This is a genomic window from Sorangium sp. So ce128, assembly GCF_051525245.1.
GTDB classification, from domain to species: Bacteria; Myxococcota_A; Polyangia; order Polyangiales; family Polyangiaceae; genus Sorangium; species Sorangium cellulosum_B.
Window position 1 is genome coordinate 10500001 of record NZ_CP150313.1, and the last position, 57671, is coordinate 10557671.

42 protein-coding genes (2 of these 42 only partly in view) are annotated in these 57671 nt (G+C 71.9%); 17 read left to right on the forward strand and 25 right to left on the reverse strand.

Annotated elements, in window-relative coordinates; translation table 11 throughout:
- A protein-coding gene (locus WME82_RS39795; protein ID WP_438039561.1) for a DUF4920 domain-containing protein crosses the window boundary here: on the reverse strand, positions 1–304 show its 5' portion. It extends 242 nt beyond the left edge of the window; the window shows 304 of its 546 coding nt (coding positions 1–304); its start codon is at positions 302–304; its stop codon lies beyond the left edge, outside the window.
- A 158-nt stretch (positions 305–462) separates the two neighbouring features.
- Between WME82_RS39795 and WME82_RS39800 the strand changes: the two genes are divergently transcribed.
- Positions 463–1296 carry a hypothetical protein gene (locus WME82_RS39800; RefSeq protein WP_438039562.1) on the forward strand — a complete coding sequence of 278 codons (834 nt, stop codon included), beginning with the start codon at positions 463–465 and terminating at the stop codon, positions 1294–1296.
- 21 nt (positions 1297–1317) lie between these two features.
- Here the strand turns inward: WME82_RS39800 and nadA are convergent, their stop codons facing one another.
- Positions 1318–2277 carry a quinolinate synthase NadA gene (gene nadA / locus WME82_RS39805; protein WP_438039563.1) on the reverse strand — a complete coding sequence of 320 codons (960 nt, stop codon included), beginning with the start codon at positions 2275–2277 and terminating at the stop codon, positions 1318–1320.
- Positions 2278–2516: 239 nt separating this feature from the next.
- Here nadA and WME82_RS39810 point away from each other — a divergent pair, with 239 nt between their 5' ends.
- The 4 genes from WME82_RS39810 to WME82_RS39825 all read left to right on the forward strand — a co-directional run bounded on the left by WME82_RS39810 (position 2517) and on the right by WME82_RS39825 (position 8452).
- On the forward strand, positions 2517–2855 hold the full coding sequence (locus WME82_RS39810) for a DUF3634 family protein (RefSeq protein WP_438039564.1): 339 nt from the start codon (positions 2517–2519) through the stop codon (positions 2853–2855).
- 40 nt (positions 2856–2895) lie between these two features.
- The gene (locus tag WME82_RS39815; protein ID WP_438039565.1) at positions 2896–4287 is read left to right on the forward strand and encodes an ABC1 kinase family protein; all 1392 of its coding nucleotides are present in this window, start codon (positions 2896–2898) and stop codon (positions 4285–4287) included.
- Positions 4288–4395: 108 nt separating this feature from the next.
- Entirely contained in the window at positions 4396–6552 is a 2157-nt protein-coding gene (locus tag WME82_RS39820; protein WP_438039566.1) for a protein kinase domain-containing protein, read from the forward strand.
- A gap of 34 nt (positions 6553–6586) precedes the next feature.
- Positions 6587–8452 carry a hypothetical protein gene (locus WME82_RS39825; RefSeq protein WP_438039567.1) on the forward strand — a complete coding sequence of 622 codons (1866 nt, stop codon included), beginning with the start codon at positions 6587–6589 and terminating at the stop codon, positions 8450–8452.
- Positions 8453–8471: 19 nt separating this feature from the next.
- On the opposite strand, the gene WME82_RS39830 is transcribed toward WME82_RS39825, so the two are convergent.
- Positions 8472–10418, reverse strand: a complete 1947-nt coding sequence (locus WME82_RS39830; protein WP_438039568.1) for a ribonuclease R family protein — start codon at positions 10416–10418, stop codon at positions 8472–8474.
- 327 nt (positions 10419–10745) lie between these two features.
- Between WME82_RS39830 and WME82_RS39835 the strand changes: the two genes are divergently transcribed.
- Entirely contained in the window at positions 10746–11276 is a 531-nt protein-coding gene (locus WME82_RS39835) for an FHA domain-containing protein (protein ID WP_437741743.1), read from the forward strand.
- Between the two features lie 19 nt (positions 11277–11295).
- On the opposite strand, the gene WME82_RS39840 is transcribed toward WME82_RS39835, so the two are convergent.
- Entirely contained in the window at positions 11296–13143 is a 1848-nt protein-coding gene (locus WME82_RS39840; protein WP_438039569.1) for a PEGA domain-containing protein, read from the reverse strand.
- Positions 13144–13148: 5 nt separating this feature from the next.
- Positions 13149–15938 carry a protein kinase domain-containing protein gene (locus WME82_RS39845; RefSeq protein WP_438039570.1) on the reverse strand — a complete coding sequence of 930 codons (2790 nt, stop codon included), beginning with the start codon at positions 15936–15938 and terminating at the stop codon, positions 13149–13151.
- A 450-nt stretch (positions 15939–16388) separates the two neighbouring features.
- Between WME82_RS39845 and WME82_RS39850 the strand changes: the two genes are divergently transcribed.
- Positions 16389–17786, forward strand: coding sequence for a cytochrome-c peroxidase (locus WME82_RS39850; RefSeq protein ID WP_438039571.1), 1398 nt, complete (start codon positions 16389–16391; stop codon positions 17784–17786).
- Positions 17787–17840: 54 nt separating this feature from the next.
- Here WME82_RS39850 and WME82_RS39855 read toward each other — a convergent pair whose 3' ends face one another.
- From WME82_RS39855 to WME82_RS39865, 3 genes are all read right to left on the reverse strand, one after another.
- Entirely contained in the window at positions 17841–18134 is a 294-nt protein-coding gene (locus tag WME82_RS39855; protein ID WP_438039572.1) for a hypothetical protein, read from the reverse strand.
- A 137-nt stretch (positions 18135–18271) separates the two neighbouring features.
- Positions 18272–18829, reverse strand: a complete 558-nt coding sequence (locus WME82_RS39860) for a hypothetical protein (protein ID WP_437741748.1) — start codon at positions 18827–18829, stop codon at positions 18272–18274.
- 162 nt (positions 18830–18991) lie between these two features.
- On the reverse strand, positions 18992–20386 hold the full coding sequence (locus WME82_RS39865; RefSeq protein WP_438039573.1) for a hypothetical protein: 1395 nt from the start codon (positions 20384–20386) through the stop codon (positions 18992–18994).
- A gap of 238 nt (positions 20387–20624) precedes the next feature.
- On the opposite strand from WME82_RS39865, the gene WME82_RS39870 reads away from it, so the two are divergent.
- The 3 genes from WME82_RS39870 (at position 20625) to WME82_RS39880 (ending at position 23838) form a co-directional block, all read left to right on the forward strand.
- The gene (locus WME82_RS39870; RefSeq protein ID WP_438039574.1) at positions 20625–21086 is read left to right on the forward strand and encodes a PIN domain-containing protein; all 462 of its coding nucleotides are present in this window, start codon (positions 20625–20627) and stop codon (positions 21084–21086) included.
- Between the two features lie 247 nt (positions 21087–21333).
- Positions 21334–22623: a putative metal-binding motif-containing protein gene (locus WME82_RS39875; RefSeq protein ID WP_438039575.1), complete on the forward strand. Its 1290-nt coding sequence runs from the start codon at positions 21334–21336 to the stop codon at positions 22621–22623.
- Positions 22624–22653: 30 nt separating this feature from the next.
- Positions 22654–23838, forward strand: a complete 1185-nt coding sequence (locus tag WME82_RS39880; protein WP_438039576.1) for an aldo/keto reductase — start codon at positions 22654–22656, stop codon at positions 23836–23838.
- 67 nt (positions 23839–23905) lie between these two features.
- Here the strand turns inward: WME82_RS39880 and WME82_RS39885 are convergent, their stop codons facing one another.
- The gene (locus tag WME82_RS39885; RefSeq protein ID WP_437853309.1) at positions 23906–24319 is read right to left on the reverse strand and encodes a hypothetical protein; all 414 of its coding nucleotides are present in this window, start codon (positions 24317–24319) and stop codon (positions 23906–23908) included.
- Positions 24320–24459: 140 nt separating this feature from the next.
- Here WME82_RS39885 and WME82_RS39890 point away from each other — a divergent pair, with 140 nt between their 5' ends.
- Entirely contained in the window at positions 24460–25278 is an 819-nt protein-coding gene (locus WME82_RS39890; protein WP_438039577.1) for a hypothetical protein, read from the forward strand.
- 38 nt (positions 25279–25316) lie between these two features.
- Here the strand turns inward: WME82_RS39890 and WME82_RS39895 are convergent, their stop codons facing one another.
- A complete protein-coding gene (locus WME82_RS39895) occupies positions 25317–26270 on the reverse strand; it encodes an ABC transporter substrate-binding protein (protein WP_438039578.1) in 954 nt (317 codons plus the stop codon).
- A 92-nt stretch (positions 26271–26362) separates the two neighbouring features.
- On the opposite strand from WME82_RS39895, the gene WME82_RS39900 reads away from it, so the two are divergent.
- The 5 genes from WME82_RS39900 (at position 26363) to WME82_RS39920 (ending at position 30611) form a co-directional block, all read left to right on the forward strand.
- A complete protein-coding gene (locus WME82_RS39900; protein ID WP_438039579.1) occupies positions 26363–27130 on the forward strand; it encodes an SDR family NAD(P)-dependent oxidoreductase in 768 nt (255 codons plus the stop codon).
- Positions 27131–27352: 222 nt separating this feature from the next.
- Positions 27353–27715, forward strand: coding sequence for a GFA family protein (locus WME82_RS39905; protein WP_438039580.1), 363 nt, complete (start codon positions 27353–27355; stop codon positions 27713–27715).
- 184 nt (positions 27716–27899) lie between these two features.
- The gene (locus WME82_RS39910) at positions 27900–28658 is read left to right on the forward strand and encodes an NAD-dependent deacylase (protein ID WP_438039581.1); all 759 of its coding nucleotides are present in this window, start codon (positions 27900–27902) and stop codon (positions 28656–28658) included.
- Between the two features lie 142 nt (positions 28659–28800).
- Positions 28801–29874, forward strand: coding sequence for a bifunctional DNA-binding transcriptional regulator/O6-methylguanine-DNA methyltransferase Ada (ada, locus tag WME82_RS39915; protein ID WP_437853319.1), 1074 nt, complete (start codon positions 28801–28803; stop codon positions 29872–29874).
- Positions 29871–30611 carry a 2OG-Fe(II) oxygenase gene (locus WME82_RS39920; protein WP_438039582.1) on the forward strand — a complete coding sequence of 247 codons (741 nt, stop codon included), beginning with the start codon at positions 29871–29873 and terminating at the stop codon, positions 30609–30611. Before ada ends, WME82_RS39920 begins: the two co-directional genes overlap by 4 nt.
- A gap of 78 nt (positions 30612–30689) precedes the next feature.
- Here WME82_RS39920 and WME82_RS39925 read toward each other — a convergent pair whose 3' ends face one another.
- The 14 genes from WME82_RS39925 to WME82_RS39990 all read right to left on the reverse strand — a co-directional run bounded on the left by WME82_RS39925 (position 30690) and on the right by WME82_RS39990 (position 53439).
- On the reverse strand, positions 30690–31295 hold the full coding sequence (locus WME82_RS39925; protein WP_438039583.1) for a Uma2 family endonuclease: 606 nt from the start codon (positions 31293–31295) through the stop codon (positions 30690–30692).
- Between the two features lie 78 nt (positions 31296–31373).
- Positions 31374–35999 (reverse strand): capsule biosynthesis protein CapB, encoded by a 4626-nt coding sequence (locus WME82_RS39930; protein WP_438039584.1) that lies wholly within the window; start codon positions 35997–35999, stop codon positions 31374–31376.
- Positions 36000–36197: 198 nt separating this feature from the next.
- Positions 36198–37031: a KPN_02809 family neutral zinc metallopeptidase gene (ypfJ, locus tag WME82_RS39935; protein ID WP_438039585.1), complete on the reverse strand. Its 834-nt coding sequence runs from the start codon at positions 37029–37031 to the stop codon at positions 36198–36200.
- A 314-nt stretch (positions 37032–37345) separates the two neighbouring features.
- Positions 37346–38041, reverse strand: coding sequence for a hypothetical protein (locus WME82_RS39940; RefSeq protein ID WP_438039586.1), 696 nt, complete (start codon positions 38039–38041; stop codon positions 37346–37348).
- 126 nt (positions 38042–38167) lie between these two features.
- The gene (locus tag WME82_RS39945; RefSeq protein ID WP_438039587.1) at positions 38168–38635 is read right to left on the reverse strand and encodes a hypothetical protein; all 468 of its coding nucleotides are present in this window, start codon (positions 38633–38635) and stop codon (positions 38168–38170) included.
- A 322-nt stretch (positions 38636–38957) separates the two neighbouring features.
- A complete protein-coding gene (locus WME82_RS39950; RefSeq protein WP_438039588.1) occupies positions 38958–40166 on the reverse strand; it encodes a ferritin-like domain-containing protein in 1209 nt (402 codons plus the stop codon).
- A gap of 260 nt (positions 40167–40426) precedes the next feature.
- Positions 40427–41425, reverse strand: coding sequence for an ADYC domain-containing protein (locus WME82_RS39955; protein ID WP_438039589.1), 999 nt, complete (start codon positions 41423–41425; stop codon positions 40427–40429).
- A 130-nt stretch (positions 41426–41555) separates the two neighbouring features.
- On the reverse strand, positions 41556–45752 hold the full coding sequence (locus tag WME82_RS39960) for an nSTAND1 domain-containing NTPase (RefSeq protein WP_438039590.1): 4197 nt from the start codon (positions 45750–45752) through the stop codon (positions 41556–41558).
- A 94-nt stretch (positions 45753–45846) separates the two neighbouring features.
- Positions 45847–46236 (reverse strand): nuclear transport factor 2 family protein, encoded by a 390-nt coding sequence (locus WME82_RS39965; protein WP_438039591.1) that lies wholly within the window; start codon positions 46234–46236, stop codon positions 45847–45849.
- Between the two features lie 714 nt (positions 46237–46950).
- Positions 46951–47472, reverse strand: coding sequence for a WD40/YVTN/BNR-like repeat-containing protein (locus WME82_RS39970; protein WP_438039592.1), 522 nt, complete (start codon positions 47470–47472; stop codon positions 46951–46953).
- 641 nt (positions 47473–48113) lie between these two features.
- Positions 48114–49439 (reverse strand): monooxygenase, encoded by a 1326-nt coding sequence (locus WME82_RS39975; RefSeq protein WP_438039593.1) that lies wholly within the window; start codon positions 49437–49439, stop codon positions 48114–48116.
- A 17-nt stretch (positions 49440–49456) separates the two neighbouring features.
- Positions 49457–50161: a potassium channel family protein gene (locus WME82_RS39980; protein ID WP_438039594.1), complete on the reverse strand. Its 705-nt coding sequence runs from the start codon at positions 50159–50161 to the stop codon at positions 49457–49459.
- A 1-nt stretch (position 50162) separates the two neighbouring features.
- Positions 50163–51722, reverse strand: coding sequence for a cation:proton antiporter (locus WME82_RS39985; RefSeq protein WP_438039595.1), 1560 nt, complete (start codon positions 51720–51722; stop codon positions 50163–50165).
- Positions 51723–52224: 502 nt separating this feature from the next.
- Complete coding sequence (locus WME82_RS39990) at positions 52225–53439, reverse strand: ATP-binding protein (RefSeq protein ID WP_438039596.1); 1215 nt, start codon at positions 53437–53439, stop codon at positions 52225–52227.
- 665 nt (positions 53440–54104) lie between these two features.
- On the opposite strand from WME82_RS39990, the gene WME82_RS39995 reads away from it, so the two are divergent.
- On the forward strand, positions 54105–55544 hold the full coding sequence (locus WME82_RS39995) for a PAS domain-containing protein (protein WP_438039597.1): 1440 nt from the start codon (positions 54105–54107) through the stop codon (positions 55542–55544).
- Positions 55545–55656: 112 nt separating this feature from the next.
- Here the strand turns inward: WME82_RS39995 and WME82_RS40000 are convergent, their stop codons facing one another.
- Positions 55657–57671 carry the 3' portion of a hypothetical protein gene (locus tag WME82_RS40000; RefSeq protein WP_438039598.1) on the reverse strand. It continues 760 nt past the right edge of the window, so the window shows 2015 of its 2775 coding nt (coding positions 761–2775); its start codon lies beyond the right edge, outside the window; it ends in the stop codon at positions 55657–55659.

The window sequence follows — 57671 nt, forward strand, 5'->3', positions numbered from 1 at the left end:
AGCCCATCGACTTGCACACGGCCGAGACGACCCCCTCGGTCCGGACTGTCTTTCCGCTGAACTTGCCCGGCTCCTGCAGGAGCACCGGCAGCGGCGTCGTCGAGCTCTCCGTGATGGGCGCGCCAAACTGCTTCTTCTCGAGCCGCGCGATCCCGGAAGCAGACGCCTGCATCGGCGCTGCGCCCTCGGCGGCGGCGGGAGGCGCGGCCGCAGGAGCCGGCTCGGCGTCGGGCTTGCGCTCGGCGGAACAGCCGAGCTGCGCAAGGACCAGGAAGAACAGGGAGGCGATGGGCTTTGCACGCATGAAGACGAGTTTGCCCGACCCGACGGGCCCCTGCCACCGGCCCAGGGAAGAGCACCTCGGCGGCGGCGGAGCGCGCCCGACGGCCCCGCAGCAGGTGGCGGGGGCGCGAGCGCAGCTGGCGGCTCGGCCGCTCACAAAAGCCTGCTACAAGGGCGGGCATGCGAACCGCTCGCGCCCGCGTCGGACGAGGCACGGCGGCGTGCGCGGTCGCGCTCGCCTGCACCTCGACCGCGCACGCCGAGGAGCCCTCGAGCGCCGCGACCGCCAAGGATGCCGCTTCGGCCGAGCAGCCACCGGGACCTCCGCGGCCGCCGCTGCCGCCCGCGCCCCCCCGGACCCGCTTGCCGTGGGCCAGGCACATCGAGGTCGGCGCGGACATCGCCCTCGTCAACCGGTTCGGCTCGGACGACGCCGCGGGCCAGCCGACGGGGATTCGCCTGAAGCCCGCGGTCGGCGTCGGGGCCCACGCGCGCTGGGAGATCTTCGACTACCTGCGCTTCTCCGCCTTCTTCGTGCACGCCGAGCACGAGCTCGCGCTCCAGGCGGGCGCGCTCGCGCAGCCCGGCCCGATCACGGCAGAGCCACGCGGGGACGGCGCGCCCGCGGTGCGCACCCTCGCGCTCGGCGCGCGCCTCGCGCCCACGCTTCCGCTCGGCGAGCGCGCCCGCTCGTGGCTGTCGGTCGGCGTCGGCTACGACAGGTTCGACTTCGACCGCATGCGGGTCTCCGACCCCGGGGGTGAGTTCACGGTCCGCGAGCGCGGCGCGTCGTACGTCGAGATCCCGCTGGGGCTCGGGGTGTCGTTCGACATCATCCGCCGCTGGCTCACGATCGAGCTGGAGACCTCGGGCGCCTTCCTGCTCGGCCGGGGCGGCGACGCCACCCGGGAAGGCCAGGCCATCGACGCCCAGGGGCGGCGGCGCAACGTCGGCGCGCTGCCGCAGGCCCGAAGCTCGTTCGTCCAGACGCTCGGCCTCTCTCTCGTGCTGTGATCGCCGCGTCGTGCGGCGAGCTCAGCTGAGGGCCAGCATGCGATCGATCGGGACGCGCGCGCGCTCGCGCAGCTCGGGAGCCATCTCGAGGCGCGGGGCGAGATCGCGCAGCGCGAGATAGACCTTCTCGAGCGTGTTGAGCCGCATGAAGGGGCACTCGTTGCAAGCGCAGTTGCCCTCCGGCGGCCCCTCGATGAACTCCTTGTGCGGCGACGCCTTGCGCATCTGGTGCACGATGCCGCTCTCCGTCGCGACGATGTACTTCAGGGCGTCGTCCGCGGTCGTGTACTTGAGCAGCGCGGTCGTCGAGCCGATGTAGTCGGACATGCGCAGGATCGGCTCCTCGCACTCCGGGTGCGCGATGAGCTTCGCGTCCGGGTGGCGCTCGCGCAGCGCGACGATCTTGCGCAGGCTGAAGGTCTCGTGAACGACGCAGCTGCCCTGCCACAGGCGCATCGGGCGGCCCGTCCGCTCGATGAGCCAGCGCCCGAGGTTCTTGTCGGGCGCGAAGAGGATCTCCTGCCCCTCCGGGATCGCGCGGACGATCTTCTCCGCGTTCGATGACGTGCAGATGTAGTCGCTCTCGGCCTTCACCTCGGCGGAGCAGTTGATGTACGAGATCGCGGCCGCGCCGGGGTACCGGGCGCGCCAGGCGCGGAAGCGGTCGACGGGGCAGCCGTCGGCGAGCGAGCAGCCCGCCGCGAGGTCGGGGACCACGACGATGCGCTCGGGGTTCAGGATCTTCGCCGTCTCGGCCATGAAATGCACGCCGGCGAACAGGATGACGTCCGCGGTCGTCTTCTTCGCCTGCTGGGCGAGCTGCAGCGAGTCGCCGAGGAAGTCTGCGAGATCCTGGATGTCGCCGTCCTGGTAGTAGTGGGCCAGGAGGACGGCGTTCCTCTCCCGCTTCAGGCGGCTGATCTCGTCGTGCAGATCCAGGCGCGGATCGATGGCGGCAGGCTGGGGCGCGGCGCTCGTCATGGCTAGCTAAGGTAGGCACCGCGCGGCGCGCTGGCCAGGGCCCCCGAGCCGCGCGGCGAACTCGGGCGCGCTCCAGCCACGCCCACGCAGCCGGTGCGGCATTCGCCGGCGCTCCAGCCGCGCAGCGCGGTCCAGCCGCGCAGCCCGCCGCGTCTCCCTCGTTGACAACGGCCGGCACCGGTTCACGATCGAGGCCCGCGGTGGGCCTGGGGAGGAGCTCTCGTCGTGGGCGGCCACCCATGTCCTTCCTGATCCCCGTCGCCCTGCTCGCCCTCGTCGTACCGCTCGTCGTGGCGCTCCTGCGCGCAAATGAGCTATTTTGCGTGCGCGTCGAGGGGCGCAACGTCCGGCTGCTCCGGGGCCGGATGCCGCAGCGGCTGCTCGACGACATCACGGACGTCCTCCGCGCAGCGCCGGTCGGGCGGGGCGCGGTGCGGGTCGTGGTCGAGGACCGGCGCGCTCGGGTCCACGTGGAAGGGGATATCTCTCCCGAGCAGGCTCAGCAGCTGAGGAACACCGTCTCCATGTGGCCGGTTCCGAAGATCCGCGCGGCCCCGAAGCGCTGCGCGGGCGCATGACCCCGCCGCCGACATTTCCACCCTAGCGAGTCAGTCCCGCATGGCCGACGACAAACCCCGAGACAATCCGCCGACCTCCAAGCTGGGGCGCCTCGCGCGCCTCGCCGGCCTCGCGCCCCGCACGATCCCGTTCGCCATCGAGGGCGCGAGGCGCGTCCTCGGCGCGACCCGGACCGAGGAGGAGGAGGCCGAAGCGCGGCGGAGGATGGCCCAGGAGGTCAAGAAGACCGCCGAGGCGATGCTGAAGACGCTCGGCGAGATGAAGGGCCTGCCGCTCAAGTTCGGCCAGATGGCGAGCTACATCGACGGGCTCGCGCCGCCGGGATACGAGGAGAAGTTCCAGGCCACGCTGAAGAAGCTGCTCGACAAGGCGCCGCCCCTGTCGCCGGAGGCCGCGGAGCAGATGATCCGCGAGGAGCTCGGCACCCCGCCCGAGCACGTGTTCGCGACCTGGGAGCGCGAGCCGTTCGCGGCGGCGAGCATCGGACAGGTGCACCGGGCCACGACGAGGTCGGGGGAGCGGGTCGCGGTGAAGGTGCAGTACCCCGGCATGGACAGGGCCATCGAGAACGACCTGAAGAGCGTCTCGATGCTCGAGGCGATGATGGCGCCCCTCGCCAAGAAGCTGAACGCCCGGCAGACCGTCGACGAGCTCCGCAAGGTCTTCCTGTCCGAGCTCGACTATGCGCGCGAGGCCGAGATGGCGGACCTGTTCCGCCGCATGAACGCCGGGGACGAGGACGTCTCTATCCCGCGCATCCACCACAGCCTCACCACGAGGCGCGTCCTCACGCTCGAGCTCGTCGACGGCATGAGCTACGCCGAGTTCTGCGAGCGCGGCAGCCAGGAGGCGAAGGACCGCGCGGGCCTCTCCATCTGGCGCTTCACCTTCCGCTCGATGCTCCGGTACGGCTGGCTCTACGCCGACCCGCACCCGGGCAACTACCGCTTCCACGAGGATGGCCGCGTCACGATCCTCGATTTCGGCTGCGTGAAGCAGCTCCCGCCCGACCTCGTGGCGGGCATGAAGCGCTACATGCGCGCCGCCATGGACGCGGACTGGAAGGAGTTCGACCGGGCGTGCGTGGAGGTGCTCGGCTACGACCCGGCCGACGAGAGCTGGGATCTCTACCGGAGCTACACGATGGAGCTCATGGTCCCGCTGTGCACGCACGGGACCTGGAAGTGCTCCCCGGAGAAGGCGCGCGAGACGGTGGCGTACCTGACCCGCGGTATCCGGGGGCTCGCCCTCAAGGAGGGAGAGAAGATGCCCACCATCCCCCACGTGCCGAAGATGCCGCAGGACTTCACGTTCGTGAATCGCCTGCAGTGGGGGCTCGCGTCCGTGCTGGCGGGGCTCCGGACCGAGGCGGCGTTCCGGCGGACCATCGATCCCTGGGTGCGCGACGGGGTGCACCCCGTCCCCGATTGAGCGCGGATCGCTGGTAGGCTCGTCGGCGCGGAGAGGCGCGCCGAGGTCGCTTCCGCCGCGGCTCTCACCTTGACCTCGATCCCGCACGCTGTGACATTCGATCGGGGCATGGACGACGAGAGGGCGGCCTGCGAAAGGCGCGTAGGAACGACCCTGCGGGGCAAATGGACGATCGATCGCCTCGTCGGGATCGGCGGGATGGCCGCCGTCTATGCCGTGACCCACAAGATCGGGCGGCGCGATGCGATCAAGATCCTCCACCCCGAGGTGGCGCGCTCGAAGGACCTGCGCGCCCGGTTCGAGCGCGAGGCGCAGGCCGTCAATCGGTTCCAGCACCCCGGCGTGGTCGAGATCCGCGACATCGATGTGACCGAGGACGGCGCGCCGTTCCTCGTGATGGAGCTCCTCGACGGCGAGTCGCTCGCCGACCGACTCCAGCGGCTCGGCAGCATCGAACCGGGCGAGATGCTGCGGCTCATGGACGAGCTGCTCGACGTGCTCGGCGCCGCGCACGAGCAGGGGATCATCCACCGCGACATCAAGCTCGACAACCTCTTCGTCGAGAAGACCGGGCGCCTCAAGGTGCTCGACTTCGGCATCGCGCGCATGCGCGACGGCGTGAAGACGGCGATGCGGACCCGCACGGGCGCGACGCTCGGGACGGTGTCGTACATGGCCCCGGAGCAGGTGCGCGGCATCTCGGTCGACCACAGGGCGGACCTCTTCGCCGTGGGCGCGACCATGTTCCGTGTGATCGCGAAGCGGCGCATCCACGAGGCGCGCACGGAGTCCGAGCTGCTCGTGAAGATGGCGACCATGGCGGCGCCGCCGCTCGCGAGCGTCGCGCCGGACACGCCGCACGGACTGTGCCTCGTCGTGGACAGGGCGCTCGCGTTCGATCGCGACCGGCGCTACCCGGACGCCCGCACGATGCAGGCCGACGTGCGCGCGCTCCTGCATGGAGCGGCGCCGCCGCACGCGTCGGCGCGCCTCGCGGCGGGCGACGTGCCGTCGGCGGGCGCGCCGCCGCTCTCCCCGATGCTCCTGTCGGCGGCCGCCTCGGCGGAAGCGCAGGCCGAGCCTCCGCCGCGGCCCGCGGCCCCGTCGGGCGCGAGGTGGAACGAGATGGGCTCGGCGCCGGCGATCGGGTCGGAGCTCGGCCCAGGCAACAGCGGGGCGTCCTCGTGGGAGGCCGCCACGATGGCGGCGCCCGGAGCTCCGCGCGGGAGCGCCATGGATGCTGCCCAGGCGCACGGAGGCCACCCCGGCATGGCGCAGGCCGTCCCCGGCGCTCCGAATGGACCGCCGTCGGCCCTGCACAACACCGGCGCCGGCCACGCCGGAGCGCACGGCGCGCCCCCATCTTGGCAGGGCGCCAGCGCGCCCCACAGCGCCCCCATCTCGCTCCACAACACAGGCTCGGGCCTGCACAACACCGGTCCGGCCTACGGCCCGCCTGCCCCGGCGCATGGCGCCAGCGCGCCCCACGGCCCGCCTGCCCCGGCGCACGGCGCCAGCGCGCCCCACGGCCCGCCTGCCCCGGCGCACGGCGCCAGCGCGCCCCACAGCGCCCCCGTCTCGCTCCACAACACAGGCTCCGGCCTGCACAACGCCGGCCCGGCCTACGGCGCGCTCGCCCCGGCGCACGGCGCCAGCGCGCCCCACGGCCCGCCCGTCTCGCTCCACAACACAGGCTCCGGCCTGCACAACGCCGGCCCGGCCTACGGCGCGCCTGCCCCGCGGCACAGCGCCGGCGTACCGCACGGCGCGCCCGCCTCGCTCCACAACACCGGCTCGTCGCTGCACACCACCGGCTCGGCCTACGGCGCGCCCGCGCCGCCGCACAGCGCCAGCGCGCCCTACGGCGAGCAGCCGGCCGCCGCGTGGGCGCCGCGCCACGCTCAGCCGAGGCTGCCGCCGAAGCTCGTGATCCCGCTCGCGCTCGGCGGCGTGGCGCTCATGATCGTGAGCGTGCTCGCGGTCTGGATGGCGCTCCGCGACGAACCCCAGAGCGACGCGGTCCAGCACGATCTGCTGCCGGCCCAGAGCGCGAGCGCCGGGCCGACCCAGCTCTCCCCGTCCTCGGAGAGCACCGACGAATCGCGGAGCAACGTGAACGAGCCAGGATCGCGGAGCAACGTGAACGAGCCAGAGACGATGCGCCCGGAAGCGCCGAACGCTCCGGCGAGCGCGCCGCCCGCGAGCACGTTCATCATCGACTTGACCAAGAAGAAGCAGCGGACGAGAAAATCACGCCAGGACTGAAGCCAGATCGCCGAACATGGAGCTCCGCCCCCTCATGGTGACGAGGACAACCCCGCGCGCTCGATCGATGCTCGCCGGGTCTGCGCTGGCGCTCACGCTCTCGGGAGCGTGCTCGGACCCGGTGCCGATCGGCCCACGTCCCGACGCCGGCGGCGACGGTGGAGGCGGCAGCGGAGGCGCGCCGCCGCTCTGCAGCTCCGGCGACGTGCAACCCTGCTATCCCGGCCCGGCAGACACCGAGGGTGTCGGCGTGTGCGCGGCGGGCGTGCGGAGGTGCCAGCCAGACGGCCAGAGCTTCGGCGAGTGCGAAGGCGCCGTGGTCCCGAGGCCCGAGGACTGCGGCACCACCGTGGACGACGACTGCGACGGCGCGACGAACGAGCCCGACGCGGGGTGCGAGTGTACCCCGGGCCAGATCAAGACTTGCTACAGCGGCCCCGAGGGGACGAGCGGCGTGGGGCTCTGCGCGGTGGGGCTGCAGATGTGCGATCTCTCGGGCACGTCGTGGCGGCCGTGCGGCGGCCAGGTCACCCCGCAACGAGAGACGTGCACGGACGACACCGACGAGGACTGCGACGGCTTCGCCTGCAGCACGCCGCTCTGGGCCGCCCTCTACGGTGATCAGAACACCCAGAGCGCGACCAGCGTCGGCGTCGACGCGCTGGGAAACATCTATATCGGCGGCACCTTCTCGGGGACCATCAACCTGACCGGCAAGGAGGCGGGCGCCCTCGTCAGCATCGGCACCTCCGACGTGTACGTCGCGAGCTTCGACCCCTCCGGACAGCACCGCTGGAGCGTGAGGTTCGGCGGCAGCGGCGCCGAGACGCTCAACGGGCTCGCGGTGACGCCTGAAGGCAACCTCGTGCTCGGCGGGACGTTCTACGGCTCGTTCACGTTCGGCGGCACGACGCTGAGCAGCGTCAACGCGCTCGACACCTTCGTGGTCACGATGACCGGAGAGAAGGGCGAGCAAGGCTGGGCACGCCAGCTCGGCGACGCGGCCGATCAGACACTGCGCTCGATCGCGGTGGACCCCGCCGGAAACATTGCGATCGCCGGCTACTTCAGCGGAAAGCTGCTCTGCTCGTCGTCGCCCGTCCCAGCCTGCGCCGAGAGCGCAGGCGGCACCGACATCTTCGTGCGGAAGTACGATCCGCTCGGCGCCGTCCTGTGGACGAGGATCTACGGAGACGACAAGAACCAGTTCGCCACCGGCGCCGCCGTCGGCAACGACGGCAGCGTGCTCGTCACCGGCCGGTACAACGGCACCCTGACCGTCGGCCCCCGGCAGGTGAAGAACACCGGGCTCGGGCCGAACCTGTTCGTCCTGAAGCTCGACAGCAGCGGGAACGGCGTCTGGCTCTCGGATTATGGAGACACGGCGTCGCAGGCGGGCACCGGGATCGCCGTCGCTCCCTCGGGCGCGGTGCTCGTGACCGGGACGTACATGGGCGCGCTCAACTTCGGAGCGGCCGGTACGCTCCCCGCCAACGATGTGCAGACGGCGTTCGTGGCGTCGCTCGCCCCCGACGGCGTGCCCGTGTGGGCGCGGTGGTTCGCCGGAGACGGCCCCCAGGAGAGCACGTCGATCGTCGCGGACGCGGAGAACGGCGTGGTGGTGACCGGCTCGGTCCAGGGCGTGGTCGACCTCGGCGGCGGGCCGCTGCCCAGCGGCGGCGGCTTCGACGCCTTCGTGGCGAAGCTCGACGCCGATGGCAACCACCTCTGGGGGAAGGTGCTCGGCGCCGCCGGCAACCAGAAGTCGAACGCGGCGGCCATCGCGCCGAGCACGGGGGTCATCGCGCTCTGCGGCACCGCCGAGGGGAAGATCGACTTCGGCCTCGGCGAGCACGGGGCGAATGGGACCGACGCGTTCGTCGTGCTCCTGTCGCCGTAGACCGGAGCCGCGGCCCCGGTCACGGGGCGCCGCGAGCGCCCGCAGGGACGAGGTCGACGCGGCCGAGCTCCTCGTTGGTCGCCGCGATGGCGGCGCGGATCGGCTCGCCGACGCCGTAGCGACGGCTCGCGCCGACCAGCGCCTGGGCGGCGGCGTCGATCCGATACGGGCCGCCCGGCAGCGCCTCCAGCGCGATCGTGCCCGTCGCGCCGGACTCGACCATCTGGACGACGAGGCCGAACGGCTTGATGGATACGATGTAGCCCTCGATCTCCTCGCCGACGCGGGAGGCGAAGAGGCGCGCCACGAGCATGCGGTGCCGCTCCGTCTCGGCCTTGGCGGCGCTGCGCGCGCGCGCGTTCAGGTGGTGGGCGAGCGACGCGAGCGCCTCGCACTCGACGCGCTGGTCGCGGCGGCCCTGGAGATAGCGCTTGACCACGCGGTGCACCGCGAGGTCGGCGTAGCGGCGGATCGGGGACGTGAAGTGCAGGTACAGCGGGGCGCCCAGGCCGAAATGCAGGCCTCCGGCGCCCGTGTACCGGGCAGGGCCGAGCGCCTTGCCGAGCACGGTGCGGATGGCCGGCGCGAGCTCGGAGCCCCTGTACTGCGCCTCGAACGCCGCGAGGCCGAGGGGGCTCAGGCGCGCGCCGAAGCCGGCCTCGACGCCGAAGTTGTGCGCGAACTGCTCGAGCGCGCGGACGCGCTCCTCGGTCGGCTCGTCATGGACACGAAAGACGCAGGGGAGCCCGCGCGCCACGAGCCAGCTGGCCACCGCCTCGTTCGCCGCCACCATCAGCCGCTCGATGAGGCGGTGCGCGCCCGTGTCGGAGCGCGGCGAGACGGCGGTCGGCTCGCGCGTCTCGGCGTCCAGCGTCACGTACGCCTCCTCGCGATCGAGCTCGACGCCGCCGCGCGCCGCGCGGACCGTCGACAGCCGCGCGGCCGCGGTGCGGAGCCAGCGCACGACCGGCCGGGCCGCCTCGGGGATGCCGGCGGCGCGGCCTGTCGTCAGGAACTCCTCGACGGCGTCGTACGAGAGGCGGGCGTGCGAGCGGATCACGCTCTCGTGCAGGTCGATCGACGTGATGCCCCCTTCGGGGTCGATGCGCAGCTCGACCGTGACCGCGAGCCGATCGACCCCCGGGAGCAGGCTCGCCGCCTCGCTGGAGATGGCGTCGGGGAGCATCGGGATGACGCGGCCAGCCAGGTAGACGCTCGTGCCTCGGGCGCGGGCCTCGAGATCGAGCGGCGAGCCCTCGGGGACGAACGCGTCCACGTCGGCGATCGAGACGAGGACGCGGAGCGCCCCGTCGGGCCCGGCGGGCAGCACGGCGACGGCGTCGTCGATGTCCGTGGTGACGGGCGCGTCGATCGTGACGGTGATGACGTCGCGCAGGTCGCGGCGGCCCCGCGCGAGCTCGCGCTCGACCGACACCGCGGCGACCGTCGCGCGCGACGCCTCGAGGACCTCGCCCGAGAACACGGCGCGCACGCCGTTGCGGGCGAGGCACCGCTCGATGCCGAGATCGGCGCCCGACGCGACGACGCGCGCCGGGACGACCGCCGCGCCCTCGATGGTGGCGACCACCGCGGCGCCCTCGGGGAGGTCGTCGGCGCTGCCCGGCTTGAACGGCCAGTCCGTGTTGGAGACGAGGCGATCGACCCGGAGGTGCGGCCGCTTCGCGTGCGATACGACCGTCCCGAAGAGCTCGGAGCGATCGCGCTGGACGAGGGCGAGCTGCGACGCGCTGAAGCGGCCCGGCTCCGCCTCGACGACCACCGCATCGACGACGTCGCCGTCAAGGAACGGGTTCAGATCGGGCGGCGCGATGAAGGCGGTCGCCGAGCCGAGGGCAGCCCAGCCCGGCCTGCCCGGCCCCCCCGCCTTCTCCGGAGAGGCCTCGATGTTCAGGAACCCGAAGCCACGGGGGTTGACCGAGATGCGTCCACGAACGGGTGCGTGCATAGGCGCGGAAGGTACGCCAGATCCCGGCACGTTCGAGCACAAGCTGCCCGTTGAGCTCGCATCAACGCCAGAGAATTACTGCAACACGGTAAGCAGCACGGTAAGCAACACGGTAAACAGAGCAGCGCGTGACGTCGCGGCATCGCGCACTGCATGCCGAGATGCGCTCGGGGTGCCCGGGGTGCCTCGCGCTGCGCTGCGCTGCGATGACGTGCGGGCGGCATCGCGGTTCCACGTGCACGGGACCCCGTGCGTGGGCGGGACGCCACGGCAAAAGTGCCTCCCTGGACGGTTCGCGGCGCCGGATCGGCTTATACTCGACACATCGTGGAAGACTCAGGGGACATCATCGAACTAGCGCGCGTGATGCCTCGGGACCGCTTCGTCCGCCAGGTGACGAACCTGCTCCTCGTGGTGTCCGAGGCTGGTCCGGACAACCAGCAGATCGCATTCCGGACGGTCGCCGCATCGCCGGCGGCGCACCGGAAACCGCCGCCTCCGCCCGGCCCAGCGAGCGAGGTGTTCCAGCTCGTCAAGGCGAAGGGCAATCCCTATCTCGACCAGATCTCGGTGGGCCGCACGCGCAATTGCGACGTGGTGCTGCGCCACCCCTCGGTGTCCAAGCTGCACGCGCACTTCCGGCGCAATGAGCAGGGGCAGCTCGTGCTCATCGACAACGGCTCGCAGAACGGGACCCGCGTGAACGGCAAGCTGCTCTCCGAGAGCGAGCCGCAGGAGATCTCGGTGGGCGACGTGATCCAGTTCGGCCGGCTCACGACGTCACTGCTCGATGCAGCGGCCCTCTTCGACCTCGTGCGCGAGCAGGCGCGCGTCGCGAGGGACCAGGCGAACCGGTGAGCGCCGCGCGCGGCGGCGCTCAGAACCGGTATCCCGCGGAGACGTTCGGAAAGAACATCGTGAACGTGCCGTGGGCGAGTTCCTCGAACACGACCTTCTTGCCCGGCGCGCAGTCGACCGTGGGGTGCGCCTCGTCGCACTCGGCCCCGACCACGTAGGTGTTGCCCGTCTCGAGCGGCGGGCCGTCGACGAGGAAGAAGCCGACGCCGAGGCCCGCGCTGGCGCTGAGGCGCCCGAGCTTCAGCCGGAGCCTCAGCTCGGGCATCGCGAACGGGGCGGCGGCGCGGACGGCCCTGCCCGCGTTCTGCACGGCCACGCTGATGGTCCTCTCCGCGTCGGACGCCGTGCCGGTCACCTCGTCGCTCATCTCGGCCAGCACCACGCCGAGCCCGAGCGCGCCGCCGACGTCGAGCCATGACGACAGCCCGTAATGATAGCTGCCGCCGACGATCACCGTCACGCCGGCCATGCCAATGTCGTCGTGAAAGCTGTAGCGGACGGGGAGCCTCTCGTCGCCCCCGCGCGGAGCGGCGTACGTCGCGTCGAGCGAGCGATCGAGCGTCGTGTGGAGGCTCAGGTACCCGGCCGTGAGCTCGATGGCGGCGCCGATCGGGAACTCGTAGCTGCCGCGCACGCCGGCCAGAACGCCGGACGGGCGCGAGATGCCCGAGCAGCTGTAGCTGCCGCAGCTCCGCTCGGCGTCGCTCTCGAGCGACGAGGCGAAGGCATAGCCGCCGGTCGCCTCCAGCCGGAAGACGCCGACCCTCCGACCCCAGCGCGGGTGCGCGTCGTCGATGGCGAGCGGCAGGACGATGTCGCCCCTCGTCGTCTTGTCGACGGTCGCGCGCAGCGTGCGCGAGAAATAGCCCGGCTCGTGCGCCTCGAAGGTGTGGCGCCCGAGCGGCAGCGCCCCGCGCCACTGCCCCTTGCCGACCGGGACGCTGTTGATGGTCAGATCCGCGCTCAGCGGCTGGGCGACGACGCGGACCTCCTCGCCGAGCGGCCCCGCCTCGACCGTGGCGACGGCGAGCTGCCCCGCGATGACGTTCGCCTCGCGGGGCGCAGAGCCGAAATTGCCCTTGCGCACCGAGTAGAAATGCGGACCAGGCGCGAGCGCGCCCTCCCACGGCAGCTGGCCGATCAGCGCGCCGTCGATGGTGAGATCGGCGCCGACGAGCCGCTCGTCCTCGACCTTCAGCCGGCCCGTGCTGGCGAGCGGATCGAGCTTCGCGTCCACCGACCTGGTCTCGGCGACCCCGACGGTCACGATCCGCTCGAACGTGTGCCAGCCGTCCTTGACCACACGGACCGTGTGATCCCCGGGGAGCAGCCGGATCGGGCCGGCGAGGGGGAGCCGGCCGCGCTGTTTCCCGTCGATGAGCACCAGGCCATCGACGTTCGACGAGACGACGATGCTGCCGATCCGCGCTCGCAGCGTGGCGATCGCGGACGCGACGCTCCGGCGCTCCGGCTCGCCGAGCTCCGCGCGGAGCTCCGTGAGCAGCGCCTCGTAGAGCTCGAGCGCCTCGTCGTAACGCCCGAGCTGTTCGAGGCAGAACGCGGCGTTGAGGGTGTTGGGCACCGACGCGACGACCTGACGCGACCTCAGGTAGAGCTCGAGCGCGCGCTGGAAGTCGCCGATCTTGCGCAGCTCGTTCCCTTCCTGAAAGAGCGCCTTGGCCCGGGCGAGCGCCTCGTCCGTCGACGCGGGCGACGCGGGCGACGCGGCAGGCGGCTCGGGTGGCGCGCCCGGGACAGCCGCCGCCGGCGGGGGCTGCGCGCGGGCCGGAGGCGCAGGCGCCGCGCTCGCCACGGCGAGCGCGCAGGCCGCAAAGCAGCGCCGCAGGGCGCGACGGGCGCGCGGCATCGGTCTCACCACCGGTCGACCGGCACCACCGCGGTCGGCGCCGACGGAGCCGCAGGCGCCCCCGTGGCGGAGGGCGTGGCAGGCTCGGCCACGGGAAGAGCGCCGCGCGGGGCGCGGCTCTTCCTGTCACGGCGCGGGGCAGGCTCGGAGGCCGCGACCGACGCAGAGGCCGGCGCGGGCGGCTGGAGATCGATGCGATCAGGGCGGATCGTGCCGTCGCTCAGCATGAACACCGTCTCCTTCGTGGTCGCGCCGCCGCGGGTCACCTCGATCTCGAACGTGTCGCCGGCCTTGCCCGTCAGGTCGAGCCGGCCGTCGCTCACCGGACGCGCCGCGCCGTTGACCCGCGCCGTCGCCTCCTTCGGGAGCGTCACGACGGCGGTGAAGGACGCAGGCGCAGGTGCAGGCGCGGGCGCGACGGGCAGCGCGGGCTCGCTCGGCGCGGCGGGCGACGCGAGCGGCTCGTTGCCCGTCGAGGCGCGCAGCGCGAGACCGCCGCCGATCGCGGCCAGGGCGACCACCGTGACCGCCGCCCCGACGAAGCGCCGCCGTGCCGCGCCGGAAGGCTCCTTCACCGCGGTGAAGGAGCTGCCGCCGATGGATCGCTCCTCCCCCTCGGCCGATCGTGAGAGCCTGGACTCGCGCAGCGCGGAGATCGGGGTGGCGCCGGCGCGCCGCTCGGGGTCGATGCCCCGCAGCTGATCCAGCGTGACGACGCCGGTGCCCTCCGCGTGCGGCTCGAGCGCGGCGATGAGCTCCTCCATGCTCTGCCAGCGCTCCGCGGGATCCCGCAGGAGGCCGCGGTGCACGACGGCCGCGAGCGCCGGGGAGACCCACGGCGCGGCCCCGGAGAGCGGCGGCACGCGCTCGGTGCAGATCGCGAGCAGGAGCTCGGCGAGCGAGGCGTTGGGATCCCAGGGGCAGCTCCCGCAGAGCGCCTGGTAGAGCGAGACCGAGAGGCTCCAGATGTCGGAGCGGTGATCGACGTCCTTCGCCATCTTCGCCTGCTCGGGCGACATGTAGATGGGCGACCCGAGCACGCCGCCGGCGCGCGTGAGCTCGTGCGAGACGCCATCCCCCGTGCGCTTCGCGATGCCGAAATCGCACACCTTGACCACGATCCTGCGATCGCTCGACGACGGCGGGCGGATGGAGCCGGACGGGCGCCGCCCCGAGGGCGGCGGGCGGACCGAGCCGGACGAGCGCCGAACCGACGGCGGCCCCGCCGCGAGCGAGCCGCGCTGGGTGGACGGCGGCGCCGAAGCGAGCGGGCCGCGCCGGGTGGACGGCGGCGCCGAAGCGAGCGGGCCGCGCCGGGTGGACGGCGGCGCCATCGAGGTCGACGGCCTCTGGGCCGTGCCCTCGAACGGCGCGTGCAGGAAGAGGTTCGCCGGCTTGATGTCGCGGTGCACGATCCCCTCGGCGTGCGCCGCCGCGAGCCCGCGCGCCGCCTGGATGAACACGCGCACGACGGGCTCCGGCTCCAGCGGCCCGCGCATCCTGAGGAGCTTGGCGAGGTCGACGCCGTGCAGGAGCTCCATGATGATGAACGGCGTCGCGAGCGTGAGATCCGTGCCTAGCTCGAACGTCTTGACCACGTGCGGGCTCTGGATCGCGGTCACCGCGCGCGCCTCGCGGATGAAGCGGCGCACGGCGTGGTCGTCCTGCCCGACGGCGCTCTTGAAGATGACCTTGGCCGCCACCCGCCGCCCTTCAGGCGACTCCGCCTCGTAGACGGCGCCCATCCCGCCGCGCCCGATCAGCCGGCGCACCGCGTACCGGCCGCCGAGCTCGCGGCCGACCAGCGGATCGGTCTCGGCGCCGGCGCGCTCGGCGATGGCCTCGCGCAGCTCGGGATCGAGCGGCCTCAGCATGTCGATGGTGACGCGCTCCTCGCTGTGCGACGCGGCGCGCAGCGCCTCGGCGAACGCCTCGATCGACGGATAGCGCCGGTCCACGTCGCTGTGCAGCGCGAGCGAGAGCGCGGTCGCGAGGCGCGCCTCGATCCACGGGGCGCGATCCTGGATCGACGGGAACCGCGAAAGGGACGACGCCGGCGCGTCCGCCGCCGTGTCCGCGGGGCCGAGCTCGGCCGTGTCCGCCGTGACGTCGAGCTCGGCCCACGGCGAGACGCCGCAGAGCATCTCGTAGAGCGTCGCCGCCAGGCCGAACACGTCACCCCGCACGTCCGCGGTGCGGTCCCGCGGCCCCGACTCGTCGCGCAGAGGACCGGTGCTCCTCGCCGCCTTGCCAGGGGCGGAGGTGGCCGTGTCGCAGCCCTTCGAGAGCCCGAAGCCAAAGACGCGGACGAGGATCTCTCCGCTCGGGAGGTGCTCCAGGAAGATGCGCGGCGGCCGCACGTCGCGGTAGACGAGGCCCGCGGCGTGCACCGCCGAGAGCCCCGCAGCGGCCTGGAGCGCGATCCGCACGGCGACCTCGGGCCCGAGCGGCCCCGTCTCGGCGAGCAGCGCGGCGACGTCGGTCCCGTCGAGCAGCGGCATCACGAGGTAGGCGAGATCGCGCTCGAGGTCGTGGCCGGCATCGACGATCGGGACGACATGCGCGTTGTCGAGCTTCGCGGTGACGCTCGCCTCGCGGGTGAGCCGTGACAGCGTGTCCTCGGTGACGACCTCGGGCCGCAAGACCTTGAGCGCGACGCGGCGACCCGAGGGGCCCCGGGCCTCGAACACGACACCGAAGCCCTGCGCGGAGAGGACGCGGACGATCCGATATCCGCCGGTGAGCGCGCCCCCCACGAGCGCCGTCGGATCCGCCAGAGGTGCTGTCCGGCCCATGTCCTCAAGCATACGACGGCCCATCGCGCCCCACAAAGCATGAGTGTCACGCGACCTCGGAGGCGCGCTGCGCGCGGGCGCCGCACCGACGCGGAGCGCCGGCCACGCACCTACAACGACGCCACGCCCGCCGCACCGCGGCGCCTCCGCCAAATGTAGGCGCGACAACCGCAGATAACGCGGTGAACAGACCGTCGTACACGCAAGAACACGCGGGGACACGCAAGAGCACGGGGGGATACGCATGGATACGCATGAACACGCGAGGACACGCAGTAAGCCCTTTGAATCATGGAATATTTGTCTAATTTGTCTTGCCGATGGACAGCTCACGAGTTTAGATTCCCAACATCCCATTCACCGCCGCTCGGTCAGGATCTGGGCAGGACTGGTTGATCTCAAGCGCGCACCCCGATGTGCGCCTCCCCCGCCGGGGGACCTGGAGGCACCATGACCCTGCGATCCCTCGGGCGCGCGCTCGCCGCCCTGACGGCCTTTCTCGTCCTCACGCTCGTCCTGGCGCGGCCGGCGCGCGCCAAGGGCTCTTCCGTCGATGAGCGGCTCGCCAAGGTGCTCGCCCGACACGGGTTCACCGGAGAGATCGAGTCGACGCTGGAGTCGCGGCTCGGGCGGAAGCTCGACAAGAAGCTCGCGAAGCTCGGGCGTGACCTCTTCTTCGACAGCCTCCTCGGCCTGAACGACGACAACTCGTGCTCAGGCTGCCACGCGCCGACCGCGGGCTTCGCCGACACGCAGTCGATCGCCATCGGCATCGACAACAACGGCGTCGTCGGGCCGCACCGCACAGGGCCGCGCAACCAGCGCCGCTCGCCCACCATCATCAACACGGCCTTCTACCCCACGCTGATGTGGAACTCGCGGTTCTTCGCCGTGTCCGGCGACCCCTTCGACAACAGCCAGGGGTTCTCGTTCACCGCGCCGGAGGGGATGTCGCTCTCTTCCCTGCCGCACCTGCTCAACGCCCAGGCGTTCATCCCGCCGACCGAGATCACCGAGATGACCGGGTACGAGGCGCCGCAATCGCACGATGTCGTGCGCGAGGAGGTCACGGCGCGCGTGAACGACGTGAAGGCGTACCGGAAGCGGTTCGCCAAGAGCTTCCGGGCGGTGAAGCGAGGGGACGACATCACCTACGAGATGATCGCGGCCGCCATCGCCGAGTTCGAGATGTCGCTCACGTTCGCCGACGCGCCCATCGACAGGTTCGCCCGCGGCCGCCGGCACGCGATGACGCTGGAGCAGAAGCGCGGCGCGCTGCTCTTCTTCGGCGAGGCGGGGTGCGTCAGGTGCCACGCGGTGTCGGGGGAGTCGAACGAGATGTTCAGCGACTTCCAGCAGCACGCGATCGGCGTGCCGCAGATCGCGCCGACCGACGATCCGGCGCACTCGAACGTGGTCTTCGACGGCCCGAACGCCGATGAGGACTTCGGCCTGGAGCAGGTCACGGGGGATCCGGCCGATCGGTACAAGTTCAGGACCTCGCCGCTGCGCAACGTCGCCCTCCAGCCCACGTTCTTCCACAACGGCTCGTTCACGTCGCTGGAAGGCGCCATCCGCCACCACCTCGACGTCTACACGTCGGCCACGGAGTACACGAACAAGCACCTCGATCGCGATCTGCGGGGTGAGATGGGCCCGCTCGCGCCGGTCCTCGCCGCCGTCGACCCGCTGCTGCAGGAGCCGATCGACCTCACGGAGGAGGAGATCAGCTGGCTCTGCGCCTTCGTGGGAGAGGCGCTGCTCGACCCGCGCGCGACGCCGAAGCGGCTCGAGGCGCTCATCCCGGAGGAGCTCCCGAGCGGGCGCGAGGTCCACCGCTTCGAGTAGCCACGGGCCGGGCAGGCGGCGCTCAGCCGGTCGAGCGCCCGCCGGCACCCCGGCTCAGCTGCGGTCGAGGCAGCTGCTCAGCGATTCCTTCTGGATGCTGCACTCCTCGTCGTACTTCGCAGAATCGCAGTGGTCCTCGGCGTGGTTCCGACACTCGAGATACGACTCCCAGGCGTCGTGACAGCCTGCCTCCTCGGCGGCCTCCGTGTCGGCGCTGCACATCGCGAGGCAGCTCTGCTCCGTCATGGCGTCCCCCGGGCACTCCACGGCTTGCTCACAGAGCTCGGGGCAACCCTCCTCGCCGTGCTCGTCGCTGCAGCCCACGGCGACGAGGGCGAGCACCAACATGGTCATTACCTTCATCGGCCCACCGTATCACGAGCGCGACGCCGCGCGCTGGCGCGGCCCAGGTCGGCGCCAGTGGGCAGCAGCAGCCAGGGCGGCGCGCCGGCTCTCTCCGGCGACCGCTCCCGGGAGGGCGCAGCTCAAGGCAGCAGCCGGGAGAGGAGGCTCCACTTCGCCGAACGACCGGACTTCATGGCGAGGACCGTGGTCACGCCGATCACCCCCGCCGTGAGGGCGATGTTGAGCGGCCCCATGACGCCGAGGAGCCGCTGCAGCGCCGCGGCCTTCGCGGGCGGGCGCGGCGCCGGCGCTTCACCCTCCTTGAGGAGGGGCACCCCGCCGTCGGGCGCCTCTTCGCGCATCTGCTGTCCGCCCAGCATGCTGGCGACGCTCGTGGCGAGCGTCGCGCCCAGGAGGATGTCCTTCAAGCGCACCAGATCGCGGGTCTCACGGTCGATCGATCGCCCCGAGATCACCGTCCGCCCGATGAACCAGGTGGCCGCGGCGGTGCCGAGCGAGATCGCACTGACGAGGTTGTACCGCTGCCATGCGTCAGAGAGCACCTTGCCCCGCTCGGCCTCGGAATGGATGTCCTTGACCGCCTGGCGCAACGCCAGCCGGCCGAAGAGGGGACCACCGAACCCCGCGGCCAGACCGAGCTCATGCAGCACCCATGCAGACGTCGAGAGTGTAGCCATGTCGTTCCACCTCGCCGCGACGCGCAAGCAAGATCGTGCCCAGGGCTTGACTGCGCGCCAGGATCCTGGCCGTCGCAGGCGCGCCGTCTCGGCAGCGCGCCGGCGTCCGCGAGGACGGGCCCGGCGCGGCCCCGACGAGAACGGCGCTTGCCCGGCGCCAGGTCACGTCGACAGGTACGTCGCGCCGCCGCGCAGCACGGCATTCCCGCGAGCGTCGCTGAACTCTCGTCCGGCGGATGAACCACGCTCGTCGACGAGCGCGGCGGCGGCGGGGCGGAGCACGTCGGCCACGGCCTGCCGCCGCAGCCGGTGGAGCTCGCCTTCGGCGAGGAACCCGTGGGAGGGCGGGAGATCGCCGTCTGCCATGCCCGGAGCTCCGGTGCCCACCTGGTCGAGCGCGCGCGCGAAGGCCGCGGCGACGCGCTCTCGCAGGCGCGCGCCGCCGGTGGTGACGGCCCAGCGGACGAACGCCCAGGCGAGCTCCGCGTGGCGGGCCTCGTCGCGCGCGATCGCCTGGAGCGCCATGCGCACCGCCGGCGGCTCCGCCGCCTGCGCCGCGACCTCCGCCTCGATGGCCGAGAGGGTCTCTCCGACGCAGCCCTCCACGACGGTCGCCAGGGTGATGGCCTCGAGCGAGCCGAGGTCGTCGAGCGCGCCGTGCAGGGGCAGCGGGCCGACGCCCACCGGCTCCCCCGCGTACGCCGAGGCGATCGCGAGCGCGACGCGCGCGTGCCGCACCTCGTCGAGCGCCGCGCGGTGCGCCGCTTCGAGCAGCTGGGGAGGCGCGCCCTGGGCCATCAGCGCGAGCGCGAAGCGGCCGAAGGAGGCGACCGAGGCGTGCTCGTTCTGGCCACGCTCGGCCCAGCGCCGGGCGAGCTCACGGCGCGCCGCGGGCGCGAGCGCGCTCAGGTCGGTGTCGGCGAGCGCGCGCTCGAAGCGCCGCAAGTCGGTCTGCGACCACGCGCTCGGGGCGTGCGCGAGCGGCGCGACGCGGGGCTCACCCCGGACCAGGAGAGGGCGCCCTTCACAGGAGATGGAACCGACGAGGTAGCAGCAGCTCCCCGGATCCGACGCCGTTCGGTTCGCGTAGGGGCCCTGGATCCACCCGGCCGCGCCCTCGCCCTCGGCGCTGCACGTACACGTCCCCGAGCCGGGCGGCAGGTCGTCGAGGTGAGGCGCAGCCTCGGAGGCCGCAGGGCAGGCGCCGCCGACCGGCGCCGTGCAGTGCACCTCGTAGCAACACTGGCCGTAATAGCCACCGTCATGAAACGGCCCGACGCAGGTCGGATCCGGATAGGGTTCGAGCGGCGCCGAGGCGTCAGGAGAATCGACCTGGCCACCTCCGCCGGCCCCCGATGTCGCGCCTGCCGTCGAGCTCGAGCTGGAGCTGGATGTCGCGCCTTCAGGCGAGCTCGATCCGGAGCTCACCCCCGACGTCGCGCCTCCAGGCGAGCTCGAGCTGGAGCCGGACTCGATGTGCGTGCCGCAGCCCGACACCAGCGCAAGGCTCGCGCCCCACTGGGATGCGACCAGGATTCGAAGCAGGAAGTTTCGCATGGACGGCGACAAGCAAGGCATGTACCGGGCGAACACACGTGTCTCTGGGCGCCGGGAGAGCACCGCCGTGCCAGCATGTGCCATCGCCCTGTCGCCTCCACGCGGCCACGGCCCCTGCTGCCGGTGGACCTTCCATCCGGGCGCGGCCCTGGATACCGGGTCTCGATGTCACCAACCCACCCGGACCGCCGGGCAGATCTGGAGCGGCGCGAGGGTGCGCCCGTCCCGAGGAGGCCTCATGCGGATCGTTCTCGATAGCTCCGTCGCCATCGCCTCGATGAAGCCCGCAGAGCCCGGGCACTCGGACGCAGTCGCTTTTCTCGAGCGCGCCCGCGCCGCCGTGGCCGCGGGCGCGGCGCGCGTGCTCGCGCCGCCCGAGCTATGGCTGGAGGTGTACGTCGCCGAGCAGCGGCTCGCGATGTCGCGGCGGGCCGCGCCCGCGGCAACGAGCCCGCTGGGAGGCCTCGCGATCGAGCTGGTCGCGCCCGTGGACGCGGGCGCCATCACGGAGTTCCTCGACCAGCTGACGAGGCGCATGCGCGGCCGCAGGCCCTTCGCCAACGCGACCGACCTCGTGTATCTGTGGGCCGCCCGCCGCGCGAATGCCACCGTGGTGACGCTCGACGAAGGGCTCCTCAAGTACCACGGTGTCGTCTGCGATGTGACAAGGCCGCAACACGTTCGGCTCGAATCCGGATAACGCGTCGCAGCGAGCGGCGAATGCACGTCGCGACAACCGCCGTCCGAGGAACGTCGAAAAACAGCATCTCTGGACGGTCACGGCGCAAGTTTACACTCCGTGCAAATGCACTTGTCGCACCCGGCGAGGGCAGCTATCCCTGAGCGTCGCAGCGGAGCGCGCGGAGCTCGCGAGCCTGGGCTGCGCGGCGAGGCGCATGCGAAGTACATCGCTTATTTCACCGGTCCTCCCGGTGAGCTTGGCCCTTTTGACCACCCTGGCTGCGCCGCAGGCCCACGCCCGCCGCGCCGGGCTTGCGGTGGAGGGGTGCAACGGCTGCCACACCGGCGGCGCGGAGCCAGATATCACCATCGACTATAGCCCCAAGAACCCGGCGGCCGGCGAGACGGTGACTCTGCAGGTGCAGATCCGGTCTGCCAACATCAACGCCGGGGGCATCTATCTCCTCACCGAGACAGGTCGGCTCTCCCCCATCAACGGTCAAGGCACCAAGCTCATCGACGAGCACCAGCTCGTCCACGACGCGCCGAAGCGGGCGAGCGGCGGGGCCGTCCGCTTCGACGCGCAGTGGATCGCGCCGGGCGCGCCGGGCGGGGTCGTCGTCCAGGTGTGGGCCCTCGCGGCCAACGGCGACAACGGCCCGCGCGGAGACGGCGCTTCGTCCGCCGACACCGCGTTTGCCTACGGATGCACCGGGACGACGTATTACCTCGATCGCGACGCCGACGGCTACGGCGACTCCAGCGTGCCCAGGGTCGATTGCACCCGGCCGGCCGATCACGCCGAGCGCGGCGGCGATTGCGACGACTACAGCGTCAACATCCATCCCGATCAGGAAGAAGCCTGCAACGAGATCGACGACGACTGCGATGGAGAGGTCGACGAGGAGCTCGAGGTCACCACGCAGTATGAAGACGCCGACGGCGACGGCTATGGCTCGTTCTTCGGCGCGACGGTCACGGCGAAGTGCCCCCCCGAGGGGTACGCGCCGAGCTCCAACGACTGCAACGACAGGTCCCCCGACGTCCACCCGGACGCGACCGAGACATGCAATCTCGCCGACGACGACTGCGATGGCCGCATCGACGAGGGCGTGCGCGAGGTGTGCGGCGTCGGGATGTGCGCGCGGGAAGCGACCGCGTGCGCCCCCGGGTCATGCACGCCCGGCGAACCGAGCGCCGAGGTGTGCAACGCGCTCGACGACGACTGCGACGGCGAGGTCGACGAGGACCCAGGCCTCTGCGCGCCCGGCGAGGGCTGCCCGAGCGGCACGTGCAGCAGCGGGACCGGCGGCGGCACGGCCGTGAGCGCTGGCAGCGCCGGCAGCGCGGGAAGCGCGGGGAGCGCCGGCGGCGGCGTTGCCTCCGCGGGCTCCGCGGGCGGCGGCGCGCCGGACGAGGGAGGAGCGGACAGCGGCGGTTGCGCCATCGACGCCGGCGACCCCCGCGGCGGCTCTCCGTGGCGGCTGCTGACGCTCGCCTCGCCGTTCGCCCTCCTCGCGTTGCGGCGGCTGCGGAAGAGTGGCACCCTACGGTAAGCCTTCCTTCCGAGCCTGAGGTCAACACGCATGCTCTACCGCCGCTTCGGTCGCACCGAGATCAAGATGCCTGTCCTTTCGTGCGGAGGGATGCGGTACCAGCAATCCTGGAACGACAAGGACCCCATCTCGCCCGCGAGCCAGCGCAACCTCGAGGCGTGCATCGAGCGGGCGCTCGAGCTTGGCATCTATCATATCGAGACCGCGCGAGGGTACGGCACGAGCGAGGAGCAGCTCGGGAAGATCCTGCCGACGCTGCCGCGCGAGCGGCTCATCGTCCAGACGAAGGTCAGCCCCGAGGCGGATCCAGCGAAGTTCCTTGCGAGGTTCGAGCGGTCGATGAAGCTCCTCCGCCTCGATCACGTCGACCTGTTCGCCCTCCACGGCGTCAACGACGAGACGCGCCTCTCGTGGTCGCTGCGCAAAGGTGGCTGCCTGGACGCTGCGCTCGAGCTGAAGCGGCAAGGCCGCGTGCGCGCGGTGGGGTTCTCGACGCACGCGGCGCCGCGCGTGATCACCGCCATGGTGCAGGACGGCCGCTGCGATTACGTCAACCTGCACTGGTACTACGTGAATCAGCTCGCCTGGCCGGCCATCCAGGCTGCGGCCGAGCAGGACATGGGGGTCTTCATCATCAGCCCCACCGACAAGGGGGGCAAGCTGTATGAGCCGAGCGACAAGCTCGTGCGGCTCTGCGACCCGCTCTCGCCGATCGTGTTCAACGACCTGTTCTGCCTCGCTCGCCCCGAGGTCCACACGATCAGCGTCGGGGCGGCGCGCCCGTCCGACTTCGACGAGCACATGAAGGCCTTGCCGCTGCTCGACGCCGAGGGCGCCGCGCAGGCCGCGCTGGCGCCGATCCTGCGCAGGCTCGACGAAGAGCTCGAGCGGGTGCTCGGCCGCGCGTGGCTCGACACATGGCACGTCGGCCTCCCGGACTGGGAAGCCGTCCCCGGGCACGTCAATATCCGCGAGATCCTGCGGCTGTACAACTTCGCCCGCGCGCTCGACATGACGGCCTACGGCAAGATGCGGTACAACCTCCTCGGCAGCGGCGACCACTGGTTCCCTGGGAACCGGGCCGATCGCGTGCGGGAGCTCGACCTCGCGCAGGCCCTCGCGGGCGCGCCGCAGCGGCACCGCATCCCCGAGGTGCTGGCGGAAGCGCACGCGCTGCTCGCAGGGCAAGAGGTGAGGCGCCTCGGCAAACACTGAGTCTGGGCCTCGCGCCGGCCCGGCGGGCGGCGCCTCGGCGGGTGAGCCGGGCGCGCGCCGCTGTCGGTCACGGAGGCGCGCCGACTTCCAGGCGAGCTCCTCGCCAGCCCCACAGGGCCACCAGCATGCCGAGGTGCGCGGCCGCGTAGAGGGCGAGCATCGCCCGCAATGTCAGCGAGGCGTCGAGGAGCAGCGGAAGCCCGACGCCTGCCCAGCCGATCACGAGGAGCCCCGAGATCGTCAGCGGCCCGCGCGTCCACGGCTCGCCTCGCTGCAGCCCGCGGGCGGCGAGCACATCGAGCGCGCCCGCGGTCCACTGGGCGAGGCTGATGAAGGCGAGATGAGCAGCCCGATCCGCGTGCGGAATAACGCCCTTCTTCGCGACGCCAGCAAGGACGCAGGCCGCGTGCGCGGTGCCGCCCAGGAGCAGCACGATGCCCGTCACGAGGGCGAAAGACGCCAGCGCGGGACGTGGAGACATGCCGCCCAGGATACCCGAGGAGCGAGCATCCGCGTTGCAAAAGCGGAGACGGCCGACAGCGCACGGTTCTTGCCGCCTCCTGCCCTTGTTCGACATCCTGCCCTCGTGGGTCAGGGACAGTCGTTCCAAGGAGGTCTCTCATGCGCATTCACGGTACAGGGACGATGGCGCTCCTCTGCGCGCTCGCGTTCGCCGCAGCGGCAGGCTGCAATTCGGGCGGAGGGGACAGCGGAAGCGGCGGAGCGAACGCGGGCAGCGGCGGCGCGGGGGATGGCAGCGGCGGAGCGGGCGCCGGCACCGGCGGCGCGGGCGCTGGCAGCGGCGGAGCGGGCGCCGGCGCCGGCGCCGCGGGGGATGGCGGCGGCGGCGCAGGCGCTGGCACCGGCGGCGGGGCGGAGGAGCTGAGGTGGTATCTCACGTGCGGCGATCCGGTATGCAGCGGGCACCGGCCCCGCGACGGGGTGAAGCCCTGCACCGACGAGAAGGAGGGGGAGCCGTGCGCCGCACCGGACGCGACATGCGATCCCGCGAACGACTGCAACGCGCAGCTGCTCTGCACGAGCGACGATCCGAGGCAGCGGCCGGAGGGTTGCCCCAGATCCCGCGCCCGGTACAAGCACGATATCCGGTACCTGCAGGAGACCGAGCTCGCGCGCGTGCGCGACGAGCTCGTCGCCACGCCGCTCGCGACCTGGCGTTATAACCACGAGGGCGGGCACGGCCGCGAGCGTCTCGGGTTCATCATCGACGACAATCCGGCGAGCCCGGCGGTCGCGAGCGACGGCGACCACGTCGACCTGTACGGGTACACGAGCATGGCCGTAGCAGCGATCCAGATGCAGCAGAAGCAGATCGCCGCCCTCGAGCGTGAGCTCGCGGCGCTCCGCAAGGAGCTCGACTCGGCGCGGCAGGCGGCGCGCCCGCCGGCGTCCAGAGCGGCCGGTCGAGCCACACGATAGAAACACGATAGAACAGCCGCAGGCGTCGAGCGCCGGCGTCACTCGTCTTCGAAGGCGTGCCGCCGGAGCTCCGCGTCGATCCGCACCACCGACCGGGCATGCGCGCGGCGCGCATCGGCAAACAGGGCCGGGTGAGCGCAGGCCGCGAGGATCTCGAGCGACTCCACGATGCGGGGACCGGGGCGATTGAAGAAGGCGTTGCCGTCAGCAATGTACACGCGGCCTTGCGCCACGGCCCGATACGTCGCCCAGGGCAGCACACGGGGGAGGAGATCGAGCTCATCGAGCGTGCGCTCGAGGGTGAAGCCGCACGGCTTGATCATCACCACGTCGGGATCGAGCGCGGCGAGCGCGGCCGGCGAGAGCGTGGGCGCGTGCTCGCCGGGTCGCGTCACGAGGGGTTCCCCGCCGGCGAGGGTGATGAGCTCCGGCATCCACGTGCCGCCGATCATGACAGGTTCAATCCACTCGACCGCGAGCACGCGCGGCCTGCCCGGCGCCGCGGCCGCGCGCGCGGCGACGGCGGCGACGCGCGCGCGCAGCCGCTCGACGAGCGCCTCGCCACCTGCCGGGCGGCCGATCCCCTCGGCGACGCGGCGAATGTCGGCCCAGATGTCGTCGAGCCGCGTCGGGTGCAGGTTGATGATGCGCACGTCCTGCCGCGCAAGGCGGGCGACGGCCGCGCGGACGTCATCGAACGACACCGCGCAGACGTCGCAGAGGTCCTGCGTCACGATCACGTCCGGCCGCGCCTCCCGGAGGGCGTCCAGCTCGATGTCGTAGACCGCGAGCGCGTCCCGGAGGACGTCGCGGACCGCGGCGTCGATCTCCCGGCTGGAGCGCGCCGGCCTGAGCCGCGGGCGCGTGAGCACAGGGAGGCCGGTCAGCCCCTCGGGAAAGTCGCACTCGTGAGAGACACCGACGAGCTCGCTCTGCGCGCCCAGCGCGCAGACGATCTCGGTCGCGGACGGCAGCAGGGAGGCGATGCGCATGCGCGGTATTCTATCTCCTGGCGATCCCCGCGGGGGGGCGGTGCGCACGATGCTCGTGGTGGGCACAATGCTCGTGAAGACAGGAGGTCCCCATGAGACTGCAAGGCAAGATCGCGCTGGTCACAGGGAGCAGCCGGGGCATCGGCCGCAGCATCGCTGTCCGGTTCGCCCGGGAAGGCGCCGACGTGGCGCTCACGTACCACAAGAGCAAAGAGGGCGCCGAGGAAGCCCTGGCAGAGGTCGAGGCCGCAGGAAGGCGAGGTCATCTGTTCGCCGTCGACGTCGCCTCCGTCCAGAGCGTGCGGGGGCTCTTCCAGGAGGCCGTCGCGCGCTTCGGCCGGCTGGACGTGCTGGTCAACAATGCCGGGCTGGAGAAGCGGGCGCCGTTCTGGGAGGTGACCGAGGAGGACTACGATCAGGTGATGAACACCAACCTCAAAGCGGTGTTCTTCGGGAGCCAGGCCATGGTCCGTCACCTGCGCGAGGCGGGGCGGCCCGGCAAGATCATCAACATCAGCTCGGTTCACGAGGATCTCCCGTTTCCCCACTTCGCGTCGTACTGCGCCAGCAAGGGGGGCGTCCGCATGCTCACGCGCACGCTCGCCGTGGAGCTGCGCGGCACCGGGATCACCGTGAACGCCATCGCGCCCGGGGCGATCGAGACGGAGATCAACGCCGCTCTGCTCAAGGATCGCGACAAGCTGAGCGCGCTGCTCGACCAGATCCCGCTGGGCCGCCTGGGAAAGCCAGAGGACGTGGCGGGGCTCGCCGTGTTCCTCGCCTCGGCGGACGCCGATTACGTGACCGGCTCGACGTACTTCGTCGATGGCGGGCTGACGTGGAACTACGAGGAGCAGTAGGCGGGGCACGGCCCCTCGCCGAGAAGCGGCGTCGTTGGACAGCCTGGGCCGAGAAAAGTTTCCGACAGAATGCAATGCAGCGCGGCCGAGACCGGCGCCGGCGACCTGCCGCTGCGATGCCTCGGCGCGGAACATCTGTTGCGGCCGCGTAACCCGCATACCCGGCCACGACACATCGCATTTTTGCGTCACGCGGCCAGCTCCCTGTGGCACCATGCGCGCATGACGGAGATCAAGACCTATACAGGTGGCTGTCACTGCGGGAAGGTTCGCTACGAGGTCAAGGTGGACCTGAGCAGTCCCGTGGTCATGTGCAACTGCTCCCGCTGTTCGAAGCTGGGCGCGATGCTGGCCTTCGCGCCGGTGGACCAGCTCACGCTCAAGGAGGGTGGCGACGTTCTCACCGACTACCAGTTCAACAAGAAGGTCATTCACCATGTGTTCTGCTCGATCTGCGGCGTCGAGTCGTTCGCGCGGGGAGTCGGTCCCGACGGACAGGAGATGTGCGCCATCAACGTCCGCTGTCTGGACGATGTCGATATCGACACGCTCAAGACGATGAAATTCGACGGGAAGAGCCTGTAGTCGCGCCCGGGCTGGCCGGGTCCGCGCCGAACGCGGCCGCGGCCAGCGCACCGGGCCACGGGCCCGGACGGCGCGGCCGCGGCCGACCATCGCCAGCCTCGCGTCGGCGCTCGCGCACCTCCCGCTCGCGCCCCTGGCCAATCCGCAGGCGCGAGCCCGGGCGACACAGGTAGACTGGCGCCCGATGTCGATCGAACGAGCAAGCGCGCTCCTGGCTTCGGCCCGCTCAGCCCTCTTCATCACCGGCGCGGGGGTCTCCGCGGCCTCTGGCATCCCCACCTACCGCGGGATCGGAGGGCTCTACAGCGAGAAGGCGACCGACGAGGGGCTCGCCATCGAGGAGGCGCTCTCGGGCGAGATGTTCCAGCGGCGCCCGGAGGTCACGTGGAAGTACGTGCACCAGATCGAGCGCGCGTGCCGCGGCGCGCGGCTCAACGCAGCGCACGCGGCGATCGCCCGGATCGAGCGCCGCCTCGCGCGCTGCTGGGTGCTCACCCAGAACGTCGACGGGTTTCACCGCGGCGCAGGCTCCACGAACGTCATCGACATCCACGGAGATCTCCACCGCATCCTCTGCACGCGCTGCCCTTACGAGGCGCACGTCGACGATTACGCGGAGCTCGCCCCGTGCCCGCGCTGCCCGGCGTGCGCCGCCGTGCTCAGGCCCGATGTCGTCCTCTTCGGGGAGATGCTCCCCCTGGAGAAGGTCGAGATTCTCCGGCGGGAGCTCGCGCGGGGGTTCGACGTGGTCGTCTCGATCGGGACGTCGAGCCTGTTCCCCTACATCACGAGGCCGGTCCTGGAGGCCGCGCACTCCGGGGTACCGACCATCGAGATCAACCCGGCGCCCACCGCGGTCTCCACCGCCGTTTCGGTGCGGCTTCCGATGCGCGCTGTCGAGGCGCTGGAGGGGATCCTCTCCCGCATCGAGCCCGGCAGCTGACCGCTCGCCGGGTCCGCTCGGCCGAGCTCCGACCCCTCGCCGGCACCGACGGATTCGAGAGCAAGACCCGGAGTGCGGCGATCTTCGCGCGCGTTAAGCTCGCCTCGTGACCCGCAAGAAGTGCCGGAAGGAGGCAGACGACATGTCGGGAAAGGCCCATGCGCTCGCCGTCGGGGTGAAGAGCGACCCTCGCTGGGCAGCCGTGATCGCCCGCGACGCGAGCGCCGATGGCAAGTTCTTCTACTCGGTCAAGACGACAGGCGTGTACTGCCGTCCTTCCTGCGGCGCCCGGCCCGCGAGGCCCGAGAACGTCGGCTTTCATCCGACCGCGGCCGCCGCCGAGCGGGCGGGCTTCCGGCCGTGTCTGCGCTGCAAACCCGACCAGCCCCCTCTGGCCGAGCGCCAGGCGGCCCAGGTCGCCCAGCTGTGCCGGCTCATCGAGAGCAGCGAGCAGGTGCCGAGCCTCGAGGAGCTGGCGCGCCATGCGGGGCTGAGCGTCTTCCACACGCATCGTGTCTTCAAGGCCGTGACGGGGGTGACGCCGAAAGCCTATGCAGCGGCGCACCGCGCCAGGCGGATGAGGGCCGAGCTCGGCAAGAACGGCACCGTGACCCAGGCGATCTACGCAGCCGGGTACGGCTCGGGCGGGCGCTTCTACGAGCAGTCGAACCAGGTGCTGGGCATGACGCCCACGAGGTACCGCGCCGGAGGTGCACAGATGGAGATCCGGTTTGCGATCGGGGAGTGCTCGCTCGGCTCCATCCTGGTCGCCGCCACGGCGCGAGGCGTCTGCGCCATCCTGCTCGGCGACGACCCGGCGGAGCTGGCGCACGATCTCGAGCGCCGGTTCCCTCGGGCCCACCTGCTCGGCGCCGATGCCGGGTTCGAGCAGCTCGTCGCAAAGGTGGTGGGCCTCGTGGAGCGCCCCCGCGCCTCGGTCGAGCTGCCGCTCGACATCCGCGGCACGGCGTTCCAGCAGCGCGTCTGGCAGGCGTTGCGGGACATCCCTGGCGGTACGACCGCGAGTTATGCGCAGATCGCCTGCGCCATCGGCGCTCCGAGGGCGGTCAGGGCCGTGGCGCAGGCGTGCGCGGCCAACGCGCTGGCCGTGGCGATCCCGTGCCATCGTGTGGTGCGGAACGATGGCGGCCTGTCGGGCTATCGCTGGGGTGTCGAGCGCAAGCGCGCGCTGCTCGACCGGGAGGCGGGCGCTTGAGCGCGCGCCGCGACGACGTCCCGATCGCGAGCCGCGTGGACGAGCGGGTGGCGGCGGGGGACTGGGCGCGCGTGTCGCGGGATCTCGACGCGCAGGGCTGCGCCGTGATCGAGGGCTTGCTCGCCCGGACCGAGTGCGACGATCTGGCTGCATTGTACGCGTGCAATGAGCTCTTTCGCAGCCGGGTGGTGATGGAGCGGCACGGGTTCGGGCGCGGGGAGTACAAATACTTCGCGCACCCGCTGCCCGCGCTGATCGCCTCGTTGCGGACCAGCATCTACCCGCGCCTCGTGCCCGTCGCCAACCGCTGGAGCGCCGCGATGGGCCTCGAGGTCCAGTATCCGGAAGAGCACGCGCGCTTCGTGGAGCGCTGCCACGCCGCGGGCCAGGTCCAGCCGACACCGCTCCTGCTGCAGTATGGCGAGGGTGACTACAACTGCTTGCACCAGGACCTCTATGGCGAGCACGTATTTCCGCTCCAGGTCGCGGTGCTTCTCTCCGAGCCCGAGCGCGACTTCGCGGGCGGCGAGCTCGTGATGACGGAGCAGCGCCCGCGCATGCAGTCTCGACCGATGGTGGTGCCGCTGCGCCAGGGTGATGCGGCGGTGTTCGCGGTCCGTCATCGACCCGTGCAGGGCACGCGGGGAGTGTACCGGGTCAACGTCCGGCACGGCGTCAGCCGCGTGCGCTCGGGGCATCGCCACACGGTGGGCATCATCTTCCACGACGCCACGTGATGGCGCGAGGGGAGCGCAGGCGAGTCGGCCGTGCGGCAACCTTGTTGCTATTGCCTGCCGGTCGCCTCGTCCGGCTTGTTACTCGGCCGGCTCCTCTTCCCCCAGCCGGTCGAGCTCGCCCCAGAGCTCGTCCAGGTCGACCACCAGCCCATCACACCCTGGCACCGCCTCGACGCGCCCGCCCGCGGCTGCCTGCGCCCACACGTAGCGCCCGTCCGGCCCGAGCTCGTAGATCTCCAGCATCCTCGTCGCCGGATCGAGCAGCCAGTACCAGCGCACGCCGAACGCCGCATATTCGCGCAGCTTCTCGATGCGGTCGCGGTGGACGTCGCGCGGCCGCGGCGAGACCACCTCGATCATCACGTCCGGCGGGCGCCGCATGGGCCCGCGCCGCGGCGGGGGCCTCTGCCCGGGCAGCACCATGGAGACGTCCGGCTTGCGCCCGCTGCCCTTGCGGAGGAGGTACTTGAGCTCCGAGCCGGCCACGAAGCCGCCGCGGGCCGCCGCCCACGCGCCGAGCACCCGGATGAGCCACATGACGGCGGTCTCGTGGATCCAGTCCGGCACCTCTTCCTCCACGAGCAGGCCACCGACGAGCTCGCCCGGCTCGTCCTCGGCGAGCTCCAGCCAGGCCTCATCGCTGAGGCGGTCCGAGCTGTCCAGAGCAACGGCGGCGCCAGCCATCACGGCTTGTGAGGATAGCACGCTTGCGCCCCCCGGCGGCGGCAGCGCTCTCCTCCCCGGCTGCCCGCTTCCATCCCGTCACCCCGGCTCCGCCGCCGCCCCCGGCGGCGCGGCCGGCTCGGCCTTCTTCGGCTGCTTCTTCCGGCGGCTCTCCAGCCACGCCCTGCGCTTCTCCACCCACTTGGCGAGATCCTTCGCAAGCCAGCCGCCCTTCTGCCGCCCCACGATCTCCCGCAGCAGCAGCGCGGCCTGGCCGTGGCCGATGCGCATCGCGAACAGATCGTCCATCACGATCTTCGCCCACCGCGTCCGGCGCACCGAGTCCATGTGATCGACGAACTGCTCTACCCGGAGCAGCACCTTCGTCCCGACCCCCGTCTTGCCCGTCACCACGAGCGCCGCCGTCTTCTCCTTGTCGAGCGCCTCGAGCCTGCGGATCGCCCCGTCGATCAGGTTCGCGTGCTCCGCCCACCCGGCGCCCCCCTGCTCCTTCGCCGCGCGCGTCGCGGCGAGCGCCTCGCGCAGATCGATCAGGCCGAAATCCGAGTACGACAGGAAGAACGTCAGCACCTCGCGCCGCGCCGACGCGTTGCTCTGCATCCGCTCGATCGCGGTCCTCACGCGATCCATCGAGAGCCACCGGTAGACGAAGTCGAGCCCGGTCCCCTTGATGTTCTGCGACCCCATCAGCCGCGCGTCGAACCCCGGCGGGATCTCGCGCGTGATGAAGTCGATCACCTTGTCCCCCTTCGCGTCGGCGTTCCACAGGACCGCGATGCGCTCGAGGCACAGCTCGCGGAACGCCGCGCGGAACGCCTGGTTGGCCTCGGCGTCCGCGCCCCGCGACAGCGCCGCCTCCACCTCCGCGCGCGCCTTGTCGCGGCGGGCGAGACGGCGCGCCAGCCGCGCCGCGTGGTGGACGATGTCCGGGCGGATGTCGTCCTCCCCCGCCGGCGGCGCGTGCGCCTCCAGCGCCTGCTTCACCGCCGCCTCGATCGCCTCGGGCTCCCCCTTCTTCCCCAGAACCCCGGGGCCGCCCACGATCGCCGCCGCCGCCGCCTCGTCGATCGCCGGCAGCGCGCGCAGCATCCGGGTGAGATCCTCCTCGAAGGCGCCCGCCCGCGCCGGGACGCCCACCTTCTTCATCTGCTCGTCGAAGCGCTCGAGCGCGCGCTCCTTGCCCCCGTCGCCCGTGATCACCATGTCCCGGAGCCGCGCGTCGAGCCCCTCCGTGATGAACTGCATCATCCCGCCGAGGTTCGAGTTGATCAGCACCACGTGATCGACCCCGATGTCCTCCACGATGATCTGCGCGAACACGCGCGACCGCGCGACCCGGTCCGCGCGGTTGTTCACCACCATCACCGTCGCCTTGCCGGGCGTCGCGTCCATGTCGTGCTTGTCGAACGCGAGCCGCGTCCAGTTCGACATGAACCCGGCGCGCTCGTTCGCGCTCATCCCGTTCGAGAACGTCAGCTTCCGCCCCCGGTACTGCACCGTCGGGTACGTCTTCAGGACGCCGAGATCGAGGATCACGTGATCCGCGATCTCGACCAGCGCGAACTCGCGATCGACGCCGAAATGGTCCGCGAGCGCCAGCACCAGCGCCACGTTGCGCGGGTGCTCCTGGTACGGGAGCCGATCGAGGAGGTCGACCGGCAGGAGGTCCGCGTCGATCGGCGGGATCGCGACGAGGTTCGTCCCCTTCCGCTGCGCCTGGTCCTTGAGCAGCGGGAGCATCTGCTCCTCCGTCGTGAACGACAGCCCGTCCGTGGGCATGAAGCGCGCGATCACCCGGGCGACGTCCTCGCCCCCGGGGCCCTGGATGTCCTCGTGATCCGGGTAGGCGTTCGTCAGCGTCGTGATCTCGTCGCGCATCCACTCGGAGCAGAGCGTGTCCACGAAGAGCGGCTGGAGCGCCATGCACTCCCACAGGAACACCTGGGCGCGGAGGTTCCGCCCGGCCGTGAGGATGTTCCGCTGCTCCCAGATCGTCGCCTTGTCGTACGGGCGGTAGATGAAGATCTCCTGCGCCGGCAGGTCGCGCATGGCGTGGATGAACATCGCCTCGCAGCCGGTCGTCTTCACGACGACGTCGTAGCGGAGCGCGTGGAACAGCGCGGCCTTGAGCCGCTCCGAGCCGCTCTTGCCGCGCGTGCCCCAGCCGCCGATCGTGAGCGGGATGCCCCGGCGGGCGCGCTCGATCTGCGCCGCGATCCACGCGGCCCGCAGCACCATGTACGCGAGGACGAGGAACACGATCCACGCGAGCTGCGTCGGGACGTTGCCCGCCGGCGAGACGAGGTACGAGAAGAAGCCGTCGATCCAGACCGGCACCGACGGGCCGGCGAGCCAGTCGCGGCCGCTCTGGAGCAAAGGCGGCAGCGCGACCGCGAGGTACTTGCCCGGCAGGTGCGGCTCGATCGCGTACGCGCGGCCCTCGACCTCGCCCTCGGTGTCGCCGAGCGCGACCGTGAAGCCGAGCTCGCCCGTCATCAGCGTGAACTTCTTCTGCTCGGCCGGCTCCTGCGCCACGAGCGCGCGCATGCGGGCCTGGGCGTAGCGGTCGTAGCGCAGCGTGAGCAGGGCGCGGGCGCGCAGACGGTGCGCGAGCTTGGCCGGGCCGCGCACCGTGACCGTGCCGCGCGCCGTGATGAGGCGGATCTCGCGCTGGCTCAGGCTGGCGGCGGCGAGCAGGTCGTCGATGCGGGGGACGAACGGCCCCCAGCCGCCGACGGGCGGGTAGACGTGGCGCTCGCCCGGCACGCGCGTCGGCGTGACCTCCGCCATGCCGACCGGCGGCGCGACGAGCTCGCCCGCGAACAGGCGGCCGTTCGTGTGGATCCACCCCTTGCGCTTGTCCGGCATCGGCGTGCGCATCTCGTGGATGAGCCGCCAGAGGCGGAAGCCGCGCGGCTCGCCGCGCGTGAGCACGTACCGTCCCCGGCCGCGGCGCCGCAGCGTGTACGTCATGTCGCCGCGCGACGCGACGACGAGCGCGCGCTCGACGTCCCTGGGCTCGGCGTCGGCCGGGAGCTCGACCGGCGCGCTCTCGCCCTCCAGGAGCTCCGACGCGGCGGCGAGGAGCGTCTGGCGGATGTGCTCGGCGACCGGGCGGCTCTCGACCTCGAGCAGCCGCAGCGCGGCGGCGGCCTCGTCCGACAGGTCCGGCGAGATCGCCGGGCGGCTCGCGAACTCGGCGAGCAGCTCGACGAAGGTCCCCGGAGGCAGCGGGGCGTAGGGCCCGGCGCAGAGCGTGCGCACCGCCTCGAGGGCCGCGCGGGACGCGAGCGGCGGGCCTGGCTTCGCGAGGGCGAACCGGACGGCGCGCTCGGCGAACGGGGCGGCGTCCGCGTGGTCGGTCGCGCGCCGCGAGAGCTCCCGCAGCGCATACCCGCGGACGCGAGGCGACCCGTCGCCCTCGGCGATCTCGACGAGCGCCGTGAGGGCCTCCGCGCCGCCGAGCTCGACGAGCTGGCGCACGAGCTCCTGGCGGACGTGCTCGCTCGGGTCGTCGCGGGCGAGCAGCGCGATGGCGAGCGGGTCCGCGCCCGCGGGCGCCACGCGGGCGGGCGGCGCGCCGGCGGCGGGATCGGCGCTGAGCCGGGGCGCCGAGTCGGGCGCGGGCGTGTCGGGCGGCCCTTCGCCCTCGCGGGCGCCTCCGGAGGCGGCGGCGGCCTCCGGCGCGATGCTCGACCGGCTGGCGCGGCTGGCCTGCGCGCCGTTCCAGCGGCGCGGATCCCACGGGGCGCCGGCGCGCGCCGCGCGGTCGAGCGGGATCACCGGGGCGGACGGGCGCGCCGCCGCGCCGAGGAGGCGCAGGGCGTTGCGGCGGAGGATGGGGCCGTCCTTGTCGGCGGCGTCGCGCGCGCGGAGGCGCTCGGCCAGCAGGGAGAACGCCTCGTCGGGGAACAGGAGGACGCCGATCTCGAGGGCGGCGATCTGCACCCAGCGGGACGCGTTGACCCCGCGCGACCACGCCAGCACGGAGCGGGCCGCGTCGAGCCCGAGGTGGCCGAGGCGCTCGCGCGCCGGGAGGCGGTGCAGGAGGGCGACGGCGGCGAGCAGCGCGGCCCGGCGGACGGGCGCGGGGCGGCTCGGCTCGGCGTGCGCCATGGCGAGCCGGAGGACGCCGCCGTCGCGGGCGACGTGCACCGCGTCGGACGGGTCGTCGAGGTGCTTCGCGAGGTGGGTGAGGGCGTGGTAGGCGACCTCGATCTCGTCGAGGCGGTCGGCGATGGCGGTGGCGAAGCGCTCCTGGGCCGCCTCGAGGTCGAGGTTGCGGCCGAGCGCCGAGAGGTCGCCGGCTCGCTCGACGCGCGCGGCGACCCAGCCGAGCAGGGAGGCGGCGCCGCTCCTCTCGCGTTGCTCGCGCTCTCGCGCCCAGACGCGGAGCTGCCGGGCGAGGAGCTCGCGCCGCTCGGCGGGGGTGGCGGCCGACTGGTAGGCCAGCACGAGCGCGGACTCGGCGCTGCGCAGCCGGTCGACCTCGGCGGCCGCGCCGTCGGCGCACCGGGCGAGCGCGGCGAGCAGCGCGGGCCTCGGGTGCTCCTCGTCGCCCAGATCGGCCGTGACGCGCGCGACGACCGTGGCGATGGCGCGCGGGCGCAGGCGCACCTCGATCTGGGGGAGGCTGTCCTCGATGACCTCCAGGATCGACCGCGGCGCGGCGGTCCAGGAGTCAGGCGACTCGCGCGAGCTCACGGCGCCTCCGCGAGCGCGCGAGGGCGAAGGGGACGCGCACGAGGGCGGAGGCGGCCTTGCGTCGGGGAGCGAGGGGCACCGTGCGGCGAGACCATCGGCGGGCGAGCAGCGTACACCGTCGCGCGGAGCTGTCGTGAGCCGCCGCTCGTGCGATCTGCGCTCCCCTCGCCTTCCCGCGCGCGGGCGGAGGGCGCCTGTTCAGGGCGAGCCCTCGGCGAACGTGTCGCAGTCCTCGACGCGGCCGCCCTGCATGCCGCGCTTGAACCAGGCGACCCGCTGCGCCGACGAGCCGTGTGTCCACGTCTCCGGGTTGACCCTGCCGGTCGCGGCCTTCTGCAGCCGGTCGTCGCCGATCGCGGACGCGGCCTTGAGGGCCTCCTCGACGTCGCCCGCCTCGAGCAGGTCGCGCTTCGCCGTGGAGTGGGCCCACACGCCGGCGAAGCAGTCCGCCTGGAGCTCCATCTTCACGGAGAGCGCGTTTTTCTCGCCCGGGCGCGCGGCCTGCAGCTGGCGCAGGCGGCGCTCGGTCCCGAGCACGTTCTGCACGTGGTGGCCGATCTCGTGGGCGAGCACGTACGCCTGGGCGAAGTCGCCCGGCGCGCCGAACCGCGCCTTGAGCTCGCGGTAGAAGCCGAGGTCGATATACGCCGTCCGGTCCGCCGGGCAGTAGAACGGGCCCATCGCCGACTCGCCGATACCGCAGCCCGACCTCACGGAGTCGGTGAACACCGTCAGCACGGGCGCCGGATAGCGCTGCCCCGTCCGGCTGAACACCTGCGTCCACACGGCCTCGGTGTCATCGAGGACGAAGGAGACGAAGTCGACGAGCCGCTCCTCCTCGGGTGAGCTCGAGCGCCCGCTCTGCGCGCCGGGGGTCGCGGACCCCTGACCGAGCCCCGACAGGAGATCCTTCCCGAAGACCAGCGAGAGCACGAGCAGGATCACCGTCCCGCCCACACCGAGCTTCGCTCCACCGGACGCGCCGCGGAGGTCTCGGAGGTTTTCACTGCGTTTCCCAGGTGTCCAGCGCATGGCCAGCGCATGTATAGCGTGGACTGCGCATCGGGTGGTACCTTAGCTTTCGGTCGGGACGTGCGGGTATTGCCCGCTTGGTGATGGCGCCGGCCTGATCGCGCGGCGCGCGACCGGGCGAATCGCCGCCTGCGCCTTGCCACGAAGAACACGAGGTCTCTCTCGGCGTCTCCCGATGAAGACACCTCTCTGCGCCTTCAGGCGTCCTGGAGGTGGATCCCAAGGAGCACGCCGCGGCGATCCTCGCCGCGGCGAAGGGCTGAGCGCCTCCAGAGGTCGCCACGCGCTCGCCGCCGGCCGAGCCTCCCCGCGGTTCAGCGGCGGGCGAGACCGGCGCGCTGCGTCGCGCAGTCGAACACGAGCTGCGCCAGATAGGGCGCGGAGGGGTCCTCGGGGGGGGGCACCGAGATGCTCTTCGTGCACCTCTCCCGATAGGGATGCCCGGCGAGGGAGCCCGCGTCTTTCATCACCTCGGGTGTGTAGGCGGGCCACCTTATCGTGGCCGCGCAGGAGGTCGTGCGGCAGTCCACGCCCACGACCTCGAGCGTCCGGCCCGGCGCGATCGCGCCGAGGTCCGCCTGGAAGCTCTCCTCCGCCCTCCCGGCCCATCCCGGGTCGCGGCGCTGCTGCGCGTGCGCGTCGATGACGCCCGTCCACCAGGCGGCTTCCTCGCGGCGCATCGCCTCGGGGTCGAGTGGCTCCGCGCCCTCGCGCCCCTCGCTCGGGGCGGCCTCGGAGCCCTCCTCCTGCGGATCGGCGGCGCTCTCGAGATCGGCGATGCGGCGCTCCAGCCGCCCCACCCGTTCGGCGTCGCCCTGGCCAGGGGCGCGCTCGCGCGCCGGGTCCTGGATCACGCGCGCTCCGCGCGAGGATGCCTCCCGTGGGGGCTGCTCTTCGGCGGGCGCGGTCCTGAGCAGGCTCACGAGCGAGGCGAGCAGCGCCGCCGTGGAGATCCCCATCACGGCGAGGCTTGTCCGCGAGGAGCGCAGGCGGGTTCGTTCGTCGTTCATCTTCGTTCCTCTCCCTTCGTGCCGGAGGTCGCGAGCTGGAATCGATGCAGAGGGAATGACGCAGCCGGGGCCGCGCCCGCCGGCCCGCGAGGCCAGCGGGCGCGGCCCGCGGATGCCGCGCGCGGCTCAGTAGTCGGTGACCTTGATACCGTTGAGGGAGCTCATGGCGCCGAGGGTCACGTTGACGTAGGGGAACCAGCTCGCGTAGCTCGGGTTCAGCAGGACGCTGGAGGTGACGGCGGGCTGCAGAATGGCGGAGGCGTCGTTCGAATCATCGTCGCCACCGCATACATAGCTCGTGCCCGTCGGGGTCCTGACGCACGCGCTCGCGCTCGAGAGGCTCCCCAAGGGGTTGAGGACGTACACCTTCAGGGTCACGATGTCGGAGTGTTCCAGCGTGCTGTCCGACGGCAGCGTGCAGGTGATCTTGGTGGAGCCGGAGAGGCTCGTGTTGACCACGGCCGGGCCCTCGTACCCGCAGTAGCCGACGCCGAGCCGCCGGAACGCCGCCGAGGCGTCGCCGGAGTCGAGCATCACGAGCGAGCCCGCGCAGAGACATGCAATCGCGCCCAGGGTCTTGATCATCGTCTTCATGGTGATCCCTTGTGGTTTTCGTTTCGTCAGCGCGGCCGTCCATCGGGCCGCGCGCTCGTATCCAGCAAGGCGCGGGCCTGCACGCGCCGGCGCGGATCGGGGGCATTGCTGACGAGCAGGACTGCGCCCGCCCCCTGAAAAGGAACGCGATCTCCTCCACGGGAATCCCATGGAGGGGAGGTGCGGCGCTGCGCGGCGTAACAGTGGGTCGCCCAACCCGTTACGGGGGGACCTGTGCGGCGGGGTTTCCGCGGCGCAACGCGGTGTATCACCGGCGTAACATCCGCTTTCATCGCTAGGAGCTGAGCGCCCCCGGAGGTCGCTACGCGCTCGCCGCCGGCCGAGCCGCCCCCGCGGCGGCCGCGGGCCTCCAGAGCCCCAGCGCGCGCGCGCACGGCAGCACCACCTGGGCGAGCGCCGCGCCCTGCAGCGCGCGCATCTCGGCCACGGCGAGGTGGCCGTGCGCCGCGAGCGCCGCGGCGCGGCCGCCGGCCGCGGCGCGGCCGCCGCCCGGCTCGGCCCCCGGCGAGGGCGGACGCCCGAGCGACGCCGCGGCGGCCTCGAACACCTCGGCCACGGCGCGGCGCACCGGCTCGCCGCCGGCCCCGATCGCCCACGCCACCGTCAGCCACGCGAGCTCGGCGTGCCGCGCCTCGTCCTCCGCGATCACCTCGAGCGCCGCCCGCACCGCGGGATCCTCGGCGCGGGCGCGCTTCTCCGCCGCGATCATCGCGGCCACCGTCTCGCCGACGCACCCCTCCTCCGCGGCGGCGCGCGCCAGCGCCGCGAGATCCGCGGCGATGGGCACCGCCGGCGACATCGGGAAGGCGGCCGGGCCGACAGGGCCGCCCCCATACGCGGTCGCGAGCGAGAACCCGAGGCGGGCGTGACCGACCTCGTCGAGCGCGGCGATGTGGGCCGCCTCGACGAGCGACGACGGCGCGCCGTGCGCCATGAGATCCAGCGCGAAGCGCGCGAACGACGCCACCGACGCGTGCTCCTCGAGCGCGCTCCGGAGCCATTCCCCGGCGAGCGTCTCCCGCTCCTCGTCCGTCAGATCCGCCAGCGAAGGCTGCCGCCCACCGGCACCGCTCGCCGTCGCACGCGCGAGCCACCCCGCCTCGGCCGGCCGCGGCGCTGCCGTGAGGTGGCGCCCCTCCAGGGAAAAGGGCCGTCCCACCGCGGCGCAGTCGAGGGTGTTCTCCTCGACGATCACCGCGTAACAGCACGCGCCGTCACGGCGGGTCGCGTCGCTCTCCACCGACACGATCGTGTCTTTCTCCAGCTCCCTGTCCTTGCCGTCGCAGGGTCGGTAGATGGTCATGAACTCATCCAGCGCCGCCTCGCGGTCCAGGCAAGCCCCGAGCTCGTCGAACCAATCGAAGCAGCGGACCTCCTGCGCGCTCTCGGCCTCGGCCGCGGGCTCCCCGCAGCCCGGCGCTGCGACGAGGAGCGCTGCGGCCGCCGAGGGGCCGGCGCTCAGCAGGAGGCGGGCGATGAGCGTTCGTCGAAAGGATCGGTCGAGCAGCATGACGTGCACCTCCAGCCCATGCCCGCTGCCTCATGAGCACGGCGAGGAGCTCGGAACAGGGCGGCTTATACGTGACGCTCCAGCCCCCATCGCAAGACATGGTCCACCGCCGCGCGGGGGCTCGATCGCGTCGAGACCAGCGGTTTTCGTGGGGAGCGCAGCGGCCCCCCTCGATCGTCGCGCCGCAGCGCTGACACACTCCGGCACTGCCCGGCCTGCGCGCGACCGTGGCCGCGCCCGGACCTGCGCGACGGCGCCGCCTACAGGGGGCTCACGTTGGTCGTGAACGACGCGTTCCGCAGAATGCGCCGCTGGCCGAGCGGCGTCGTGAAGCCGTTCTCCTTGTGGAAGGTCGAGGTGCTCCCGCCGCAGCTCGGATCGTCCCCGGCCCAACGCTCCGGGCAATGCGCCAGGATGTAGTCGCGATCCGGGTTGCTGCCGCCGAGGCCGTTCCACCGGGTGTGCTTGATGCAGGCGGCGCCGTCCGCCGTCCACTCGGCCTCGATGCTCATGCCAGAGTCCACGGTCTCGGTCTGGATGCCGAGCGCATCCCAGACGTCGATCGCCGTCCCGGTCTGGGTGTGCGGCACGCCGTCGCCGCAGTAGTCCGCGCGCACCATGCGGATGCACGCTTGATGGAAGTACGAGAGATCCCTGTCCTCGCAGCCGCTCGCGTTGCACTCCGCCTCGGTCACCCATTCCCTGTAGCCCCACTCGGCGCACTTCCCGATCGCCGCGCCCTGACAGGCGAACGTGAACATGCCCCCGTCGTCCGTGTGGGCCCCCGTCACCGCGTTCCACGTCCCCTTCACCGGGATCGCATCGAGGCCCTCGCCGCAGATGTTGACCCAGACATCGGGGCCGGCGCTGTACTTCACCGTGTAGTACTGGATCCCGTCGCGCTCGACGACGTTCGTGACGCGGACGAGCACCGACGACCCATCGTCCAGGACCGCCTCGACGTCCGCGCCGATGAAGTCGGCCCCGGCGACCGGCGCGCCGTCGCCCTCGCGCGTCCCGACCAGCGTCGTCGCGTCCAGCGAGACCCCGTTGAAGCGGACCCCGTTGAAGCGAACCCCGTTGAAGCGAACCCCGTTGAAGCGGACCCCGTTGAGGTTCACGCCGTTGAGCGTGCTCATCGCGAACGAGCTCTCCGCCAGCGCTTCCTCGTCCTCGCCGCCGTCGATGTCCGCGGCGCAACCGGCGCCGAGGGAGTTGAGCCCGACCATCGCCCCTGCCAGGAACCCTCGCTTCAACATGATCGCCTCCGAACGCTGCCGCTAAAGCCGTGACGCCTTGCGCATCGACGGTCTTCCCTCGGGCGGTCGGGCCCCGATCACGCGAGCGACGAAGCCCGCGTCGGCGCGAGCGCCGCAGGCCTCGTCGCCTTCACGGTGGTGGAGGGAACGAGGCGCAGATGCGGAGCCCGATCACCGGGTCGAGGAAGGTGCCATCAACGACGGTCCGGTTGTCACTTCGGACCGAGGTTTGATCATAGATATAAGCACCACCTCGCAACAGCACTTTGTCGGTCTCGATCGAAGAAATGGCCCACTCCAGCACGTTTCCCGCCATGTCATCGACCCCGAACGGACTACGTGAGGCAGGGTGCGAGCCCACCTCATCCGGCCCCATCGTGGAGCTCTCCTTGCCGTAGGTCTCATCGAAGTTGGCGTCGCCGGGAGACAGCCTGTCCCCGTGCGGGAAGATGCGGCTGTCGGCGCCCCGCGCCGCGCGCTCCCACTCGTAGTCGGTGCAGAGGCGGGCTCCGCGCACGCGGCCTGTCCTGTGGAGCCACGCGGCATACTCGGTGGCCTGAGCGAAGGAGATGCCCGTGACGGGGAAACGAAGCCAGTCCTGCTGCGCGCGGACCGCCCGCGATGGATACACGAGCGGCTCTCCTGCCCGCGCGGTATACGCCTGGATCGTGGGCTGAATCGTGAGCTGCCACACACCGCTTGGCAGGCGGCGCAGCCCCAGGGCGCCTGTCATGGCGCCGTTGCCCGCCTGGATGGACGAGCTGCCGCGGGACTCCTTCGGGAGCTCCTGGATGTAGTCGAGCCACTCCTGGAACGTCGTCTCGTGTCGCGCAATCAGGTACGCGCCTGTGCGGATCTCGTGGAGAGGAACGGTGGAGAGGAACGCCCACCGGTACATGTCGTCGAGGGCGGCGCCGAAGAGGAACCGGCCCGGCGGGATGTAGATGTACCCGGGAGGAACGTCCCCGGCGTGCGGCAGCGGGATGGAGAGCTTCAATGACTCTCCGCGTTGGACCAGGAACGGATAACGCACGATGGTGCGATTCCGCGCCTCGCAGGTGAGCAGGTAGGAGCCCTGCGCGAGCGCGATGCTCGCGAAGGGCGTCGTCCCGAGCAGGCGCTGGCCGGTCAGCTGCCGGCGCCCCTCCGCGTCGCTCTCGTACCGCTCCAGCGTGATGTCCGCGCCGGGGGGATCGGTCTCGATGGCGACCTCCGCGGGCGCGTTCCATCGCTGCCGGCGCGCGCCGTCGGGATCGTACGTGGTCATGCGCTGGAGCAGCTCGTCGCGCAGCGAGGCGTGGCCGCGCGTGTCCGCGGCGAGCGCGCGCTCGTAGAGCACGTCGCCGAGCCGCGCGCGCGCGTCGTTGCGGGCGCCGTCGAGCGTGAGCGCCGCCTCCAGCTTCTGGCTCACCTGCAGCTGCAGCCGCTCGGCCTCGGCGGCGCGACCCTGCGCGCGCTCCCAGAGCGCCTCCCCCTCGTCGCGGCGCCGGCGATCGAACGCCGAGAGCGCCTCCGCGCGGATGGCCTCGGCCTCGGCGCGCTCGATCGCCGCGGCGGACGAGGTGAGCGCGGCCTCGTGGATCTTCCTGTCCGCCCGCGCGGCGAGCTGGCGCGCCGCCCTGAGCTCCAGCGCGCCGTAGAGCAGCGCCGCGACGAGCGGGACGCCCACGACGAGGGCCCACCTGGCCACGCGCTGCGTCAGGACGGCGCGCCGCGACGCCCTCAGGAACGCCGCCTCGCGCGGCGGCAGGTCGGCCGGGTCGAGGTCCCTCGCCTCCTTGAGCTGGCGCGCGCTGAAGAGCGCGTCGCGGCGCCGACCGAGCCGCTCCCACTCGGCGGCCGAGGCGTCGAGGCGCTGGCGCGTCGCGCGCTGCTCGCGCTGTTCCTCGAGCCAGTGGCGCAGCGTCCCCCAGCCGTGGATCAGGGCCTCGTGGGCGATCTCGTAGACCGTCCCCTGCTCGCCTTCGCGCGCGAACAGGAGGCGACCCTGCACGAGCGCGTCGAGCGCGGCGCGCGCCGCCCCGTCGCCGCCCTTCTCCGCGAGCTCGCCCTCGGCGCGCCGCGCCCGCGTGCCCTGCGGGGTGATGAGCGCGCCGAGCAGCCGCCGCGCGGCCGCGTGGACCTCGGGCGGCATGCGGCCGAGCACGCGATCGGCGTGGCGGGCGAGCGCGCCCTCGACCCCGCCGATCTGCGCGAGATCGGCGCTGCTGAGCGGCGCGTCGGGCGCGGCGCGGGCGTCCCAGAGCTCGGCGAGCGCGAACTGGAGGAGCGGCAGCCCGCCCTCGGCGCGCGCGGTGGACTCGACGAGCGCGTCGACGACCGCGTCGGACTCGAACGCGACGCCCTTGGCCAGCGCCGGCCCGGTGATGGCCTCGCGGAGCTTGTCCGCCGACATCGGGCGGAGCAGGTAAAGCGCGCGCTCGATGTCGTCGCCCAGGCCGGAGATGCCGGCGACGCGCGCGAGGAAGTCGCCGCGCACCGTGGCGAGCAGGCGCAGGGAGGGCGAGCGCGCCGCGAAGGCGCTGAGCACCTCGCCGACGAGCGCCGCCTCGCCCGGGCTGCTCAGCGTCGCGAGCTCTTCCATCTGGTCGATGAACAGCACGAGCCCGCCGCGCTCCCCGAGGCGCGCGCGGAGGTCGCGGGCGAGGGAGCCCGGCGCGGCGCGCACGGCCTGGGCGATGCGCTCGGCGGGCGCGCCGAGGACCGGCTCGAGCGCGGCGGCCAGCGCGGCGAGCGGCTGCCGGCCGGGCACCATCATGGCTGCCTGGAAGGCGCGCCCGCCGCCGAGGGCGCCCTCGAGCACGAGCGAGAGCACGCCGGCGCGGCAGAGCGAGGACTTGCCCGAGCCCGAGTCGCCGGCCACGACGATCATGGGCTCGGAGCGGAGCCGGTCGAGGATCGTCCCCGTCTCGGAGCTGCGCCCGTAGAACACCGCGCGGTGCTCGAGATCGAAGACGAGGAGCCCGCGGTAGGGGTTGCCCTCCGGGGCGACGGAGGCGTGGCGGCTCCTGGCGAGCAGCTGTTCGAGCGCGTCGCGCAGCTCGTCGCCCGAGGCGAAGCGGTCGGCCGGGTCGATCTCGAGGCACCGCTCGATGACGGCCGCGAGCCGCGGATCGACGCCCGGCGCGAGGGCGCCGAGGGGCCGGGGCGCCTCGGTCTGGACGACGAGCGGGAGCTCGGTCATCGGCACGTCGTCGTGCGGCGGGACGCCGGCGCAGAGCTCGAAGAGCAGCGCGCCGAGCGAGTACACGTCGGAGCGGCGCGTCGCGAGCTCGTCGCGCCACAGCTCGGGCGGCAGGTAGTGGGGCGTGCCGCCGCCGACGCTCGTCGTCACGTCGAGCAGGCGCGCCGCCATCTCGGCCGCCTCGCGGAACTCGCCCTCGAGCGGCTCATCGCCGGGCGCGATCGCAGCGTCGGCGTCGCCCTGCGCTCCTCGCAGGGCCTCGCCGCCAGAGAGCGCGTCCTCGCCGAGCGCGTCGGATCGCCCTCCGGGACTGTCCGATCGCCCTCCGGGCATGTCGGATCGCCCTCCGGGACTGTCCGATCGCCCTCCGGGACTGTCCGATCGCCCTCCAGGGACGTCGAATCGCCCTCCAGGGACGTCGAATCGCCCTCCAGGGACGTCGGATCGTCCTCCAGGGACGTCGAATCGCCCTCCGGGGATGTCGGATCGCGCCCCGCGCGTGTCGGGCCGCGCGGCCGGCTCGAGGAGCTTTGCGAGGCCGAAATCGAGGAGCTTCGCCTCGCCTTCCGCGGTGAGGACCGCGTTGGCCGGCTTGATGTCGAGGTGCAGCACCCCCCGGCGGTGGGCGGCCGCGAGGCCCCGCGCGAGGCCCGCGCCGAGCTCGAGCACGCGGCGCGAGGGCATCGGTATGTCGACGCGGTCGAGGCTCTGGCCGCGGACGAACTCCGAGACGACGAACAGCCGTCCCCGGAGCTCGCCCACGCGGAAGATGGCGACGACGTTCGGGTGCTGGATGCGGGCGGCCGCGCGCGCCTCGGCGAGCAGACGCGCGCGCACCTCGGCGTCCGCGGTCGCCGCGCGGATGAACTTCACCGCGACCATGCGGTCGAGCAGCGTGTCGTGCGCGAGGTAGACGTCGCCCATGCCGCCGCTGCCGAGCTTCTGGAGGAGCCGGTACTCCTCGAACCGGGTCGGCGGGTGGAAGCTCGACGGGCCGGGGCTCTCCGGACCGAAGCTCGACGGGGCGAGGCTCTCCGGGCCTACGCTCGACGGCGGCAGGGCGTCACCCGCCCGCGGCTGCGTCTCCGCGCCGCCGGGGCGCAGGATGGCCTGCGAGAGGGTTGAAGCAATCTTCTCTTTCACGAGGGCCCGCCTCGCGCCAAGCGCCCGGGGACTATACTCGAGCCGAGCGTCCCCTGTGGGGTCCGCCGCCCGACGCCGCGCAGTCCACCCGCGCTCAACCCTGATCCAGGCCCGTCGACTGGCCCGCTATGTAGCGCCACACGCCCTCGCGGCGCGCATAGATCTGCGTGGAGCGGAACCGCGCGCTGAACGGCTCGCCATGCCAGGTCCCTTCGTCGCGCACCACGCAGGTCACCACGGCGAGCTCGCCGTAGTTGCGCACGCTGACCTCCTCCGCGGTCTGCGCGCTCCAGCGCAGCGCGCCCCCCTCGACCGCCGCCAGGTACTCGGCCTTCCCCCAGAGGGTCCCCTGGGAATTGACGTACGAGAAGTCGTCTGCGAGGAGGAGCGCGAGCTCGGCGAGGTCGCGCTTCACCAGGGCGCGGGCGCGGCGTTCCATGACGTCACGGATGGCTTGCCCGAAGGCGGGGTGTTCGTCGGTCATGGAGGTCCGCGGCGCCACGCAGTGTTACCCGTGCGCCCTGACGCCGTCGACGGTGAAGTCAGGCCGCGACGAGGTGGGGCGTGGCGGACGGCGCCGGCAGGATCGCGGGCATCGGACGGCGGCGGCCTCGGGGTCCAAAGGCCTTGGGGCGCATCGCGGGGCGCGCGAACAGGCGCATCGTTCAATTCGGCCCACGAGGCCGCGTCAACCGCGTAGCCATCGACCCAATCATGAATCAACGATTTTGCTCCGCAAGGCCCGTATACCGCGGAGAACCCTGTTGCGGTTCCTGGCGAGACACATCCACCGGGGTAACGTGGCCAGGTAGTCGCGGTCGGCCCAATGCATCCGCAGGCGCTCGCGCAGGGGACAGGCGATGTAGATCTCCAGGAGCGCGAGGTGGTGGCCGTTGATCGCATAGAGGGTGTGGCCGCAGCACGCGACCCGAAGCCAGTACCGATACCCGCTCGGGTTCTGCTCGATGTGCCCGCATCGCGAGCAGCTCAGCACCTCCTGGGGCGGCTCATGGCGGCGTGCCAACTCGGCACGTTCGCAGCAGCGCGGACAAGCGACGAGGAGGATCGTCACCGAACCCGGAGTGATGGGTCTCGGGCTGTGATCGTATTCCTCTCGAAACCGTCGCTTCATGGGTGCCTCTGCCCACCGAACCATCCGTCGATTGATCAACCGAGGCGGGCCCCGCTCACCCCGGGTCTACCTGCCGTCTTGGGTCACTACCCCCGCGAGAACATAGCTCGTGTCGGCCGCGAGCGCGACGACCGCCGCACCCGGCGGGAGCCCGGCGGCGCTCGGTTTCCAGCTCGCGCCTGCGTCGTGGCTGATCGAGACACCTTCCGGTGACGTTCCCACGAGGACGTTCGGGCCCGCGTCGCCGAGGACCCAGGTCGGTGAGCGATCCGTCAGACCGTCAGCGAGGTGCCATGTCAGTCCCTCGTCGATGGACCGGTACACCCCTCCCGGGTTGTGCCCGGCGAGGAGGGACTCGCCATGCACGTGAAATCGGAGCGGCTCCACGTCTCCCACTCTCCGCCAGCTCCCGCCACCGGCGGCAAGCCGATAAAGACCCCTGCTGTACAGAGCGGCGTAGATCCACGTGTTCTTGACCACCAGGTCGAAGACCTGCGATCCGTCGGGCAACTGGCGGCCGAACGGGATCCACGCCTCGGCGCCATCGGGGAGCACGAAGACGCCCTCGGAATCGGTCCCGGCGTACACGACGGCCCCCTGGACCGCAAGGGATCGTACATTCGGGTCGAGGAGGCCGTTGGAAATTGGACGCCAGGAATGGCCCGCGTCTTCCGTGACCAAGACCCCCGCTCCCTTCGTCCCGGCGAAGAGACGGCGCCCCGCGGCGGCGAAGCACTGCACCGCGGAATCCTGGGGCATGTCGCGTCCCGCCCAGCTGTGCCCGCCATCCGCGGAGACAAAAAGTCCGTCATCGGAGCCGGCGAATGCGGTCGTCTCCTGGACCGCGAGGGCGTGGATCCGTCCTCTGGTGGGAAGACCTCTCCCGGCCAGGCTCCAGGACAGGCCATGATCGTCAGACCTGTAGACGTGAAAGGAAGAGGTACCTCGTGGCCGGTTCGGGTCGGTTCCGAGCGGCATGGCGTCCCTTCGTTCCGTTGGTTCCGCCGTGCGACCAGCCCGCTGCTCCTCCGGCTGCGGCCGGTCGTGAACCCAGCCCATCCACAGGCCACAGGCGATGGCGCCGGTGACCACTGTAGTGAAAACGAACCAGCCGAGCCTCCGGTTCACAGACTTTGAAGGGGGAAACCTCATCTGCGATCCCAGCGCCGCCCGACGACATGGCGCTCCCCCTCGGGGCGCCCGAGCATGCGCTCAACGGAAGCCGGCGCTCAGCGCCCGGTCATGTAGAACGTGCCGAGGCACATCTCGTCGGTCGTGCCCTCTCCCCAGACGACATCCCCGGGGACCCGCGGCTGTCCGTCGATGATCGGCTGCTTCTCGGGCGTGTTGTCCCAGTGGCACTCGATCGACAGCTTGTCGCCCGGCTCGAGCACCTTGGGCTCGGCGAGCTTGTAGTTTCCCTGCCAGTGGAAGTCCCAGCGCGGGATGTCGAGCACACACTCCGAGCCGCCGCCGACGCGCTCGATCTCGAGGCGCGCGCGCGTGCCGAGCGTGTGCATGTGGAGGCCCACCCAGTGGATCTCGATCGGCTCGCTGCCCGCGAGCGCCCGGGAGGGATCGGCCCCCCAGCGGTGGACGACGTCGCTCTCCAGGGCAGGGATCAGCATGGAGTCGCCGCTGAGCCAGGCCGGGTTCGCCCACGGCTGCATCGTGCCCTCCCGCTCGACCGAGCTCTCCAGCATCACGTCGATCGCTGTGCGATCCGGCAGCTTGCCCGCCGTCAGCGTGTTGTAGTGGACCTGCATGATCAGCCTGGAGCCAGGCTCGATCCGGGTGCCCGCGCCCGGCGGGAAGATCATGCTCCCGCCGCCGGGCACCCAGCCGCCGAGCCAGCGCGGCTTGAGACCAGGGCCGCCGTAGCAGGGATAACCCGGGCCCGGGTCGGCCGCGTCGAGGGCGTCGAGCTCGGCGAGCTGGTCCGGCGCCGCGATGAAGGCGATCACGTGGTGGACGACGCGCTGCTCGCCGGGCCTGATCCCGAAGCCGGTGACGTACCGCACGGCCTCCTCCGGCCAGTCGATCACGAAGCAGCGGTACTCGTCGGGCCCCGTCTGCGGGGTGTACTCGACCGGCATCTCGAGCGTGCGGTCCACACGAGCGAGCGCGCCGCTCGCCGGCGGGTCGATCGGCGGGCCCTCGTCCGCCGGATCGCCCAGGGCCGCGCCGCCGTCGACCCACGCGGCGATGGTCTGGATCTGCTGCTCGGACAGGGAGCGGTCGCCCACGTACTCGGCGCAGGTGTTGTCGGCCGGCCAGGGGGGCATCGTGCGCTCGACGACGGCCCGCTTGATGGGCGCGGCCCAGGACACCGCGGTCTCGTGGCCCTCGAGCGAGAACGGCGCGACGCCGCCGTCGCTGTGGCACCCCGCGCACCGCGCGTCGAAGATGGGTTTGACGTCCCGGTAGTACGAGACGGCGGCCTGGACGCCGCCGCCCGCCGCGGCCCCGGCGTCATCGCCGCCGCAGGCGGAGAGGACGGCCAGCGCCGCCGCAAGCCATGCCCATGAGCCCGTGGTCCCCGCGCACCTCGTCATAGAACACCTGCCTCGTGTCAGCGGCGCTCGTGGACCCCGCCGCTCGCGGGCTCGCGCCGGAGAAAGAACGCGATGACCTCGGCGAGCTCGTCGCGCGCGGCCACGAGGAGCACCGTGGCGCCCCCCGCGACGACGGACGAGCCGCGCGGCGCCTCGACGCGGCCATCCGGGCGGTAGACGCCGGCGAAGACGCACGACGAAGGGAAGCTGGCGCTGCCCGCGATGGTGCTCACCGTGCGGCCCGCGATCACCGAGTCGACCGGGACGTCGAGCTCGAACGCGACCGACTCGCCGGCGCCGAGCACCATCGCGTGGCGGACGCCCGGGTGCTCGATGGCGGTGGCCATCGCGCCGATGAAGACGTCGATCTCGGAGAGGATCTGGTCCACGCCCGCGCGGACGTACACGCCCCGGTAGGCGGGGTCCCGCATGCGCACCATGACGCGCTTGGCCCCTCCGGCCTGCGCGAGGAGCGCCACGGCGAGGTTGTCGGCGTCGCGGCGGAGCATCGCCACCACCACGTCGGCGCGCGCCACCTCGGCCTCCTGGAGGAGCCCGGCGTCGGTCGCGTCGCCCACGAGCGAGACGAGGCCGTGCCGCTCGAAGGCGCTGTTGGCGATCGACTCGTCGCGATCGACGGTCGTCACGTCGTGGCCCATCTTCGCGAGGTGGACCGCGACGCTGAGCCCTGCGCGCCCGGCGCCCGCGATGAGAACGCGCATGTCAGCTCTCTCCTTCGTGCTCGTGAGGGTTCGCGCCGGGCGCCGCGTGTCCGCCGGGGAGCTCCACCATGGCCCTGTCGATCTGGTTCACGTGGGCGTGCGCGGTGTCGGCGGCGATGAGGCCGCGCCTCGCCGCGTCGAGCACCGCCGCCTTCTGCGCCGAGAGGAGGGCGAGATCGGTGAGGTGGTCGCGGACCGCCTCGCCCTGCGGCGTCTGGAGCGCCACCTCCGCCCGGATGACCTGCCGCTGGAACGCGGCGCGGCGCTCGGCGTGCTCCTTGCGGGACACGAGGCCCGCCGCGAGCAGATCGTCGAGCTCGGACTGGCCGCGCCGCGCCGCGATGAGCGTGGCCTTCGCGGCGTCGAGCGCGGCGTCCGCGGTCGGGATCGCGACCCGCAGGAACTTGAGCAGCCGAGCGAACGGCAGCGCCTGCGCGACCAGCGTGACGAAGGTGACGCCGAAGACGATCGTGATCAGGCGGTCGCGGTACGGCAGGCCGCTCGGGAGGCTGAGGACCGCGGCCATCGACAGCGCGCCCTTGATGTTGCCGACCAGCATCACGTGCTGCCACCGGAAGGGCACGACCTCGCCCGTGAGCGCCCGGAGCACGCCGAAGCAGCCGTAGACGGCCACCGCCCTGCCCGCGTGCAGGGCGATCAGCGCGAGGCCGATGGACGCCGCCTCGCGCACGAGCATCTCCGCCTGGATCTGCATGCCGACGAGCTCGAAGAGCAGCACGTTGAGGCAGAAGCCGCTCGTCTCCCAGAAGCCCTGGAGCGCGAGCACGCGCGAGGGCTCGAGGATGCGGCGCGCGGCCTTGCCGACGATCACCCCGAGGACCACGACGGCGATGACCGGCGAGGCGTGGAGCCGCTCGGCGAGCAGGGCCGTGGCGAAGACGAGCACGATGGACGCGAGGATCGCGGTCAGGTGATCCGGCGTGCGGCGGAGGAGGGACGCGCCGACGGCGCCGAGCGCGCCCCCGACGGCCGCGCCGCCGGCCATGGCCAGGGCGAGCGCGCGGAAGCTCTCGGCGCCGTCGAAGGAGCCGCTCGCGAGGACCTGCGACGCGAGCACCACGAGCACGAGCGCGGTGCCGTCGTTGAAGAGGCTCTCGCCTTCCATGATGGCCGCAAGCCGGTGCGGCACGCGGACGCTGCGGAAGGCGAGCAGCACGCTCACGGTGTCGGTGATCGAGAGCAGCGCGCCGAGGAGGAGCGCCGCCGCAAACGGGAGCGCGAGCAGCTGCGTCGCCACCGCGGCGGTGCCGAGCAGCGAGATGAGCACGCCCGGAACGGCGAGCGCGAGGATCGGCCGGCTCGCGCCCCTCAGGCTGTCCGCGTCGGCGAACAGGGCGCCCTCGAACACGAGCACCGGGAGGAACGCGATGAGGATGACCTCCGGGTCCATCGGCGCCTTCGGGAGCACGTCGACGACGACGAGCAGCAGCCCCACGAGCACGAGCGCGACGTTGTAGGGAATCGCGACGCGCTTCGCCCCGATCGCGACCGCCGAGCCGACGGCCAGGACGAGGAGCAGGCTCTCGAGCCGCTCCCTCATGAGGCACCTCGCGGCCGCGGCGCGAGCACGAGGGAGGGCGCCCGCGGCGGGCGCGTCGCGATGTGCACGGGGTCCGCGGGAGAGCTCACCGTAGATCCTGCGCTACCTGATCGCCTCCAGAATCGCAAGACGCGAGAGGCATCGCCGGGCGGCCGAGCGAGAGGCGCGCACGCGAGGCCGCGCGCGCCTCTCGCTCGGCCGCCCGGGAAGAGGTGGGATATCGATAGATCACATGACACGACATCGACGACATCATCGCTTCGTCGTCGTGGAGCGATCCCCGACAACCCCCCTCATCTCGTTGGCATCTTGGGCGGGAATTCGAGCAGAGAGGGGGAATTTGAACAGGGAGACGGGGAGACGGGGAGACGGGGAGACGGGGAGATGGGTAGGATTTTACTCCCCGCCTCCCCGTCTCCCTGTGAATTTTCCCGAAGAAATTCGAGAAGTGCTTCAGGAGCGGCCCCCGACACCGGCGCTCGGCGCTCTCGATGCTGTTCTGTCAGCCTGCCGGCAGCTGGACGCAGAATCGGCTCCCCCGCCCCTCGTTGTCCCTCACGTCGATCCTGCCGCCGTGCGCCTCGACGACCAGCCGGCAGAACGTCAGCCCGAGGCCACGGCCGATCGAAGAGATCGCGCCCCCGTCGGCGAGCCGCGCGTACTTGTCGAAGATGCGGTCGCGCAGGTGGGCCGGGATCCCCAGGCCCTCATCGCACACGTTGAGCTCGACCCAGCCCGGGTCGAGCCACCGCGCCTCGAGGCGCACCGCGCCGCGGGGCGGGCTATGACGGAGCGCATTGTCGACGAGGTTCAGCAGGACGCGCCGCACGAGCTCCTCATCGGCGCGGAGAAGACAGCTCGGCATGGCGGGGCAGAGCTCGATTCGCTGCCCGCGCGACGCGGCGAGCGGCTCCAGGATCTCGGCCACACCTTCGAACAGCGACGCCGGGTCGAGCTCGGCGAGCCGCAGCACGAACATCCCGTGCTGGCGGCTCGCGACGTCGAGCAGGTTCAGCGCTGTGCGCTGGATGACCTCGGCCGAGGTGAGGACGGCATTCCATCGGCGCCGCTCCGGCTCCGGGAGATCCTGCTTTTTCAGGCGCGCCTGCGCGGCGAGGATGATACCGGCGGCGGGGCTCCTGAGATCGTGCGCGAGGAACTCGCTCAGCGCCTCGTTCTGCCGGTGGAGCTCCTCCAGGGCCTTTTGCCTCTCCGCGAGGTCGCGGTTCGCCGCCTCGACCTCGCGCGCCCGCGCCTTGCCCTTCTCCAGGCCGTCGTGGAGCGCGACGTTCTCCAGGGCCACAGCGGCGCTGCCGGCGAGCGCCTGGAGCAGCGACACCTCGCTCTGCGGGATCTCTCGTAGGGAGCTCCAGTAGGTCCCGATCGCCCCGAGCGGAGCGCGCGCGCGGATCGGCACCATGGCCATGCTCCGCACGTAGGTCGGCCGATAGGCGTCGATCGGGACGCGGGGATCGCGCGTGATGTCGCCGATGACCGCCGGCCTCCGATTCAGCATCACCCAACCGCTGACGCACGCCGACATCGGAAACCGCTTCCCCTGCCAGAGCGGGGCGATCGAGTCTTCCTGCGCGTAGTAACAGAGGTCGCCGTCGCGGAGCACGAAGGAAGCGCCGTCGGCGCCCGTGAGGTCGCGGGCGGCCCGATCGACAATCTGCATGATCGCCTTGAGATCGCGGGCCAGCGAGAGGTCCTGCACGACGCTGATGAGGCGCTCGCAAGGATGGAGTTGTCGGAAACTCGGGTCCGAGTCAGCGAATCTCTCGTGGCCCTCGGGTTCCATTCGGCAGGGTCTCTAACGCGCGCTGGCGCGCACGACAAGGAGAGCGCGACGCGTTAAACGACGTCCCCCAGCGCACGTCACCGCCAGTGTCCGCGCGCCCGCCTCGCGGTCGGCGGCCGTACAGCGGCGGCCGCTCCCCCTCTCCACGCGGCGAGCTCCAGGCCGACCTCTCGGCGGATGCACGCGCCCCCCCCGAGCGCCACGCCCGCTCGCGTCCTCGCACAGGCAGCAGAACCCTCCTTCCGCCAGAACCGCTGTCGGCCATCGCTTCATGCCGAGCGCGGAGGGGCGATGTGGTGGGGCAGCGGGCGCTCGCCATCCGGCCGGGGTCGCGCGGGCCTCGATCCGCCGCAGCGCGTCTAGCGATGAGGCTGGCGTCTCGGCGCCCTCAAATGATATCACCACGTTACGGTTCGCCATGGTGCCAGGCTCGATGACCCCAGCGCCGAGAATCCGAGCAGCATCCCACCTCTTCGCACCCGGTGTCGGGACGGCGCTCACAGCGCGTTTGTTCACCCACCGTGACGGGCCTGGGGCTGGCGCGCCGAGGGTCGTCGCTTCTGGCCTCTTGCAAGGATTCAATGGACGACAGGCTCGCTTCGCTCTCGTGTAAGACACTGCTCGACGGCACACCCACACCGCTGGCGTTGCTCTCCAGCGCGGGGGAGGTGGTGGCCTGCAACGCCGCCTGGGAGCGCTGCGTTGGCCCGTCCGGGCGGCTCCTCGAGCGCGTTCACGAGGACGATCGGGCCGAGCTGTCAGCCCGGATCACCGGCGCGCGCGCCGCCGCGGGCAGCGTCTCCGCCGCGGCGCGCGTCGTGGGCGCCCGCGGGGAGAGCGTCCCGCTGCACTGGACGCTGTGGCGAGCCGACGACACGGCGCTCTGGGCTGCCGTGAAGCCCGATCGCGGGGTGTGGGAGGACCAGGCGCGCATCCTCGTCGACGTGTTCCAGACGATGGATGCGATCGTCTGGTGGTGCGATCGGGCAGGCACGCTCCGTGTCTCCGACGGCAACGGGCTCGAGAGCATGGGGCTCAAACGACATCAGCTCGTCGGAATGAACATGTTCGATCTCTACGGCGCGGACGCGGACATCATGGGCCTGTGCAAGCGCGTCCTCGAGGGGGAGCCGGTCCGCACGGACACCGTGGCCGGGGGCGTGCACTGGATCGTGCACTACGCGCCCCGCCGGGACGATGACGGCGAGATCGTGGGCGTCCAGACGTTCGGCATCAACCTGGCCGACGATGTCAGGCTCGCCGTGAAGGGGGAGCTGCTCCGCGCTTGCATCGACAGCATGCCCATCGCCATCCTGGCGTTCGACAGGGCCGGCCTCTGCGTGATCGCGCAGGGCGGGGCGCTCGCGCAGATCGGTTGTACGGAGCGAGGCGAGCTGGGCAAGCACATGCGCGAGCTGTGCGGCGACACCGAGGACGTGCGCGCGGCCTTCGAGCACGCCCTCTCCGGGGAGATCGCGCAGGTCGAGCAGGTCCGGCGAGACAGGATCTGGCGGACGAGGTTCGTTCCCCAGAAGGACGTCCTCGGGGAGACCACCGGCGTCGGCGCCATCTGCGAGGACATCACGCAGCAGCTCCGCGTCGAGCAGCAGCTCCGGGAGCAGCTGCGGTTGACGCAGGATCAGCAGGAGTCGATCGCGCGGCTGTCGAGCCCCATCATCGAGGTCTGGCAGGACGTGCTCATCGTCCCCTTGATCGGCTCGGTCGACGCGGATCGCGCGGCGATGGTGATGGAGTCGCTGCTCGCGAGCGTGGTGGAGAAGCAATCCGCCTTCGCCATCCTCGACCTCACCGGGCTCGATTCGGTCGACACGACGACGGCGCAGCACCTCATCAAGATCATCAATGGATTGACGCTGCTCGGCTGCAAGGGCGTGGTCACCGGCATCCGCCCGCCGGTCGCGCAGACGATGGTCGGCCTCGGCTTCGATCTCTCGCAGGTCAAGACGCTGCGCAGCCTGAAGGAAGCGCTGCGCTGGTGCATGGGCGCGCGCCGCCGCTGAGGCGCCGCGCCGGCCGCGCCGCCTGGAGCGCGGCCGAGGCGCCGCGCCGGCCGCGCCGCGTGGAGGGCGGTGCGGCGCGGCGCTGGCTCGACTCCGCCGACTCGGCGACGACTCAGTGGCTCGTCGGATCCGCGGGATCCGTGCCCGCGTCGCACTCATCGCCGTCGAGGAACCCGTCGCCGTCGCGGTCGATGCCGATGCGCGCGCCCGAGCCCGGCGGCACGCAGGTGTACGTCACCGGGTGCCCGGTGAGCGCGGCGAGCGAGCGCAGGACGAGATCGCTCAAGGGCGGGGCCGCGGCCCGCGCCGCGGTGAACTGGCCACCTCCGATATAGAGGAGGCCCGTCTCCTCGAGGAGGAACGGGAGCTTCGCCACGAGGTCGCACTCCCCGACCTCGGCGCGCTGGCGGAGCAGGTCGATGCGCGGCCAGGCCGCCGTGGCGTTGTGCGAGCCGAGCGTGACCTGCTGCCCGACGATGGGGGCGAGGTTCGTGTCGAACGCGAGCATGAACTCCACGGCCTGCTCGCGGAGGAGCTCGCCGGGCGCGCCGGGCGGGAAGCCGTTCGGCGAGAACACGCTCTGCTCGAACCCGATCGCCTGGTGGAAGCGGAAGAGCGTGTCCATCACGCCGTCGTGCATGAACCCGAAGCCGCGGATCTGGTCACCCTTGAAGTCGTTGTCTCCCAGGTGGAAGAGGCTCGGGACGGGGGCCATGCCGAACATGCCGATCTTCTGGTACATGTTGCGCAGGTGGGGGATCTTGAAGCTCTGGCCGTTCTCCTGGCCGATGCTCGCGCCGTCCGTCCCGAAGAAGCCAGGGAAATCGCTGTTACCGGCGTTCCCGTCAAGGTCCAGGGTATGGCAGGAATTGCACGAGAAGGTCCCGGCGCCGCCTTCGCGGAAGAAGTGATCGCGCCCGGCCTGTTGATCGGTGTTCAGCGAGTTGTCCAGGTTCCGGATCGGGTTCGGCGGATACGAGAGCTGGAGGATGAAGTCCGTGAACGCCTCCATGTCCTCGTCGGGGATGGGCGCGTGCCGGCCGAGCAGGTTGGTGAAGCCGCCCTGGAATTTCTCGAACGCCGCCCGCTCGTCAAAGGCCCCGCTGTCCGGCTGCGCGGTGGACGCGTCGTTGCCGCCCGTGCGGTCGCCGCGCCAGTGCATCGGGCCGTGGTTGGCCATGCCGCGCAGGCTCTGCGTCGTCATCGGCCCTTTCATGGGCTTCAGCGAGGTATCGGCGGGGAACGGCGGGTTGATGTTCGTGAACGGCCCAGGGTTCGTCACGGTGTCCCCGTCGGGGTTGCCGAGGTCCCATGCCAGGCTATCGACGTCGCCGAAGACGTGGCAGCTCGCGCACGACGAGTCGCCGTGAGCCGACGAGAAGCTCGCGTCATGGAGGAACTTCCGCCCGCGGACCACGCTCTCCGGCTCGGGGTTGTGCAGGGCGATGTGCGCCGTCTCGGCGTTCGTGGTCGTGTTGACGACCGAGATGGAGTTGTCGAAGCGCGTGAGCACGTACAGGCGGCCCCGCGGCTGGTCGAGCGCTAGCCCGCTCGGCCCGCCGCCGGTGACCTGGATCTGGCTCGCGAGGCTCGGCGTGAAGGTGTCATTCTCGATCTGGGCCGTCTGGAAGACCCCGACCTTGCTCGACCCGAACGCGGCGACGTAGAGCTTCGAGCCGTCGCTCGTCACCGCCATGTCGACCGGCGTGGCCAGGCTCTTCGCGTTCTCGGCGTTGGGCACCGGAGCGCAGCACGTCGAGTAATCGATGTGTTTGTTCAGGTGCCGCGGCAGGACCGAGCCGCCGCTGCCGAGCACGGAGATCCGGCTCTCGTGCAGGTGTCCCCGGACGCTCGTGCCGGCGAAGGTGCCCGGGCCCTCGAAGCGATCGAGGTTGAACGCCTCGGTGTTGGAGACGTAGACCTTCCCGTTCGCCGGGTTGACGACCATGTTGTAGAGGACGGTCCCGACGCCGGTGAAGAAGCCGGCGCTGCCGGGCCGCTGGACAGGGGGATTGGCCGTGGCGTCGATGACGAAGACGTCCTTGTCGGGCAGCGAGAACATGACCGAGTCGTCCCAGGGGTTGCCCCCGGCGTCGACCCAGTGGGTCCCGTCGTGCTGGACGATGA

Bases quoted from the DNA above. Each gene is read 5' to 3' on its own strand.
- WME82_RS39820 (WP_438039566.1), top strand. From the start codon at position 4,396: ATGGACGACGAGAGGGCGGCCTGCGAAAGGCGCGTAGGAACGACCCTG.
- WME82_RS39975 (WP_438039593.1), bottom strand. From the start codon at position 49,439: ATGACGAGGTGCGCGGGGACCACGGGCTCATGGGCATGGCTTGCGGCG.
- WME82_RS39825 (WP_438039567.1), top strand. From the start codon at position 6,587: ATGGTGACGAGGACAACCCCGCGCGCTCGATCGATGCTCGCCGGGTCT.
- WME82_RS39800 (WP_438039562.1), top strand. From the start codon at position 463: ATGCGAACCGCTCGCGCCCGCGTCGGACGAGGCACGGCGGCGTGCGCG.
- WME82_RS39845 (WP_438039570.1), bottom strand. From the start codon at position 15,938: ATGGGCCGGACAGCACCTCTGGCGGATCCGACGGCGCTCGTGGGGGGC.
- WME82_RS39940 (WP_438039586.1), bottom strand. From the start codon at position 38,041: ATGAACGACGAACGAACCCGCCTGCGCTCCTCGCGGACAAGCCTCGCC.
- WME82_RS39910 (WP_438039581.1), top strand. From the start codon at position 27,900: ATGTCGATCGAACGAGCAAGCGCGCTCCTGGCTTCGGCCCGCTCAGCC.
- WME82_RS39945 (WP_438039587.1), bottom strand. From the start codon at position 38,635: ATGAAGACGATGATCAAGACCCTGGGCGCGATTGCATGTCTCTGCGCG.
- WME82_RS39965 (WP_438039591.1), bottom strand. From the start codon at position 46,236: ATGACCGACGAACACCCCGCCTTCGGGCAAGCCATCCGTGACGTCATG.
- nadA (WP_438039563.1), bottom strand. From the start codon at position 2,277: ATGACGAGCGCCGCGCCCCAGCCTGCCGCCATCGATCCGCGCCTGGAT.
- WME82_RS39900 (WP_438039579.1), top strand. From the start codon at position 26,363: ATGAGACTGCAAGGCAAGATCGCGCTGGTCACAGGGAGCAGCCGGGGC.
- ada (WP_437853319.1), top strand. From the start codon at position 28,801: ATGTCGGGAAAGGCCCATGCGCTCGCCGTCGGGGTGAAGAGCGACCCT.
- WME82_RS39980 (WP_438039594.1), bottom strand. From the start codon at position 50,161: ATGCGCGTTCTCATCGCGGGCGCCGGGCGCGCAGGGCTCAGCGTCGCG.
- WME82_RS39995 (WP_438039597.1), top strand. From the start codon at position 54,105: ATGGACGACAGGCTCGCTTCGCTCTCGTGTAAGACACTGCTCGACGGC.
- WME82_RS39865 (WP_438039573.1), bottom strand. From the start codon at position 20,386: ATGCGAAACTTCCTGCTTCGAATCCTGGTCGCATCCCAGTGGGGCGCG.
- WME82_RS39890 (WP_438039577.1), top strand. From the start codon at position 24,460: ATGCGCATTCACGGTACAGGGACGATGGCGCTCCTCTGCGCGCTCGCG.
- WME82_RS39810 (WP_438039564.1), top strand. From the start codon at position 2,517: ATGTCCTTCCTGATCCCCGTCGCCCTGCTCGCCCTCGTCGTACCGCTC.
- WME82_RS39880 (WP_438039576.1), top strand. From the start codon at position 22,654: ATGCTCTACCGCCGCTTCGGTCGCACCGAGATCAAGATGCCTGTCCTT.
- WME82_RS39905 (WP_438039580.1), top strand. From the start codon at position 27,353: ATGACGGAGATCAAGACCTATACAGGTGGCTGTCACTGCGGGAAGGTT.
- WME82_RS39840 (WP_438039569.1), bottom strand. From the start codon at position 13,143: ATGCCGCGCGCCCGTCGCGCCCTGCGGCGCTGCTTTGCGGCCTGCGCG.
- WME82_RS39815 (WP_438039565.1), top strand. From the start codon at position 2,896: ATGGCCGACGACAAACCCCGAGACAATCCGCCGACCTCCAAGCTGGGG.
- WME82_RS39855 (WP_438039572.1), bottom strand. From the start codon at position 18,134: ATGTTGGTGCTCGCCCTCGTCGCCGTGGGCTGCAGCGACGAGCACGGC.
- WME82_RS39850 (WP_438039571.1), top strand. From the start codon at position 16,389: ATGACCCTGCGATCCCTCGGGCGCGCGCTCGCCGCCCTGACGGCCTTT.
- WME82_RS39830 (WP_438039568.1), bottom strand. From the start codon at position 10,418: ATGCACGCACCCGTTCGTGGACGCATCTCGGTCAACCCCCGTGGCTTC.
- WME82_RS39925 (WP_438039583.1), bottom strand. From the start codon at position 31,295: ATGGCTGGCGCCGCCGTTGCTCTGGACAGCTCGGACCGCCTCAGCGAT.
- WME82_RS39885 (WP_437853309.1), bottom strand. From the start codon at position 24,319: ATGTCTCCACGTCCCGCGCTGGCGTCTTTCGCCCTCGTGACGGGCATC.
- WME82_RS39955 (WP_438039589.1), bottom strand. From the start codon at position 41,425: ATGTTGAAGCGAGGGTTCCTGGCAGGGGCGATGGTCGGGCTCAACTCC.
- WME82_RS39895 (WP_438039578.1), bottom strand. From the start codon at position 26,270: ATGCGCATCGCCTCCCTGCTGCCGTCCGCGACCGAGATCGTCTGCGCG.
- WME82_RS39870 (WP_438039574.1), top strand. From the start codon at position 20,625: ATGCGGATCGTTCTCGATAGCTCCGTCGCCATCGCCTCGATGAAGCCC.
- WME82_RS39860 (WP_437741748.1), bottom strand. From the start codon at position 18,829: ATGGCTACACTCTCGACGTCTGCATGGGTGCTGCATGAGCTCGGTCTG.
- WME82_RS39950 (WP_438039588.1), bottom strand. From the start codon at position 40,166: ATGCTGCTCGACCGATCCTTTCGACGAACGCTCATCGCCCGCCTCCTG.
- WME82_RS39985 (WP_438039595.1), bottom strand. From the start codon at position 51,722: ATGAGGGAGCGGCTCGAGAGCCTGCTCCTCGTCCTGGCCGTCGGCTCG.
- ypfJ (WP_438039585.1), bottom strand. From the start codon at position 37,031: ATGCGCTGGACACCTGGGAAACGCAGTGAAAACCTCCGAGACCTCCGC.